Annotated in this window: 38 protein-coding genes and 1 tRNA gene (2 of these 39 running past the window's edge); 28 read left to right on the plus strand and 11 right to left on the minus strand. The window is 70.0% G+C overall.

The window, feature by feature from the left end; all coding sequences use genetic code 11:
• The 3 genes in view from GVV77_RS01570 to GVV77_RS01580 are tightly spaced (each overlapping or abutting the next) and all read right to left on the minus strand, a layout consistent with a single transcriptional unit that may run on beyond the window.
• Nucleotides 1–1272: the 5' portion of a transglutaminase TgpA family protein gene (locus GVV77_RS01570; RefSeq protein WP_159615726.1), read on the minus strand. It extends 1116 nt beyond the left edge of the window; the window shows 1272 of its 2388 coding nt (coding positions 1–1272); it begins with the start codon at nucleotides 1270–1272; its stop codon lies beyond the left edge, outside the window.
• The gene (locus tag GVV77_RS01575; RefSeq protein ID WP_246199598.1) at nucleotides 1269–2825 is read right to left on the minus strand and encodes a DUF58 domain-containing protein; all 1557 of its coding nucleotides are present in this window, start codon (nucleotides 2823–2825) and stop codon (nucleotides 1269–1271) included. The genes GVV77_RS01570 and GVV77_RS01575 overlap by 4 nt, the downstream gene beginning before the upstream one ends.
• Complete coding sequence (locus tag GVV77_RS01580; protein WP_159615730.1) at nucleotides 2794–3825, minus strand: AAA family ATPase; 1032 nt, start codon at nucleotides 3823–3825, stop codon at nucleotides 2794–2796. Before GVV77_RS01580 ends, GVV77_RS01575 begins: the two co-directional genes overlap by 32 nt.
• A 183-nt stretch (nucleotides 3826–4008) precedes the next feature.
• Between GVV77_RS01580 and GVV77_RS01585 the strand changes: the two genes are divergently transcribed.
• The 10 genes from GVV77_RS01585 to GVV77_RS01630 all read left to right on the plus strand — a co-directional run bounded on the left by GVV77_RS01585 (nucleotide 4009) and on the right by GVV77_RS01630 (nucleotide 20250).
• On the plus strand, nucleotides 4009–4989 hold the full coding sequence (locus tag GVV77_RS01585) for a TatD family hydrolase (RefSeq protein ID WP_159615732.1): 981 nt from the start codon (nucleotides 4009–4011) through the stop codon (nucleotides 4987–4989).
• A 348-nt stretch (nucleotides 4990–5337) separates the two neighbouring features.
• Nucleotides 5338–6510: a resuscitation-promoting factor gene (locus tag GVV77_RS18470; RefSeq protein WP_201293149.1), complete on the plus strand. Its 1173-nt coding sequence runs from the start codon at nucleotides 5338–5340 to the stop codon at nucleotides 6508–6510.
• 90 nt (nucleotides 6511–6600) lie between these two features.
• Entirely contained in the window at nucleotides 6601–7476 is an 876-nt protein-coding gene (gene rsmA / locus GVV77_RS01595; RefSeq protein ID WP_159615734.1) for a 16S rRNA (adenine(1518)-N(6)/adenine(1519)-N(6))-dimethyltransferase RsmA, read from the plus strand.
• A 46-nt stretch (nucleotides 7477–7522) separates the two neighbouring features.
• The gene (locus GVV77_RS01600) at nucleotides 7523–8494 is read left to right on the plus strand and encodes a 4-(cytidine 5'-diphospho)-2-C-methyl-D-erythritol kinase (RefSeq protein WP_159615736.1); all 972 of its coding nucleotides are present in this window, start codon (nucleotides 7523–7525) and stop codon (nucleotides 8492–8494) included.
• 38 nt (nucleotides 8495–8532) lie between these two features.
• Entirely contained in the window at nucleotides 8533–10356 is a 1824-nt protein-coding gene (locus GVV77_RS01605) for an ABC-F family ATP-binding cassette domain-containing protein (protein WP_159615738.1), read from the plus strand.
• Nucleotides 10357–10474: 118 nt separating this feature from the next.
• A complete protein-coding gene (locus GVV77_RS01610; protein WP_159615740.1) occupies nucleotides 10475–12496 on the plus strand; it encodes an Hsp70 family protein in 2022 nt (673 codons plus the stop codon).
• 6 nt (nucleotides 12497–12502) lie between these two features.
• Complete coding sequence (locus tag GVV77_RS01615) at nucleotides 12503–15112, plus strand: LuxR C-terminal-related transcriptional regulator (RefSeq protein WP_246199565.1); 2610 nt, start codon at nucleotides 12503–12505, stop codon at nucleotides 15110–15112.
• 366 nt (nucleotides 15113–15478) lie between these two features.
• Complete coding sequence (locus GVV77_RS01620; RefSeq protein ID WP_159615742.1) at nucleotides 15479–16828, plus strand: IniB N-terminal domain-containing protein; 1350 nt, start codon at nucleotides 15479–15481, stop codon at nucleotides 16826–16828.
• A gap of 111 nt (nucleotides 16829–16939) precedes the next feature.
• Nucleotides 16940–18766 (plus strand): dynamin family protein, encoded by a 1827-nt coding sequence (locus GVV77_RS01625; protein WP_159615744.1) that lies wholly within the window; start codon nucleotides 16940–16942, stop codon nucleotides 18764–18766.
• Entirely contained in the window at nucleotides 18763–20250 is a 1488-nt protein-coding gene (locus tag GVV77_RS01630; RefSeq protein ID WP_159615746.1) for a dynamin family protein, read from the plus strand. Before GVV77_RS01625 ends, GVV77_RS01630 begins: the two co-directional genes overlap by 4 nt.
• Nucleotides 20251–20303: 53 nt before the next feature.
• On the opposite strand, the gene GVV77_RS01635 is transcribed toward GVV77_RS01630, so the two are convergent.
• Nucleotides 20304–20900 carry a hypothetical protein gene (locus GVV77_RS01635; RefSeq protein ID WP_159615748.1) on the minus strand — a complete coding sequence of 199 codons (597 nt, stop codon included), beginning with the start codon at nucleotides 20898–20900 and terminating at the stop codon, nucleotides 20304–20306.
• A 121-nt stretch (nucleotides 20901–21021) separates the two neighbouring features.
• On the opposite strand from GVV77_RS01635, the gene GVV77_RS01640 reads away from it, so the two are divergent.
• Nucleotides 21022–21159: a hypothetical protein gene (locus tag GVV77_RS01640; protein WP_159615750.1), complete on the plus strand. Its 138-nt coding sequence runs from the start codon at nucleotides 21022–21024 to the stop codon at nucleotides 21157–21159.
• 232 nt (nucleotides 21160–21391) lie between these two features.
• On the opposite strand, the gene GVV77_RS01645 is transcribed toward GVV77_RS01640, so the two are convergent.
• Complete coding sequence (locus tag GVV77_RS01645) at nucleotides 21392–21988, minus strand: TetR/AcrR family transcriptional regulator (RefSeq protein WP_120167315.1); 597 nt, start codon at nucleotides 21986–21988, stop codon at nucleotides 21392–21394.
• Between the two features lie 144 nt (nucleotides 21989–22132).
• Between GVV77_RS01645 and GVV77_RS01650 the strand changes: the two genes are divergently transcribed.
• From GVV77_RS01650 to GVV77_RS01715, 14 genes are all read left to right on the plus strand, one after another.
• Nucleotides 22133–22204, plus strand: a tRNA-Gln gene (locus GVV77_RS01650).
• Between the two features lie 75 nt (nucleotides 22205–22279).
• Nucleotides 22280–23848 (plus strand): bifunctional UDP-N-acetylglucosamine diphosphorylase/glucosamine-1-phosphate N-acetyltransferase GlmU, encoded by a 1569-nt coding sequence (gene glmU, locus GVV77_RS01655; protein WP_159615752.1) that lies wholly within the window; start codon nucleotides 22280–22282, stop codon nucleotides 23846–23848.
• Complete coding sequence (locus tag GVV77_RS01660) at nucleotides 23845–24825, plus strand: ribose-phosphate diphosphokinase (protein WP_120166887.1); 981 nt, start codon at nucleotides 23845–23847, stop codon at nucleotides 24823–24825. The genes glmU and GVV77_RS01660 overlap by 4 nt, the downstream gene beginning before the upstream one ends.
• Nucleotides 24826–25151: 326 nt before the next feature.
• Nucleotides 25152–27791, plus strand: a complete 2640-nt coding sequence (locus tag GVV77_RS01665) for a LuxR family transcriptional regulator (protein ID WP_159615753.1) — start codon at nucleotides 25152–25154, stop codon at nucleotides 27789–27791.
• Nucleotides 27788–30448 (plus strand): helix-turn-helix transcriptional regulator, encoded by a 2661-nt coding sequence (locus GVV77_RS01670; protein ID WP_159615755.1) that lies wholly within the window; start codon nucleotides 27788–27790, stop codon nucleotides 30446–30448. Before GVV77_RS01665 ends, GVV77_RS01670 begins: the two co-directional genes overlap by 4 nt.
• Nucleotides 30449–30883: 435 nt before the next feature.
• Entirely contained in the window at nucleotides 30884–31777 is an 894-nt protein-coding gene (locus tag GVV77_RS01675) for a glycosyltransferase (protein ID WP_159615757.1), read from the plus strand.
• Between the two features lie 257 nt (nucleotides 31778–32034).
• Nucleotides 32035–32652 (plus strand): 50S ribosomal protein L25/general stress protein Ctc, encoded by a 618-nt coding sequence (locus tag GVV77_RS01680; protein WP_159615759.1) that lies wholly within the window; start codon nucleotides 32035–32037, stop codon nucleotides 32650–32652.
• A 12-nt stretch (nucleotides 32653–32664) separates the two neighbouring features.
• Nucleotides 32665–33252, plus strand: coding sequence for an aminoacyl-tRNA hydrolase (gene pth / locus GVV77_RS01685; protein WP_120166877.1), 588 nt, complete (start codon nucleotides 32665–32667; stop codon nucleotides 33250–33252).
• A gap of 239 nt (nucleotides 33253–33491) precedes the next feature.
• The gene (locus GVV77_RS01690) at nucleotides 33492–36116 is read left to right on the plus strand and encodes a LuxR family transcriptional regulator (RefSeq protein WP_159615761.1); all 2625 of its coding nucleotides are present in this window, start codon (nucleotides 33492–33494) and stop codon (nucleotides 36114–36116) included.
• A 17-nt stretch (nucleotides 36117–36133) separates the two neighbouring features.
• Nucleotides 36134–38803, plus strand: a complete 2670-nt coding sequence (locus GVV77_RS01695) for a helix-turn-helix transcriptional regulator (protein WP_159615763.1) — start codon at nucleotides 36134–36136, stop codon at nucleotides 38801–38803.
• A gap of 519 nt (nucleotides 38804–39322) precedes the next feature.
• Nucleotides 39323–40825 carry a sugar transferase gene (locus GVV77_RS01700; RefSeq protein ID WP_159615765.1) on the plus strand — a complete coding sequence of 501 codons (1503 nt, stop codon included), beginning with the start codon at nucleotides 39323–39325 and terminating at the stop codon, nucleotides 40823–40825.
• Between the two features lie 95 nt (nucleotides 40826–40920).
• Nucleotides 40921–41745, plus strand: a complete 825-nt coding sequence (locus GVV77_RS01705; RefSeq protein ID WP_159615767.1) for a 3'(2'),5'-bisphosphate nucleotidase CysQ — start codon at nucleotides 40921–40923, stop codon at nucleotides 41743–41745.
• Complete coding sequence (gene cysD / locus GVV77_RS01710) at nucleotides 41742–42692, plus strand: sulfate adenylyltransferase subunit CysD (protein ID WP_159615769.1); 951 nt, start codon at nucleotides 41742–41744, stop codon at nucleotides 42690–42692. Before GVV77_RS01705 ends, cysD begins: the two co-directional genes overlap by 4 nt.
• On the plus strand, nucleotides 42692–43942 hold the full coding sequence (locus GVV77_RS01715; protein WP_159615771.1) for a sulfate adenylyltransferase subunit 1: 1251 nt from the start codon (nucleotides 42692–42694) through the stop codon (nucleotides 43940–43942). The genes cysD and GVV77_RS01715 overlap by 1 nt, the downstream gene beginning before the upstream one ends.
• Nucleotides 43943–43954: 12 nt before the next feature.
• Here GVV77_RS01715 and cysC read toward each other — a convergent pair whose 3' ends face one another.
• The 3 genes from cysC to GVV77_RS01730 are packed head-to-tail and all read right to left on the minus strand — an operon-like array spanning nucleotide 43955 to nucleotide 47860.
• Nucleotides 43955–45367, minus strand: a complete 1413-nt coding sequence (gene cysC / locus GVV77_RS18085; RefSeq protein ID WP_201293150.1) for an adenylyl-sulfate kinase — start codon at nucleotides 45365–45367, stop codon at nucleotides 43955–43957.
• A 51-nt stretch (nucleotides 45368–45418) separates the two neighbouring features.
• Entirely contained in the window at nucleotides 45419–46309 is an 891-nt protein-coding gene (locus GVV77_RS01725; protein WP_159615773.1) for a sulfotransferase, read from the minus strand.
• Nucleotides 46310–47860, minus strand: a complete 1551-nt coding sequence (locus tag GVV77_RS01730; protein ID WP_159615775.1) for an oligosaccharide flippase family protein — start codon at nucleotides 47858–47860, stop codon at nucleotides 46310–46312.
• 199 nt (nucleotides 47861–48059) lie between these two features.
• On the opposite strand from GVV77_RS01730, the gene GVV77_RS01735 reads away from it, so the two are divergent.
• The gene (locus GVV77_RS01735) at nucleotides 48060–48839 is read left to right on the plus strand and encodes a hypothetical protein (protein WP_159615777.1); all 780 of its coding nucleotides are present in this window, start codon (nucleotides 48060–48062) and stop codon (nucleotides 48837–48839) included.
• A 138-nt stretch (nucleotides 48840–48977) separates the two neighbouring features.
• Here GVV77_RS01735 and GVV77_RS01740 read toward each other — a convergent pair whose 3' ends face one another.
• Both GVV77_RS01740 and GVV77_RS01745 read right to left on the minus strand, forming a co-directional pair.
• Nucleotides 48978–52358, minus strand: coding sequence for a PKD domain-containing protein (locus GVV77_RS01740; RefSeq protein WP_159615779.1), 3381 nt, complete (start codon nucleotides 52356–52358; stop codon nucleotides 48978–48980).
• A 194-nt stretch (nucleotides 52359–52552) separates the two neighbouring features.
• Nucleotides 52553–53881: an O-antigen ligase family protein gene (locus GVV77_RS01745; protein WP_159615781.1), complete on the minus strand. Its 1329-nt coding sequence runs from the start codon at nucleotides 53879–53881 to the stop codon at nucleotides 52553–52555.
• Between the two features lie 217 nt (nucleotides 53882–54098).
• On the opposite strand from GVV77_RS01745, the gene GVV77_RS01750 reads away from it, so the two are divergent.
• Nucleotides 54099–55055 (plus strand): glycosyltransferase family 2 protein, encoded by a 957-nt coding sequence (locus tag GVV77_RS01750; RefSeq protein WP_246199566.1) that lies wholly within the window; start codon nucleotides 54099–54101, stop codon nucleotides 55053–55055.
• Nucleotides 55056–55094: 39 nt separating this feature from the next.
• Nucleotides 55095–56579, plus strand: coding sequence for a hypothetical protein (locus GVV77_RS01755; RefSeq protein WP_159615783.1), 1485 nt, complete (start codon nucleotides 55095–55097; stop codon nucleotides 56577–56579).
• Nucleotides 56580–56697: 118 nt separating this feature from the next.
• Here GVV77_RS01755 and GVV77_RS01760 read toward each other — a convergent pair whose 3' ends face one another.
• Nucleotides 56698–57671, minus strand: partial view of a hypothetical protein gene (locus GVV77_RS01760; RefSeq protein WP_159615785.1) — the 3' portion only. 322 nt of this gene lie beyond the right edge of the window; the window shows 974 of its 1296 coding nt (coding positions 323–1296); the start codon falls outside the window, past its right edge — the gene reads right to left on this strand; it ends in the stop codon at nucleotides 56698–56700.

The following is a 57671-nucleotide window of genomic DNA, read 5'->3' on the forward strand; positions in this document are numbered from 1 at the left end:
CGCGCCCTTCGGTGCCGGCCGGATGGCACTCAGGCGCTCCTCGGTGAGGTCGGGCAGCGTGCTGATCACCTCGTACTCCTGGCGCACAGAGGTGCCGCCGTCGTAGGAGAGGATGCTGAGGTTCTTCGGGTCCCAGGTCCAGCGCCCGTTGAGGCTCGCGACACTGACCGGCGCGTAGGGGGCCAGCAGCCACGGGCTGGTGTAGCTGTCGGTGTTGATCCGGGTGAACGCCGTAGCGCCGAACTCCCCGGCCGAACGGACCGACTCGGAGCCCATTCCCTGGAGCCCGGGCTCGCGTTCATCCCGGCGCTGATCGGGTTCCCACCGCTGCCCGGCGAAGTCCTCAAGCGTCACGGCCCTCAGGTACACCGGCTCGGGGGAGTTCGTGGCATAGGTGACCCGACCGAAGCCGGCCGGGTTGCGCAGGTCATTGCCCAGGGTCACCGCCGGGTTGAGCCCGGAGGAGCTGCCCCATACGTTCAGCCGGGCACCCTGCGGGAAGGCCCCGCTGTTGAACCCGGGAATGGCCAGGGGCAGGAGCACCGTGACGGCGACCGCCGCCGCGCCCACCGCCAGGCCGCGCCCGAGGTACCCGGTGGAACCCGAAGCCGCCGAGGCTGCCAGGAGGCCTTCACGCCACTGCGCGCAGCCCAGGAGCAGCAGGTAGGCGGCCACCGTCAGGAGGAACGGCACCATCCCGACGCCCAGCGGCTTGACCACCGCCGGAACCACCATCAGGGCCAGCAGCCCGATGCCGCTGACGGCGGGCATCCGCAGGGTGGTGGCAAGGGTGTCGACGGCGATGGCGATCAGTCCGATGGCCGCGCAGGTCACCAGGAAGATGCCCGCCCCGGGGAGGACCGGTGCCGCCTGCGACGTGACGGTGTCCTCGGCATGGTTGAGCAGAATCTGCAGCTGGACGCCGGTTCCGGGCCCGGGGATCACCCCGAGGATGCTTTGGTCGGGGACGAACCGCGACGTCAGGCAGCCGCCCAGGGTCAGCAGGCCCGCGAGCAGGGTGACCAGCCCGGGCAGCCGCAGCGTACGCGCCAGCGACATGGCGATCATCACGGGAAGCACGGTGTTGAACACCGGCCCGAACCAGGTCCAGGGCTCGATGACGCCGTTGAGGCTGGTGGATGCGGCGAGAACGCCGGCGCCCACGGCCGCACTGACCGCCCAGTGCGCATAATCGGGACGGGACGGGCCCTCGGCGGCTGTGCCGGGGGTCTGCCGTGAGTCGGCCACGGGGCGTTCGAGCGTCGCTGTCACCGGAGACCTTCCTGGGGAATGGAGGTGCGCGGGCCTGCCGGTGCGGGCGGTGCGGAGTGCCCGAGGCCCGCCCAGACAGCCGGCATGTCGGCGCGCGGGGAAGCGGCGGCCGCATGCCAGCCGGCGGTGCGCAGGATGTCGATCTGGGCGGCGGCCTCTGCCGGCCGGTCGACAACCACGAGCGCCAGGGCCGCCGATCCATAGCCGGAGGCGGTGGCGAGGCTCCGCGCTTCCTCGGGCGTGAGCAGTCCGAGGACGGCGATCAGCGGGCCCCGGTGCCGGGTGGACGCGAGCCGGTCGAGCAGGTCGTCGCCGAAAGGGGAGCCGGGGTCGTGCTGGTGGGGATCCTCCCGGCGGGAACCGCGGCCCGGCGGCACCGCGGATCCTGCCGGGCTGCTCCCGCTGCGCCGCTGCACCGGCCGGCGGGCGGGGCCGGCCCCGGCGGCGATGCTCCCGCTGCGCCGGCCGCCGTCGTGCGCGGGGCCGAGCGCCGCGAGCCCCTCGGCGATGGCGGCCAGCGCGCCGGGACCCTGGAATTCCTCATCCCCGGGGAAGGGCGCGGAGGGGGACCGCAGCAGGGCGGGGGCCCCGTGATGGTCAAGGAACCGCAGCGCGTAGCTGCGCTCCAGGAGATGCGCGCTGATCGACACCGCCGCCGTCACGGCCCACTCAAAGGTTGGGATCGTGTTGATGCCCGCCCCGCCGTGGCCGGCATCGGCGCCGAACACGGCGTTGAAGCCGTAGCTGAAGCTCGACTGCCGCTGGTCCATCAGGAGCGTGGCCTCGGGCGTGGTCACAGACTCCTCCTGCCGCACCATCAGCTCGTTGTGCCGGGCCGTGGCGGCCCAGTGCACGCGGCGCATCGAATCCCCGTGCCGGTACTCGCGCGTCATCACGTCATCGTCGCTGGGGTTCGCCTGGCGGCGGGTGGCGGCCGTGCCGTCGGTGCCGCGCGATCCCGACAGCGGGGCCGCCACGAGATCCAGCGGCGCCGGGGTCACCACCAGGGGGTCAGGGTGGCCCAGGAGGTGCCTGGAGGTGCCCAGCCCGAAGGGGTCGGTGAACTGCGCGGTCACCGGGCCGATCTCGAAGAGGCCGCGGGTTGAGGACCGGAGGCGGTACTCATAGAGGCTCACCCCGTCGCGCGTCGGATTGCGGGAGGGAAAGGTGAACTGCGGGGCGCGCCCGAAGCGCGGCGGCACGTGTTCCTCCATGGTGACCGGCGGCCCCGGCGGGCCGTTGGAGGCCACGGCCAGGGAGACGGTGGTCGTGGAGCCGGTCTCCATGGTCGAGGGGGCGAAGCTGCGTTCGATGGTGAACCGCGGCTTGATCAGCCGCAGCATCAGCACCGACAGGGCTGGCAGGCAGGCCAGGAAGACCCCAACGTAGAGCAGGTCGCGGCGGCCCAGGATCTGCGCGGCCAGCAGCGCCGTGCCGCCCGCAATCACGAAGCCCCACCCGCGCTGGGTCAGGACGTTCGTGGGGAGTCGGTCGAGCAGCGCCATGGCCGGCCGGAACCCGTCAGCGGCCCCGGGTCCCGGCCCCGCGCGCATCACGCGGAACCGGCACCTTGGACAGCACGTTCTCGACGACGGAGGCGGCGGTTTCCCCGGCGCTCGCGGCCCGCCGGTCGAGCATCAGGCGGTGGGCGAGCACGGGTCCGGCCATGGCCGTGATGTCGTCGGGAAGGACGAAGTCCCGGCCCTCGAGGGCCGCGGTGGCCTTGGCCGCGCGGAGCAGCTGAAGCAGGGCCCGCGGGCTGGCGCCCAGGCGCAGCCGCTGGTGGGTGCGGGTCGCAGCGCCCAGGGCCACGGTGTACTCCTTCACCGCGGGGGAGACGAAGACGGAGCGCACCTGAGCCATCAGAGCCGCGATGCCCGCGGCCGTGGTGGAGGGCCGGACCTCCGCCAGTGGCGAGAGGGACTGGTGGGTTTCGAGCATTTCGATCTCGGAGCGGGCGTCGGGATAGCCCATGGAGATCCGGGCCATGAAGCGGTCCCGCTGGGCCTCCGGCAGCGGATACGTCCCCTCCATCTCGATGGGGTTCTGGGTGGCGACGACCATGAACGGATCCCCCAGGGCGTGGGTGCGCCCGTCGACGGTGACCTGGTGTTCCTCCATGCACTCAAGCAGGGCCGACTGGGTCTTGGCCGAGGCCCGGTTGATCTCGTCGCCGATCACGATGTTCGCGAACACCGGGCCGGGACGGAACTCGAAGCGGCGCGAATCCTGGTTGTAGATCGACACCCCGGTGACGTCCGAGGGCAGCAGATCCGGGGTGAACTGGATGCGGTTCACGGTGCAGTCGATGGTGCGCGCGAGGGTCTTGGCCAGCATCGTCTTGCCGACCCCCGGCACGTCCTCAAGCAGCAGGTGACCCTGCGCCAGCAGCACCGTCAGGGCCAGCCGCGCCGCATCAGGCTTGCCGTCGATCACCGTGTTGATCGAGCCGAGGATCCCCGACGCCACCGCGGCAAAGGACTCAACCGCCGGGTCCGGTCCCGCCGCGCCCGGCAGGTGGGAATCCTCGACGGTCGTGTTCTGGACGTCCATGGGTGCCTTCCGCGCAGGGCAGCTACGGGTCGGAGTCCGGCGGAGAGCGGCCGGAGAATACGACGCGCAGGCGATGACCTCGGCGACCGCCGCGGTGGGCGTGCTTTGGCTGACTAGATACTTAGATTACTAGGTCAACCTCCCGCGCGGGTGGAAAGTTCCCGGGCTGGATAGGCTGGGGCCATGAGCAACAGTTCCGCGTACTCAGCAGGCTCCATCCCCGGGCCCTACCGGCCGGCGGACGGACCCGATGACACTCCCGATGACACCACCGGTGCCGGCCCGGCCCCGGTGAGGGCACGGAAGTCGGAGGGCGATGGGGGCCAGCGGCGGAAACTCGACTACCCGCCGCTGCCCGAACCGCTGCCGGTTCCGGTGATCGACAACCACACCCACCTCGACTTCCGCGACGGGCTGGTCGAGGTGAGCCTGCGCGCCGCCCTCGACGCGGCGGAGGCTGCGGGGGTGGCCGGGGTGGTCCAGGTGGGCTCGGACCTCGAGTCCTCCCGTTTCACCGTGAAGGCCGTCGATGCCGATCCGCGGATCCTCGGCGCCGTGGCCCTGCACCCCAACGACGCCCCGAAACTCGCGGCCGAGGGTTCGCTCGAGGAGGCGCTTGAGGAGATCGAGCAGCTCGCGGCGCACCCGCGCATCCGGGCCATCGGTGAGACCGGCCTCGACTACTTCCGCACCCCCCAGGAGGGCATCGAGCGCCAGCGCTACTCCTTCCGGCGTCACCTCGACATCGCCAAGCGCCTCGGCCTCGCCCTGCAGATCCACGACCGGGACGCCCACGACGACGTCGTGGCCACCGTCCTCGAGGAGGGGGCGCCGGAGCGCGTGGTGCTCCACTGCTTCTCCGGCGATGCGGCCCTGGCCCGGACCTGCAACGAGAACGGCTGGTACATGTCATTCGCCGGCACTGTCACGTTCAAGAACGCCGGCAACCTCCGGGAGGCTTTGGCCATCGCCGACCCCTCGCTGATCCTCGCCGAGACGGACTCCCCGTTCCTCACCCCGCACCCGTACCGGGGCCAGCCGAACGCGTCCTACGTGGTGCCGTACACCGTGCGGGCGATGGCGGAGGTGCTCAGCGCCGACCTTGAGCAGCTGTGCGGGCGGATCCTGGCGAACACGACCGCCGTCTACGGTTCGTGGGACTGATCGGTTCGTGGGACTGACCGGCTCCTGGTACCGACCGCTACCTGAGCCGACCGCGGCCGTCCCGCCTGACGCTTGCCGGAACCGGTGGGACGGGTGGAGCGGAAGGGTTTGGAGTTAAGGTCACGGCACGGTTACGGTTAGCACCTGTTAGCCGGGGTCGGGGAAGGCATTCGGACTAACGCCGCCTGCGGCATTGCACCGGCAGGGCACCCGTGCTCCGCCGCTGCCCCCGCAGGCACCTCCAGCAGCTCCGGGCCGACCGCGTGCCCGGTGGTGATCCGTGCGCCCCGCGCTGTCAGCAGGCTCCGGATCCCGCGCTGCGGTTCCCCGTGCCCGGAGACTTCGTACATGGGGGACCCGGTGGGGAAAAGGGTGCGCAGGCATTGGCTGAAGCGGACGGGCCAGACGGTGGTGATGATGAGCCTCGTCTCGGGGCTCGTCGCCTTCGTCGGCAACGGCAAACAGGTCGAACTCACCGTCGAGGGCCGCACCTCGACGGTGCAGACCTACGGCGGCACGGTCGAGGAGATCCTGGCCAAGGCCGAGGTGCCCCTGGGCCCGCACGATGACGTCGTCCCCGCCCGCACGGCGGAGGTGCCCGACGGCGCCGCCATCGAGGTTCACAGGGCGCAGGAGATCGACCTGATCCTCGACGGCGTGCGCTCAACGCACCCCACGACGGTGCGGACCGTCGACGACCTGCTGGCCGAGCTGGGACTGGCCCGCACCGCGGCGGTGTCGCTGCCTCGGGCCACCGAACTCTCCACCGTCGATTCGGCCATCACCGTCCGGACCCAGAAAAGGGTGACCCTCACCGTGGGCGGAGCCTCCTCCGTGCACACCACCTCGGCCGTCTGGCTCCCGGAACTGCTCGCCGAAGCGGGAATCACCCTCGGGGCGGAGGACCGCGTCTCCATCCCGGCCTCCGCCGCCGTCATCGACGGCCTCGGCGTGAAGATCACCCGCATTACGAGCAGGGCCACGCGCACGCTCACCGAACCCATCGCTTTTGAAAGGGTCGAGACCGAGGACCCCGGGCTTCCCCGCGGTGAGCGCAAAATCACTGTCGCGGGCGTCGACGGGGAGCGCACCAGCGTCTACGCCGTCCGCCTCGAGGACGGCAGGGAGGTCTCGCGCCGCCTGCTCAGCCGGAAGGTCCGCCGGGAACCGGTTCCGGAGCAGATCAGCGTCGGAACCCGCCCCGCCGCCAAACCCCGGCCGGAGGCCGCCCCGGCGAAGGAGGCCGGTCGGCCCGCCGGGGAACCGGCTCCGCAGGGGAACGTGTGGGCCGCGCTGGCCGAGTGCGAGTCCGGGGGAAACTGGTCGATCAATTCCGGCAACGGCTACTACGGCGGGCTGCAGTTCAGCAGGTCGAGCTGGCTGGGCGCCGGCGGCGGCAAGTACGCGCCGCTGCCGCACCTTGCCTCGCCGGCGGAGCAGATCGCCACGGCCGAGGTGCTCAAGGGCAGCGGCGGCTGGGGTCATTGGCCTTCCTGCGCCTCGAAGCTCGGCCTGCGCTGAGCCCGGGACGCGCCCTTCAGGGCGCGGGGGCCCCGGCGCTGCCGGGCCCTGCTGGACCGGCGGAGGCCGCCCGGCGGCTACCATAACTAGGTGACAACGCCTTCGATAACGCCGCCGCCCGCACCGCTGCTCGGTGCAGCCGACATCCGCCGGCTGGCTGCGGAGCTCGACATCCGGCCCACCAAGACGCTCGGCCAGAACTTCGTGATCGACGGCAACACCATCCGCCGGATCGTCGCCGCGGCCCAGCTGGGCGAGGGCGAGACTGTGCTCGAGGTGGGCCCCGGGCTGGGCTCGTTGACCCTCGGCCTGCTCGACGCCGCCGAACGCGTCGTGGCCGTGGAGATCGATCCCGTCCTGGCCGGCCGGCTTCCGGCGACGGTACGGCAGTGGCGCCCGGAGCGGGCGGACGCCCTCGACGTCGTGCTGGCCGACGCCCTGCGCGTCACCGAGCTGCCGCACCCGCCCACCGCCCTCGTGGCGAACCTCCCGTACAACGTCGCGGTGCCCGTGGTGCTGAACCTGCTCGCCCGCTTTCCGTCGCTGCGTTCGGGCCTGGTCATGGTGCAGGACGAGGTGGCCGACCGGCTAGCGGCGGGCCCCGGATCGAAGGTCTACGGCGTCCCCTCGGTCAAGGCGGCCTGGTACGCGCGGATGGCCAAGGCCGGGGTGATCGGCATGAACGTCTTCTGGCCCGCGCCCAAGATCGCCTCCGGGCTGGTGCGCTTCACCCGGCACGACCCGCCGGCCACGACGGCGTCCCGCGAGGAGGTCTTCGCCGTCATCGACGCCGCCTTCGCCCAGCGCCGCAAGACACTGCGGGCGGCCCTGTCCGGCTGGGCCGGCAGCCCCGTCCTCGCGGAGCAGGCCCTCGTGCGGGCCGGCGTCGACCCGACGGCCCGCGGCGAGGTGCTCGATATCGCAGCCTACGCGCGGATCGCCGAAGGGAAGGCCCCAACCGCCTGACGCCCGCGATTTTCCGCACGGAAGCCGGTGATCTAAGTTGGACCCTATGGAGTCGGGAAGAGCTGGACGGTTGCGGGGTGGCCCGCGCAGGGTCCGGGTCCGGGCTCCGGGCAAGATCAACGTCTCCCTGCGGGTGGGCCCTCCCCGCGAGGATGGCTACCACGGGATCGCCAGCGTGTTCCTCGCCGTCTCCCTGTACGAGGAGGTCACGGCGACCCGGGTGGACGGCGACGGCGTCACCGTCAGCGTCAACGGGCAGGGCACCCTTAACCTGCCGGTCGGCGCGGTTCCCCTCGATGCCACCAACCTCGCCGTCCGCGCCGCGCAGCTGCTCGCCGAGGTGAGCCCGGGCTCGACCGGCGTGCACCTCGACATCACCAAGCGCGTGCCCGTGTCCGGCGGGATGGGCGGCGGCTCGGCCGACGCGGCCGCGGCGCTGCTCGCCTGTGACGCCCTCTGGGGCAGCGGCTTCTCCCGGGACGAACTCGCGAAGATCGCCGTGAGCCTTGGCGCTGACGTCCCCTTCGCGCTGCTCGGCGGCACCGCCGTCGGCCTGGGCGTCGGCGAGCAGCTGACCCCTGCGATCTCCAAGACACCGCTGCACTGGGTGCTGGCGCCCGCGGACTACGGCCTGTCCACCCCCCAGGTGTACCGGCTGCTCGATGAGATCCGGCTGCGCACGGGGGCCCACGCGCCGCTCCAGCCCGAAATCGACCCGGCCATCCTCGGCGCGATGCGGGCCGGAAACGCCCCGGCCCTGGCGCCGCTGCTCTCCAACGACCTCCAGGAGCCGGCATTGGAACTCGCGCCGGGCCTAGGCGATATCCTTGAAGCAGGAACAAAGGCCGGCGCCCTAGCGGGGATCGTCTCCGGCTCCGGACCGACCGTCGCGTTCCTGGCCCGCAGCGCGGGGCATGCCGTCGAGCTCGAGTCCCGGCTCGAGGCCGCGGGAATGGCCGCCACCGCGGTCCACGGCCCGGCGCACGGCGCGCGGATTGCCACCGACACCGCCGGCTGAGCCAGCCGGCCGACACCTCTTACCGAAAGCAGTTCGCATTGGCACACCTTCTCGGCGCTGAAAACCTCGGCGTCGCCTTCGTTACCCGCACCATCCTCGACGGGGTGTCCCTCGGCCTCGAGGACGGCGACCGCATCGGAATGGTGGGGCGCAACGGCGACGGCAAGTCAACGCTCATGCGCCTGCTCGCACAGCGCACCACCCCCGACTCGGGCCGGGTCACCCGCCGGCGCGACGTGAGCGTCGGCTACCTGGACCAGACCGATGTGCTCGACGGCTCCCTCTCCGTGGGCGAGGCGATCGTCGGGACCCAGGACGACCACGAATGGGCCTCAAGCCCCAAGATCCGCGACGTCATGGGCGGGCTGGTCTCCGAGGTGGACTGGCACGCGCCGGTCTCCTCGCTGTCGGGCGGCCAGAAGCGGCGGGTGGCGCTGGCGAAGCTGCTGATCGGCGACCACGACGTGATCATGCTCGACGAGCCCACCAACCACCTCGACGTCGAGGGGGTGGCGTGGCTCGCCGGGCACTTGAAGCAGCGCTGGCGCCCCACCGAAGGCGGGCTCCTCGTCGTCACCCACGACCGCTGGTTCCTCGATGAGATCAGCACCCGCACCTGGGAGGTCCACGACGCCATCGTCGACGGATTCGACGGCGGCTACGCCGCGTACGTCCTCGCCCGCGCCGAGCGGGACCGGATGAACTCGGTCATCGAGAGCAAGCGCGTCCAGCTCGTCAAGAAGGAGCTCGCCTGGCTGCGCCGCGGCGCGCCCGCCCGGACCGCGAAGCCCAAGTTCCGCATCGAGGCGGCCAACGAGCTGATCGCCGACGTCCCGGAGCCCCGCGATACGCTCGCCCTCAACAAGATGGCGATGTCCCGTCTCGGCAGGGACGTGCTTGACCTCGAGGACATCAGCCTCACCATCGACGCCGGCGGGCAGGAGCGCCAGCTGTTCTCCAACGTGACCCTGCGCCTGGCACCGGGGCAGCGGCTCGGCCTGGTCGGGGTGAACGGATCGGGTAAGACGACGCTGCTGCGCATGCTCAACGGCGAGGTGGCACCGACTAAGGGGCGCCTGAAGCGCGGCAAGACGGTGCAGACCGCCGTGCTGTCCCAGGAGGTCCGCGAGCTCGACGAGCTGGGGGGCAGCCGGGTGATCGAGGTGATCGAGGCCGAAAGGCGCGTCTTCAGCGTCGGCGGCAAGGAGGTGTCGGCCAGCCAGCTTGTCGAGCAGCTCGGCTTCACCAACGAGAAGCAGTGGACCCGCGTCAGCGAACTCTCCGGCGGGGAACGCCGGCGGCTCCAGCTGCTGCGCCTGCTCGTGGGTGAACCGAACGTCCTGATGCTCGACGAACCGACGAACGACCTGGACACCGACACCCTCTCGGCCATCGAGGACGTCCTCGACGGCTGGCCCGGCACCCTCGTCGTGGTCTCCCACGACCGGTACCTGCTGGAACGGGTCACCGACACCCAGATGGCGCTGCTCGGCGACGGGCGCCTGCGGGACCTTCCCGGCGGGGTGGACCAGTACCTCGAGCTGAGGCGGGCCGCGCCGTCCCTGGCGGTGACGGGCTCCTCGGCGTCCCCCGCGGTGTCAAAGGACAGCGGTTCGGAAAACGGATCCTCGGAGGCCGACCTGCGCCAGGCCCGCAAGGACCTCGCCCGGATCGAGCGGCAGATCACGAAGATCGATGCCCAGAAGGGCAGGCTTCACCAGCAGATGGAAGAGGCGGGCGCGAAGGCCGACGCCGATTTCGAGTACCTCGCGGACCTCAATGCGAAGCTCAAGGCACTCCAGGAAGAGACCGACGGATTGGAAGAGCAGTGGCTGCTCGCTGCGGAGGTCCTGGGCGAGTAGCACCCGCCTAAATATGAGTAGCGGTTACGCGGAATTTCCGTCGTAACCCGCGGAAGCCCGGTGTTAGCTTGATGGAAACCCGTGGTGACCGAATACGCTCATTTTTTAGGAATTTTGTATGCCGTACGTCCTTGGCGTTGATATCGGAACGAGTTTCACGGCCGCGGCGATCACCCGCCTTGGCGGTGACTCGGTGGCGACGCCGTCGGCCCTGGGCCTGGGGCTGCGCGGAGGCGCGGTGCCCACGGTGGTGTTCCTCGGCGAGGACGGACGGATGCTCGTGGGGGAGGCTGCGGAGCGGCGCGGGCTTGAATGCCCCGAGCGCATGGTGCGCGAATTCAAGCGCCGGATCGGCGACCCGGTTCCCTTCGTGGTCGGCGGGGTGAGCGTCGCCGCCGAGGACCTGTTCGCCACGATGGCGCGCTGGGTGGTGGACCGTGCCGGGGAGCGCGAAGGCGAGCCTCCCGTGGCGGTGACCGTCTCCCACCCGGCGGGCTGGGGCGACCACCGGACGGGCCTGGTCCGGGCCGCGCTGGCCGGCGTGGGGCTTGCCGATGTGGTGCTCCTGAGCGAACCGGAGGCGGCTGCCCTCCACTATGCCTCTCAGGAGCGGATCGAGCCGGGCAGCACGATCGCCGTCTACGACCTCGGCGGCGGAACCTTCGATGCCGCGGTGCTGCGCAAGAACGATACCGAAACCTTCACGGTGCTCGGGCGGCCGGGCGGCATCGAGCGGCTCGGCGGAGCCGATTTCGACCAGGCCGTCTTCGCCCATGTGGCCGCCGGGGCCGGACCGGCCTTCGCGGACCTCGACGTCTCCGACCCCGGGGTCCTTTCGGCCCTCGCACGGGTCCGCCGGGAATGCACCGAGGCAAAAGAGGCCCTGTCCGCCGATTCCGAGGCGACCATCCCGGTGCTGCTGCCTGGGGCGCACACCTCCGTGCGGCTCGTCCGGTCCGAGTTCGAGTCGATGATCGAGGATCCGGTGCGCTCGACCGTCGAGGTGCTCGCCGGGGTCCTTGAGGCCGCCGGTGTTGAGGCCGCCGACCTCGACGCGATCCTGCTGATCGGCGGCTCTTCAAGGATTCCCCTGGTTGCCGAACTGCTTTCGGAGCAGCTCGAGCGGCCGATCGCCATCGACGCCGACCCCAAGGCATCGATCTCCCTGGGAGCCGCGTTCGCCGCCGCCGGGCTCGTGGAGGAGGACCTCGACGGGGACGACGGCGGAGCGCCGGCCGGCGCGCCCGGGAGTCCCGAGCGGCCCGTTCTGGCCTCCGGCGCGCCGCCGGCCCTCGCACCGGCCGGCGCCGGAACGGCGCGCTCCCGGACGGGCGTGCGGATCGGGGCGGTGGCCGTGTCCGTCGCGCTGCTCACCGGTCTTACGGCGACCGCGGCACAGAGCCCGCGGTTCTTCGGGGGCCTGAGCGCCGCCGCGGAGGCCGATTCGCGCACGGGCACGCCCAGTTCCCCGACCGGAGAGCCGACGGGCGGCGGCGGGAATCCCGACACACCGGACAGGAACTGGTTCTCTCAGCTGACGGATCCGGCGGCGCCCCCGGCCCCTGTCAAGGCGGTCCCGGCAGGTATTGCCGCGCTCGGACCCGGCGGATCCGATGCAGGCACGACGCAGGGGAAGGATTCTGGGGCGGGCGATAAGGATTCCCTTCCCACCGGAGGGAAGGGATCCGCCGGCACCACCTCCGCTGACCCCGGGACGGCGGGCACGGACGGCAGCGGGGAACCGTCCACCGGGCCGGCCCCCGAAACCCCCGGTCCGGATGCGGTCACCCCGCCCAATTCGCCGTCCCCGGTGCCGGAGCCGACGCCGCCGCCGGTGACACCGCCGCCGGTGACCCAGCCGGCTCCGTCGCCGACGACCGAGCCTGCGCCGCCGGTGACCCAGCCGCCTCCGTCGCCGACGACCGAGCCTGCGCCGCCGGTGACCCAGCCGCCTCCGTCGCCGACGACCGAGCCGGCGCCGCCGCCGGTGACCCAGCCGCCTCCGTCGCCGACGACCGAGCCGGCGCCGCCGCCGGCCGGTCCGGTGCCCTCGCAGTCCGCCCCGGTTGATCCCAGCCCGGAACCCAGCGTGGCCATCGAGACGGCCCCGGCCCCACCGCCGGCAGCCCCGGAAGGCTGACCGGAGGTGCAGGGAGGAAGTCTGGGGGTCTCACTGCCGTGTCCGCTGAGGAGAACGGTTGCCGCGTCCTTCCTCGAGGCCGCGGACCGGTCCGCGGCCGATCCGCAGCGGCGCCTCGTTGCGGGGATCTCCGGCGCCGGCGGATCAGGCAAGAGCGCCCTTCTCGACCTTGCCGAGGAGCGCTACCGGGACGCCGGAATCGACGTCGTGCGCGGCCCCGCCGCCCTCGACACCGGTATCGGTGAAACCGAACCGGACGGCGCCCGCCGGGCGGTCCTCGTCGATGACGCCCACCTCCTCGACGACGACGCGCTGGCCCGGATCCTCTCGATTCTTGAGGACCGCTCCGCCGATGTGATCGTCTCCTACCGGGGCTGGCCCCGGAGCCCGGCTCTCGAGCGCCTGGCCGCCGTCCTTGAACAGCGCCATCCGCCGGTGGTGCTGGGTCCGCTGGGCGGGGACGATCTCGCCCGCTATCTCGGTGCCGCCCTGGGCAACCCGGTGCCGGCGGCGACCCTTGGGCTGGTGGCGGACCTCACGGGCGGGATGCCGTGGCTCGTGCAGCGGGTCACCGCGGGCCTGCAGCAGGAGCCCGGCGGAACGGGGTCCGCCCCGGAGGTTCCCCGCGGCGTCATGGACCAGCTCGGCTACGACCTCGACGGCGTCGACGCCGCGCTGCGCGAGCTGCTGCTGGCGATGGCCGTCGGCTTCGTCCCGCCGCGGCAGGTCCCGCCCGGGCTGGCCGCGGCCGGTACGCCCGTCGATACCCTGCTCGCCCGGGGCCGGGCCGCTGGGATGCTGCTTCCCGATGGATGCCTCGCCCCCCTGATCGGCCGCGCCCTGCTCGCAGCCACTCCCGCCTACCGCGTCCAGGAGCTGCAGCACTCCCTCGTGGACCTCTTGACGGACGCGGACCTGCGGTTCGGGGAGGTTGCCCGCGGCCTGGCCCGCGACGGGCTGCAGCACCCCCGGGTGGCGGCTGCGCTCGTGGCCGCGGCCGACGCGGAGCTGCCCGACGCACCGGAGGCCGCGGCGGCGCTGTACGAGGAGGCGGGCGCCGCCGGCGACGACGGGCTCTCCACGGCGGCGCGCCGGGCTCAGGCCGCCGCAGCGATGGGGGACCTCGACGGCGCGTGCCGGATCCTTGACCATCTGCTCGCCCAGGAGGATGCGCCGGACATCGCCCGCGCCGCCGACGTGGCCGCGTCCGTGTGGGCCCAGCGCGGCATGCTCGCCCGCGGCGCCGACGTGTACCGATGGCTGGGGGAGGGGCGTGCCGGGAGTTCCGCCGCCCTGGCCGCCGTCGCGATGATCGGCAGCGGGGACCGGGACGGAGCGGAGAAGATGCTCAGGGAAACCGCGCAGGACGGCTCCCCAACGGTGCGCGCCGTCTCGGTCGCCCTGATGGGGCGGGGCGTGCACACCTCGCTGGGGCCCGCTCCGGCGCAGGCCCTGCCCGGACTGATCCGCGCCTCCGACATGATGACCGCCTCGGGCCAGACGCTTCCCCTGCCAGACCTGCCGGCCGCCCTCGCCGCCCTCGCTGCACTCAGCAGCGGCGAGCTCGAGCTCGCCGAATCGGTCCTCGACGCGGCGCTCGCCGGCGGGCAGGGCGGACCGGCGGCCCGCCCACGGCTGCTGCTGCTGCGGGCCTGGACCGCACTGCAGCGGGACCTGCCCGGCGCGGCCCGGTCCTTCGCCGCCGAGGCGGTCGCCGGCCCCGGCCCGCTCGTACCCCGCGACGAGTTCTTCCTCACCGCGCTCGAGGTGGCGCTGGCGCGGCGGACCGGCGATGTCCCGGCCCTCGTGGGCGCCTGGCAGCGGGCCCGCGAGGGCATCCTGCGCGTTTCGATCGACCTTTACCTCCTCCTGCCCCTTGGCGAACTCCTTGTCGCCGGCGCCCGCCTGCGCGACGCGGGCCGCCTCGAATTCCAGCTCGCCGACGCCTGGGCGCTGCTGGAGCGGCTGGGCAACCCGCCGCTGTGGTCGGTCCCGCTGCACTGGGCGGCGGTCCAGGCCGCGCTCCTCTCGGACCGGCCCCAGGACCTTGCCCCGCATGCGGCGGCCCTGGTGCGCAGCGCCGGACGTTATCCCCTGGCCGCGGTGCTCGCCACCGGGGGCCGGGTATGGATTTCCGTGCTGGCCGGCCGCTTCGAGGTCTCCGCCGTTGAGAACGCGGCGCGCGGGCTGGCGGCGGCCGGCTACACCTGGGACGGTTCGCGGCTGGCGGGCCAGGCCGCGTCCCGGGCCGACGACCGGAAAGACATGGCCCGCCTGATGGCCTGTGCCCGGGACCTGCACCCGGTCACCGACACCGCGGCCATGCCGTCATCCCGGCCCGCAGCCGGTACCACCGGTCCGCCGGCGCCGCGGCCCGGCGCGGCCGCGGGATCCGAAGGGTCCGGGCTGAGTGCCCGCGAGCGCGAGGTCGCCCGGCTCGTGCTCGAGGGCAGGACCTACCGGGAGATCGGTCAGGCGATCTTCATTTCTCCGCGCACCGCCGAGCACCACATCGCACGCATCCGGCGCCGCCTCGGTGTCACCACCCGTGCCGATCTGCTCGACCAGCTGCGCGTCGCCCTGGCCCGGTCCGAGAAGGGACCGGGCGGGGCGTAGGGGCCCCGGCGGGCGTAGGGGCAAAATCGCACCCGATTGCGACCCCGGCGCCGGATATAACGGGTGCGCAGGTCGTTTTCGGGCGAGCAGGTCGTTTCCGGGCGAGCAGGTCGCGCCAAGCTGCGGTCTTCCGGCCGGCGCCCGTCCCTGTGCTCGCACGGTCCCCCTCCTCCGGTACGCGGCGTGCCCGAATACCCCGTACCCCTACCGTCCGGCGATGCTCAAACCCCTAACGGGGGAGCCCCCGGCAGGGGAGGAATCCCCGATGGCAGCGGACGGCGCCGGTCCTAGATTGAATTCAGGCGATCCAAAGCATCGGCGCTCTCAGAACAACCGATCATCACCACCAAAGCAGGGGAACCCAAAATGCCAACTCTCGCAACGACTCTTCTCGAATTCCTGATGAATCTGTTCAAGGACCCCGAGGCTGCGGCAGCCTTCAAGGCGGACCCCGAGGGGGCCCTCGCCGATGCCGGGCTCGGAGGTGTCTGCATGGAAGACGTCGATGCGGTCCTGCCGGTCATCCTCGACTACGCTCCCGTCGCCGTGACCTCCTCCTTCGACCGCGAGTACAACACCGGCGGCAACGATTCCACCATCGAGGCGCCGATGAGCGGCAACGCCGGCTCGGTCAACGTCGGCCCGATCACCGGCCCGGGCCACAGCCATGACGATGACGACGACCACGACCACGACCACGACCACGGCCACGGCGGCGGCCGCGGCCGTGATGACGACGATGATGATGATGACGACAATGGCCACGATGACTACAACGATCACGGCCACGCGGTCCAGACCCTGACCCACGTGATGAACAACTACTCCTACACGTCGACCATCGATGACCGGGACACCATCACCGACCAGTCGGTGAACCAGAACATCTGGGCCGACGGCGATGTCACCCAGTTCTTCGACAATGACGCCATCGTCGCCTCGGGCGACGACGCGATCGCGGCCGAAGGCGACGTCGAGGTCGACAACTCCGTCGACGAATCCACTGACAACTCCACCACGGTCCATGCCGGGGATGACGCGCACATCGGCATCGGCAACACTGACGTCGACGTCGAGATCGATGACTCCTTCAACGAGGACAACGACGTCACCGAGGATTCCTACAACAAGGACAACTCGGTCAACGACTCGTACAACGAGGACGAGTCGATCAACGATTCCTACAACGAGGACAACGACGAAGACAACGACATCAACGATTCGTACAACACTGACGTTGACGTCGAGTTCGAGGACTCCTTCAACGACAACTCGGACCAGTCGACGACGAAGAATGAGGATTCGTACAACGACGAGTCGACGACCGTCGAGATCGACGACTCCTTCAATGAGGTCGACAAGTCCGTCACCGACACCACGGTCAACACGGACCTGGACGTCGAGATCGAGGACTCGTTCAACGAGGTCGACGTCACGGATTCCTACAACGAGACCACGACGACCACCGAGACCGAGGTCGTCATCGACGAATCGTTCAACACCGACAAGTCGGTCACCGTTGACGAATCCTTCAACACCGACAACTCCGTCGCCGTCGACGCGGAGTTCGACGAGTCCTTCAACGACACCTCCACCGAGGTTGTCGTGGACGACATCACCACCGAGTTCACCTCGATCGACGAGTCGGTCGTCCTGACCGACACCGTGGTCACCGCCGACGAGGGCGGCGAGGTGGACCTGGAGGCCGATTCATAGCAGCCTCCCGCAAGTTTGTCTCAAGAAGAACGGCCCGGCCCGGCAGGAAGCGTGCTTCCCGCCGGGCCGCTCTGTAGTCTCGAGTCATCGTCTTTCCCGGGAGGTGTACCTGTGGCCGAGCTGGTTCAACTTGTGGAGCGCGGCATCGAACTGGTGCAGGCCGGAGACAGGGCGGATCTGCGCCGCCGTCTCGAATCGACCCGCGGCCGCCTCCTCGACGCAAACATTCGAGTGATCGTCGTCGGAGAGTTCAAACAGGGCAAGAGCCAGCTCATCAACGCTTTGGTGAATGCGCCCGTGTGTCCGGTGGATGATGACATCGCCACCTCGGTGCCGACCGTGGTGCGCTACGGCGAGCAGCCCTCGGCCGTCCTCGTGGTGCCCCGGGACGCCGACCCGGCGGCTGACGGCGGGCCGGCGCTGGAGCGGCAGCCGGTCGACCTTGCCGACATCGCCTCCTACGTCTCGGAGAAGGGCAACCCCGGCAACGAGCGCCGGCTGGCGGCTGCCGAGGTTGCCCTTCCGCGCAAGGTCCTGACCGGTGGGCTTTCCCTCGTCGATTCGCCCGGGGTCGGCGGCCTCGATTCGGCCCACTCGCTGACGACGCTCACCGCGCTGCCGACGGCCGATGCGATGCTGCTGGTCTCCGACGCCTCCCAGGAATACACCGAACCGGAAATCCGCTTCCTGCGCCAGGCCCTGCGGGTTTCCCCAAATATCGGCTGCGTCCTGACCAAGACCGACCTCTACCCGCAGTGGCGGCGGGTCGCCGAACTCGACCGGGCCCACCTCGACCGGGTGCGCCCCGGGATCCCGCTGATCCCGGTGTCCTCCGACCTTCGCCTGCACGCGGCCCGGCTCAAGGACAACGAACTGAATGCGGAGTCGGGTTTCCCTGCGCTGGTGGCCTACCTGCGCCAGGACATCCTCGGCTCCGCCGAAAGGCTCCAACGCCGCTCCGTCGCCCAGGATCTGCTCTCGATCACCGAGCACCTGCGTCTGTCGCTGACGTCGGAACTCGGCGCGCTCGAGGACCCCGAACGGAGCCCGCTGATGATCGCCGGGCTTGAGGCCGCCAAGGAGCGCGCCGATGAGCAGCGCCGGCGGTCGGCCCGGTGGCAGGTCACCCTCAACGACGGCATCAGCGACCTCATCGCCGACATGGAGTACGACCTGCGCGACCGGCTGCGCAGGATCCAGCGCGAAGCGGAGCAGGCGATCGACGAAGGGGACCCGGGGCCGACCTGGGACCAGTTCGCCCAGTGGCTCGAGCAGCGGGTCGCCTCGGCGGTGTCCGATACCTTCGTCTGGACCAGTGAACGCTCCGCGTGGCTGGCCGAGCAGGTCGCCGAGCATTTCCAGCAGGACGAGGTGCGGCTGCCGGTGCTTTCGGTCTCCGATACCCAGGACGTCCTGAGTCCCGTCGAGAAGGTGCCGACGCTCGACCCGGGCAGGGTGGGCCCCCTGCAGAAGGTCCTGATCGGCATGCGCGGATCCTACGGCGGCGTCCTGATGTTCGGGCTGCTCACCGGCATCGTGGGCATGTCCCTGATCAACCCCTTCTCGGTGGGAGCCGGGCTCCTGCTGGGACGCAAGGCCTACCGGGAGGACAAGGAGGCGCGGCTCAAGCGCCGGCAGGGCGAGGCGAAGGCGCTCGTGCGGCGGCAGATCGACGACGTCGTCTTCCAGGTGGGGAAGGAACTCAAGGACCGGCTGCGCCTGATCCAGCGCGCCACCCGCGACCACTTCTCCGAGATCGCCGAAGAGCATCACCGTTCGCTGGGCGATTCGGTGGCGGCGGCGCAGAAGGCCGCAGCCACCTACGCCCTCGAACGGGAGCAGCGGATACAGCAGATCCGGGCCGAAATGAAGCGCGTCGACGCCCTGCACGCCCAGGCCCGCGCACTGGAAGGTGACCCCGCGGCGGCCCGGCCGTGACCGACGGCGTGGGCGCCGCGGTGGCTGCGCTCGTCCGGGACGCCCAGGAGGTGTACGGGGCTGACCCTGCGGCGCTGGCCGTGCTCTCCGGCTATGACCGGCGGCTGCGCGAACCGCTCCGCGTCGCCGTCGCCGGGATGGTCAAGGCGGGCAAATCAACCCTCCTCAATGCGGTGATCGGCGAAGAGATCGCCCCCACCGACACTGGGGAATGCACCCGGGTCATCACCTGGTACCGCCACGGGGACACCCCCCGGGTGACCCTGCACCCGCTGAACGGTCCCCCGCGGTCACTGCCCGTGCGCCGGGTGGAGGGCCGGCTGCAGCTCGACCTCGGCGGGACCCCAGCCGACGAGGTGGACCGGCTCGTGGTGGAATGGCCGGCCCGGGCCCTGCGGGAGCTCACGCTCATCGACACCCCCGGGATCGCGTCGCTGTCGCGGGAGGTTTCCGCGCGCTCGGTGGGGTTCCTCACCCCGGGCGACGCGCCGTCGGAGGCCGACGCCCTGATCTACCTCATGCGCCACCTCCATGCGAGTGACCTCGGCTTCCTTGAGTCCTTTCAGGACACCGCGGCGGGACAGTCAGGCACGGTCAACGCGCTGGCGGTCCTCTCTCGCGCCGACGAGGTCGGAGCGGGCCGGATCGATGCGCTGCTGGCTGCCCGCGAGGTGGCCGCACGCTACCGGAACGACGCCGGCCTGCGGCGCCTGGCCCTGGGCGTCGTCCCCGTTGCCGGCCTCCTCGCCCAGAGCGCGCGGACCCTGCGCCAGAGCGAGTTCGCCGCCCTCGCGGCGCTTGCACGGCTCGAGCGCAGGGACCGCGAGCGACTCCTCCTCTCGGCCGACCGGTTCGTCCGGGCGGACGCACCGGGAGGCGTTCCCGTGGGGGAGCGTGCCGCGCTGCTTGAACGGTTCGGCCTGTTCGGGGTCCGGCTCGCGTGTGTGCTGCTCGGCGGGGGCATCGGCGAGCCGACGGTCCTGGCCCGCGAACTGGCCCGGCGGAGCGGCCTCGACGACGTCCTCCGTGCGCTCTCGGGCCAGTTCCAGGCCCGGGCGGCCCAGCTCAAGGCTCGAAACGTCCTGATCGGCGTCGACGCGCTCGTGCGTGCCCGGCCCCGGCCCGGCACCGCCGCGCTGGCCGCGTCGATTGAGCGGATCCTTGCCGGTGCCCATGAGTACCGGGAGCTGCGCCTCCTCGGGGTGCTCCACACCGCCGGGGTGCCCCTCGCGCCGGACCTGGCGGCCGACGCGGAGCGGCTCATCGGGGGCAGCGGGGTGGCACCTGCGCGCAGGCTGGGACTGCGGCGGGACACGCCGGCGGATCAGGTGCGGGCCGAGGCGGTGCTCCAGCTGCGCCGCTGGCGCGCGGTGGCCGAAAACCCGCTGACCGACAGGAGTGCCCTGGATCTCTGCCAGACGGTGATCCGCAGCTGCGAGGCGTTGCTTGCCGACACTACCCAGGAGCCGGCAGCCCCTCTCTGAGCCCCTGCGTCCCGGCCCGCGGAGCAGGGCCCGCGGGCCGTAACTGACCGGTTTCAGCCGTGACGGAACCACGCGTTGGCGCGGGGGAGCAGGCTTGCGGCCAGCGCCGCAGCGCCGAGCAGAGCCTGCGCCACCAGGAGCAGAATGAAGTAGGTCTCCGTGCCCGGAGGGGCAAGTATCGAGCCGCCTGCGGCCAGCACCGCGAGGTGCACGGGCAGGAGCGCCAGCAGTACCCACCGCGGCCAGCCGCGCCGGTGCAGCAGGACGGCGAGCAGGAGCGCCTCGATGCCGATGAGCACGAGGAACACGCCCAGCCCGCCCCACCACGCCACCGAGGCAACAGTGTCAAGGGTCATCGGATCACGTTCGGTCCCGATTCCGGCCGCCGCCTCGCGCAGCCGGTCCAGCTGGGACCGGCGGTTGAGGAACGCAAGAAGGGCCGCCACGATCCCGGCGGCGAAGCTCGCGAGCCAGAGGGACCGGGCGGCCCCTACCGGGCCCGGCGCCGGCACCGTGGCAACTATCGGCGCGGGAGTGCTCCGGGCGAGTCCCGGCCGCGGCGGAGCGGGGTGGAGCGCCGGCTCCCGCCGCCGATCGTCCGGGGTCCCCGGCCTGCGCCCGGGACCTTCCTCGGCAGGTTCGTTGGACATGGGGGTAACTTAGCACCGGTCCCCGGCGGCCGCAGGAGATGCCTTCTCCGAGTACCTCCCGGAGTGGAACGAGTAGTTACTACTGTGGTTGGTGGGAGAAGCCGGTCCTACCGTAGGAGCCATGAGCAGCAACAGTGGAAACGCAGTCCATGGCCGGCGCAGGAAGCAGGACACGCGGCCGGCAACCGGCCGCCGGGTGGGCCTCGGTACGGGCCTTGCCGTCATCGTGGTCATCGTCCTGCTGATCATCCTCTTCTGACACCCGGCCCCGCGTGCCGGCGGGCAGGGCCGCCACCGGCCTGTGCCGGTCGGTTCCGGGGCCGCCGGTTCGATCAGGTGTCCCGGTTCGATCAGGAGTCCCGGTTCGATCAGGAGTCCCGGTTCGATCATGCGCCCCGGTTCGATCATGCGCCCCGGCCAGGTCGGGTGCCCGGTTCGATCAGGAGTGCCCATCAGATTCCACGTCCCGCGGAGGTACCCGGGCGGGAACCTCAGGCGCTGCGCAGCTGCGGATCGATCGACAGCCCGCTGAGCCCGTTCCACGCGAGGTTTACAAGGTGCGCCGCCACGGTCCGCTTGTCCGGCTGGCGCGCGTCGAGCCACCACTGGCCGGTCATCGCCACCATCCCGACAAGCATCTGGGCATAGATGGCACCGTCCTGGGGCAGATATCCGCGCTTCTCAAACTCGGCCGCCATGATGTGCTCGACCCGTGCGGCGATCCGGGACAGCAGGGTCGAAAAGGCGCCCTCGGGCTGGGACGGGGCGGCGTCGCGCATGAGAATGCGGAAACCGTCGGTGCTGTTCTCGATGTAGTCGAGGAGCGCAAGTGCGGCGCGCTCAAGCAGCTCCCGCGACCCGGCATCGCCGGCGAGTGCGGTGGTAACGCTGCGCAGCAGGATGTGGAACTCGACGTCGACCACCTGGGTGTAAAGGCCTTCCTTGCTGCCGAAGTGCTCATAGATCACCGGTTTGGACACCCCTGCCGCCGCGGCGATCTCCTCGATCGTGGTCCCGTCGAGGCCCCGAAGTGCGAACAGCGCCCGGCCGACGTCGATGAGCTGGGCGCGCCGCTGGGCGCCCGTCATGCGGGGTCGGACGGCCCCGTCGCCGGGTGCTGAAGGCTGGCTCACCCCTCCATCCTACGGACCGGGCCGGGTCGCCGATGGATTCCGTTCGTGGCAGACTTGATAACCGTGTGCACGTGCTGCCGTACGGCAGGGCGCGCATGGTCCGCCCTGGTGTAATGGCAGCACCCCAGCCTTTGGAGCTGCGGAGTATAGGTTCGAATCCTATGGGCGGAACGGTGGAAACGGCCCGGTACTATGACCGGGTGGCCACCCGCCGGTCACACCCCCAACAGGTAGGAGCGCTTCTTCGTGAGCCATCAGGACGCCGCTGCTGCGACGGCACCATTGGAATCCTCCCCACCGGCCGCAGTGATCGTCCTCGCTGCCGGAGCAGGCACCCGGATGAAGTCGAGGACCCCGAAGGTCCTGCACCCGCTGGGCGGTCTCTCCCTCGTGGGCCATGCCCTCGCCGCGGCCCGTGCACTCGGACCGGAGGCGCTGGCCGTGGTGGTCCGCCACGAACGCGACCTCGTCGCCGGCCACATCGCCGCCCTGGACCCCGACGCGCTGCTCGTGGACCAGGACGAGATCCCGGGCACCGGCAGGGCCGTCCAGGTCGCCCTCGAGGCGCTCGACGCCCGCCAGGGAGCCCCCCTCGAGGGCACAGTCGTCGTCACCTACGGTGACGTGCCGCTGCTCACCCCCGCAACGCTGAAAAACCTCCTGGCCGAGCACCGGACAGGAGCGAACGCGGTGACCGTCCTGACGGCGGTCCTCGACAACGCTGACGGCTACGGCAGGATCCTGCGCGGAGCCGACGGCACGGTCACGGCCATTGTCGAGCACAAGGACGCCACCGACGTCGAGCGCGCGATCCGCGAGATCAACTCCGGAATCTACGCCTTCGACGCCGGGCTCCTCCGCACCGCCCTGGGGCAGGTCGGTGCCGACAACGCCCAGGGCGAGATGTACCTGACCGATGTCCTCGGCCTCTGCCGTGCCGCGGGGGGCCGGGTCGCCGCGGTCGTCTCGGAGGACCGCTGGCAGGTCGAGGGGGTCAATGACCGCGTGCAGCTGGCGAGCCTGGGCGCCGAGCTGAACCGGCGGATCGTCACCGCGTGGATGCGGGCCGGAGTGAGCATCATCGACCCGGCAACGACCTGGATCGACGCCACGGCCGTGCTCAGCGAGGACACCACCATCCTGCCGGGCACCCAGCTCCACGGGTCAACCCGGCTCGAACGCGGTGCGGTGGTGGGTCCCGACACCACCCTCACCGACGTTCTCGTCGGTGAGGACGCCTCGGTGGTGCGCACCCATGGAAGCGGCGCCCGGATCGGTGCCGGCGCCTCCGTCGGCCCCTTCACCTACCTGCGCCCCGGCACGGTGCTCGGTGAGGAAGGCAAGATCGGGGCCTTCTACGAGACCAAGAATGTCACCATCGGGCGCGGCTCGAAGCTGTCCCACCTGGGCTACGCCGGCGACGCCGAGATCGGCGACTACACGAACATCGGCTGCGGAAACATCACGGCCAATTACGACGGCGTGAACAAGCACCGCACCGTCATCGGCTCCCATGTGCGCACGAGCTCGAACACCGTCTTCGTCGCGCCCGTCACCGTCGGTGACGGCGCCTACACGGGAGCCGGGGCGGTGATCCGCAAGGACGTCCCCGCCGGTGCCCTGGCCCTGAGCATCGCCCCGCAGCGCAACGCCGAAGGGTGGGTCGGCGCGAAGCGGCCGGGCACCGCCTCCGCACGTGCCGCCTCGGCATCGGCCGGTGTCCCTGCTTCCGACGCCGCGGCCACCGGCCCTTCCTCCACCAGCACCACCCCCGGCACAGTGGCGACACCAACAGAAGAGAGCAGCCAGGCATGAGCGAAATCACGGCACACGGCGAGAAGAAGCTGGTCCTGGCCTCCGGGCGCGCCCACCCCGAACTCGCGGAGGAGATCGCCGCGGAGCTTGGCACCGAACTCCTGCCCGTCTCCGCCTACGACTTCGCCAACGGGGAGATCTATGTCCGGTCGGGGGAGAGCGTGCGCGGCACCGACGTCTTCGTGATCCAGGCGCATCCGGCCCCGCTGAACAACTGGCTGATGGAGCAGCTGATCATGGTCGATTCGCTGAAGCGGGCCTCCGCCAAGCGGATCACCGTTGTATCCCCGTTCTATCCCTATGCCCGCCAGGACAAGAAGGGCCGGGGCCGCGAGCCCATCTCGGCGCGCCTGGTTGCCGACCTCTACAAGACGGCCGGAGCCAACCGGCTGATGTCGGTCGACCTTCACACCTCACAGATCCAGGGGTTCTTCGACGGTCCGGTGGACCACCTGATGGCGATTCCGCTGCTTGCCGAATACATCCGCTCCCGCGTCGATGCAGACAATGTCACGGTGGTCTCGCCGGACACCGGGCGGGTGCGGGTGGCCGAGCAGTGGGCCGAACGGCTCGGCGGAGCACCGCTGGCGTTCGTCCACAAGAGCCGGGACCTCACGGTGCCCAACCAGGCCGTGTCCAAGCAGGTCGTCGGCCAGATCGAGGGACGCACCTGCGTGCTCATCGACGACATGATCGACACCGGAGGAACGATCTCCGGAGCCGTGCAGGTGCTGAAGAATGCCGGCGCCAAGGATGTTATCATCGCCGCCACGCACGCTGTCTTCTCCGAACCGGCATCGCGCCGGCTCGCCGAGTCGGGCGCGCGGGAAGTGGTTGTCACCAACACCCTGCCGATTCCCGCCGAGAAACGCTTCCCGCAGCTGACGGTGCTTTCCATTGCGCCGCTGATCGCCCGTGCGATCCGGGAGGTGTTCGACGACGGATCCGTTACGAGCCTCTTCGACGGGATCGCCTGAGTCTGCTGCGGGACGGTAGGATTCCCTCAACCTAGGTGGGGCGGACCGGCTCCACCCCAGTAGGGTAAAGGGCCCGGAGGCCCCGATGCTAGGTAGTGAGCGACGGCCAACTGAGTAGGCGTGCACGCATCTGCCGCACCAAAACAGGTAGCTTCGCGGAGAAATCCGTAGTGACCACTCGTGTCCGCGGGCCCACTCGTTTCTAGGCTGTGTATCAGGAGAACTCACAGCCCGGGGAAGAAGTTGGTCTCAATGCGGTCTCACAGAGTGATTTATTCGCGTCATGACACGCCGGTCCGCGCGCCGATCAGCCAGGGCGGCCCGAAATGACCCCGCTGCTGCCCGGCAGCTTCTTCATCGGGCGCACCGAACTGCTCGCCGGGATCAACACGGCCCTCCGCCGGCAGGGATCCTCGGGAGCCGTCCTCGTCGGCGGGACGGGGGTCGGCAAGACGGCGCTCCTGCAGCAGGTCCTCCAGTCGGGGTCCGGGGTCCATATCGTCAACGTGCGGGGATCGGCCGCCTCCCGGCGCATCCCCTACCGAGCCCTGAGCTTCCTGCTCTCCGAGGTGGAACGGGAGGTGCTCGGCAATCCGGTGATGGTCCTCCAGGCGCTGAGCGCGGCGCTGCGGCGTCATGCCCGTGGCGAGTCGGTCATCATCGCGGTCGACAATGCCGAGCAGCTCGACGCCGCCTCCTCCGGGGTCATCAGCCAGCTCGTCCAGAACGGCGACGCGCGCGTCCTGCTGGCCGTCAAGGATTTCGCCCTCGCCGACGCCGCCTTCATGGCCATGTGGTGCGACGGTTCGCTCCAGCGTTTCGACGTTCCGCCGCTGACCTTCGACGAATCGACCCGCTTCGTCGAGGCCGAACTGGGGGCGCCGGCATCCCAGGAATGCCTGCAGGCGCTGTGGGAGTTCAGCGCCGGCAACCCGAGGGTCCTCCGCACGGCGCTGCGGGGGATGGCCCGGCGCAACCTCCTCGCCCGGAGCAACGCCTCCTGGGTGCTGCTGCCCGGCCGGCTGGTCCTGGGCGAGGAACTCGCGGAAGCCGGATCGGCCCTGCCCGAGCTGAGCCGCGAACAGCGCAGGATCGTACGCCTGACCGCCCTGGCCGGCCACCTGCCCTGGCCGATGGCGCTCCAGCGGTTCAGCCCGGAAGACCTCGACACCGTGCAGGAGGCGCGCGTGATCAGCGTCGACCACGGGCCGGCGCCGGCCGCACGCTGCACCGCACCCGCCCTGGCCGACGCCGTCGCCGAAAGTGTTCCCGCGGAGGAGGCCGGGGCGCTCTACGCCGATTTCGCCTCCCTGCCGGGCTTCGAGGCGGTCCTCGAGGCCGAACCGACCCGGCATGCCCTGTGGCTGCTCCACGCCGGAATCCCGCTGCCTCCGGAGGTCGCCCTGGCCGGCGCCCGCTCGGCCAACCGCGCCGGCGACTTCGCGGCGGCCGCGGAGATTGCGGCAAGCGGAAAAGGCCGCTCCGCACCCGCCGCCCTGGTGCTCGAGTCGGTCATCGCCGACCTCGGGCAGGGGGATTTCGAACAGGCCGCCTCGACCGCGGCAGCCCTGGCGGGCCGCCCGGAGAGCCCCGCCGGTGCCGACCTCTTCCGGCTGCGCCTGCTGCAGGCGCGCATCCTCCGTCACCTCGGCCAGCCCGGCAGCGCGGCCCTCCTCGACCGGGCCGACGACGAACTCACCGGGGAGCAGCCCCTGCCGGAGGCCGCGGAACTGCGCAAGGAGGCGCTGCTGGCCCGCGCCGAGCAGGCCTCCTGGGACGGCAGGTTCCTGCGCAACGCGGCGGAGCTTCCGGCGGTCCTCGCCTCCGACGACGGACTCGACGCCGAGTTCCGGGCGCGCGTCGAGGGCTGGCTGTGCGAAGCCTGGGCGATGACCGCCCGGCAGCTCGAGGCAATGGAACTGGCCGCCGACCTCGCCCGCCGCCTCGGAGGACCGGGCATCAGCAGGACCACCCGGACCTTCGCCGTCCAGCAGATCGGGGAGGTGTACCGGCTCGCCGGCTCGGGCGCCGAGGGCGAACGGATGCTGGCCGCCGCCGGACTGCCGAGGGGAGGCCCGGAGGCCGGGCGCGGATCATGGGGCGCCGTCGCCGAAGGTGTTGCCGAGGCACTCCAGGGCAGGGTCGGTCCCGCCCTGGAACTGCTCGCTCCCGCGCTCAACCAGCTGCGCGTCCGCGACCCGCAGGGCCTCCTGCCCCTGGCCGCGGCCGGCATCACCTACTGCCACGCCCAGGAGCGCAACCTCGAACAGGCAATCGCCCACCTTCCGGTGACGGAGGCCGGCCCCGCAAGCCCGTGGAAGGTCCGGCGCGCGTCCCGGCACATTCAGCTCCTGGTGTCCTCGCTCCTTGAGGTGAAGGCCGAGGCAGCCCGCGGCCTTCACGCCCTCGGGGAGGTTGACCGCCGGGCCGGCACCGGCGCGTGGGCGCTCCTGTCCCTGTCCAGGGCCGTGCGCCTCGGCGACAGGACGGCGCTCGATCCGCTGACCGCGGTGTCCGCGTCGCTCCAGGGGGCGTTCGCCCGGACCTGCGAGCTCTACGCCAAGGGGCTGGGCAACGGAGATGCCGAACTGCTGGTGCAGGCCGCCGAACTCGCCTCCGCGCAGGGGGACCGCCGCTTCGCCTCCGACGCCGCCCAGGCCGCCCTCCGCAGCGCCGCCGGAACGCGGGAGAAGAACACCCTCCGCCAGCTGCAGCGCCGGGTCCGGGAGATCCTTCCCGAGGCCGCAGCCTGGAGCTCGGCCGGGTCGGGCCTCGAACGACTCACCGCCAGGGAACGCGAGGTGACCCGGCTTGCGGCGGCGGGGGCGAGCAACAAGGCGATCGCCGCACAGATGTTCGTCTCGGTGCGCACGGTCGAGGGCCACCTCTACCAGGTGTACTCGAAACTGAACGTCTCGACCCGGAGCGAGCTTGGAGAGCTCATCCCCACCGAAACCCGCTCATGAGGACCACCGCTTCGCTGGTGGACGGGGACCTCGTCGGCCGGAACCCCCTGCTCGAAGCCCTCGAGCACGCAGTGACCCGCTCGGACCTGCACGGGGCGTTCGTCTTCGGTGAAGCGGGGATGGGCAAGACGGCGCTCGCCCGGCACCTCGTGGAGCGGACCCTGCACTCGGCGGCCTCCTTCCTGATCCACCCGGGTCCGGCCCTGAGCAACGCACCCTACGCGGCGCTGGCCCCGTTCCTGGGACGGGCAACAGCCCGCGACATCGAGTCCTCGCTCTCCGTGCTGCGGATCCTGATCTCGTTCTTCCGCGAGGAGTCGAAGGGCCGCCCGGTGCTGCTTGTCGTCGACGACGCCCACGAGGTCGACGACGACAGCAGCCACGTGCTCTCCCAGCTCGTCTCCTCCCGCACCGTGCGCCTTGTCGCGTTCTCGCGGCCGCAGGAACCGGTCTCCGAGGAACTCGTGTCCCTCTGCAGGGAAGGACTGCTCGCCCGTTTCGAGGTGGGGCCCCTCGACGCGGCCGAGGTGGCGGAGGTGTGCACGAAAGTGCTCGGCGGCGAACTCGTGCGCGGCACCGGGGAGCGCCTCTGGGAGGAATCGGGCGGAAATCCGCTGTTCCTGCGGACCCTGCTCGACCAGTCCCTCGCCGATGGGGCGCTCACCGAAACCGCGGGGGTATGGCAGCTGTCAGGGGAGGAGCTGAGGGTGCCCGCCTCCCTCGCCGACCTCGTGCGGGGCATCTGCCTGCGGCTGCCGCCGCAGGAACGGAAGGCCTTCGAAGCGCTCGCCCTCGCAGAACCTGTGCCCTTCTCGGCACTCTCCGGCATCACCGATGCCACAGCCGTGCCAAACCTCCTCGAGGCCGGGCTCATCATGAGCATGCCCGGCCATCCGGCCTTCGCGGTTCCCACCCACCGGCTCTACGGAAGGATCGTGCGCGGACTCGTCCCGGCAGGACGGAGCGCCGTGCTCAGGGCCGAACTGGCCGCCGGTTCCACCCCGATCCCCACGGTAGGTCCTGGCAGGATCCGGCACCTCAACTGGGCCCTGGACTGCGGGGAAACGGTTTCGGACGCCGAGCTCATCGAGAGAGCCCGTCTCGCCCACCGCTACTTCGACCTGTCCTCCTCGGTCCGGTTCGCCTCGGCGGTGGCAGGTCCGGAACACGCCACCGCGGCTCGGGTGGAGCGGGCGCGGGTCGAACTGGCCCGCATGCACCTTCCCGAAGCCGAAGACCTGCTGCGCGGAACCCTGGAGGCCGCCGGGCAGGTCGAGGTGCTTGCCGCCGCAGCGGTTCTCACCGTGCGCCTGCGGCTGTTCCAGGGCAGGCCGCTGAAGGACATCCATACCCTGGCCGACCGGTGGAGCGCCGTGCTTCAGTCGAAGCACGATTTTCCGGCGGACCCCCCGGAGGTCGACCTGCTGCGCTGCTTTGTCTACAACCTCGAGGGCCGCTACGCCGACGCCGAGACGCGGCTCCGGGCGATCGGACAGGATGAGGCCGCCGGTGAACTCAACTTCGCCCTCGCCCAGTCCCTGCTCGGTGAGGCCCTCGGGGCGACGGGCCGGGCAACCGAGGCCAAGGCGCTGACGGCCTCCGCACTGGCCCTGGTGCGCACCGATCCCGGCCTGTTCAACGATTTCCACGCCTTCACCCTCACCCGCCACCTCCTGGTGCTGATCCACTCCGGGGAGTTCGCCGAAGCCGAGGCGGCCCTCCAGGACTATGCCCGCCGGCCGGCCCGCGACTACGCCTTCACCGGCGGGGCGCTCGCCGCCCTTGATGCTCTGCTCGAGGTGCGCCGGGGCAGGTTCCGGCTGGGGATGGAAAAGCTGGGCCCTGCGCTCGAAGCGCTCCGCCGGTCCGACAAGGAACTACTGCTCCCGTACACCCTCGCCGTCGCCGCCCTCGCCTGCAGCGCGCTGGGCCGGACGGGCCATGCCGAGGCGCTGACGGCCGAATTCGCCACACAGGCCCACCGGGGCAGCCGCCCTCTCGCGCTGCTGGGACAGGCTTTCACCCACGCGGCCCTGCTGCCCTCCTCCAACCGGGAGCACCACCTCGACCGGCTGAAGGGGCTGGCCGCCGCGGCGGCCGGAAACGGCCTCTCCGCCGTCGAAAAGGACATCCTCGAAATCCTCGTGGCGCTGGGCGACGAAAAGTCGGCCGTCCGGCTCGAGGTGCTCACCGGCACGATGGACGGCCGTGAGGCGGCGGTGCTCAACGCATACGCCGCCGCTGTGGTCTCCGGGGAGCCGGAGCGGCTGGCCGCGGCGGGGGACAAGGCGGAACTCTCCCAGAAGCACCTGGTGGCGGCCGACGCCGCCTACCGCGCCATGCGCCTGCTGTCGGGCGCGGGGGACCGCCGGACCCAGCGCGAACTGCTCCAGGTGGCCCGGCGCCGGCGCCAGCGCCTCGAGGGCAGCTCACTCGCGCTCCTGGGCGACGCCGAGGAGCCGACGAAGCTGACCGCCCGTGAGCGGGAGATCGCCTCCCTCGCCCTGGACGGCGCATCGAACCGTGCGATCGCCGCCGCGCTGACGGTCTCTCCCCGGACCGTCGAGGGTCACCTCTACCGCATCTACGCGAAGCTCGGAATCACCCGGCGCGAGGAGCTGACGGCGGAGTATGAATCGATCGTCCGGCCGGAGTAGGGCCTGCCGAGTAGGAGCCTCGGCGATGAGGTAGTGCCCTGCCCGGGAACAGGTAGCAGAACGGGGGAATTCGGGCGCGATTACTTGTGTTGCCGTCCTCCCGGGGGACATAGAGTTTTGACAAGTCGGAACCCAGAGAAGGAGCCGGCTTCACCGAACCGGGTCGGCGGTGTCGAAGTCTTCTTGAGACCAGGACTTCATCCCCAGCCGCCGCCGACCCTTAACCTCGGCAGGAGTACCTGCAGGTGGCCGGGCCGGAACCTTGACGTTCCGGCCCGGCTTTCTTTGCGGGCTGACGCCCCGGGAGCGGCGTGACCCGAACCGGCAGTGCCGCAATACGGTGTCGAATGGCACAATGGGCTGAAAATGCCGGGCACGAGGCTGGGAGCGCCAATCGAATTCGACATGTTGCCGCGGGGTGCCAAAGTGCTGTGGGTGTCCTCTGCCGGCGGGCACCTCTCGGAACTCCTGAGAATCGACGGCACCGTTCAGGCGTCGGACGATTCGCTGTGGGTAACCTTCGAAACCCAGCAGACGGTCTCGATGCTGAGTGCGCGGCGGAGCCAGTTCGTCGACTACGTCGCGCCCCGTGATGGGCCGGCCACCCTCAGGGCGGCGCGCCGGATCCTGTCGATCCTGCGCCGTGAGTCCTTCGACGCCTGCATCAGCACCGGGGCGGCCGTGGCGGTGTCGGGGCTTCCCCTGGCGGCACTGTTCGGAATTCCCACCTACTACGTCGAAAGCCTCGCCCGGGTCTCCGCTCCATCCTTCACCGGCAGAATCCTCGAGCGTGCGCCGCGGGTACGGACCTATGCCCAGTACGAGGGCTGGTCCCGCCGCTGGCCCTACGCCGGCACCATCTGGGATTCCTTCTCCTGCTCCTCCGGGACGGAGCCTGCCCGGGTGCGGAAAATCCTCGTCACCCTCGGGACGATCCGGCCGTACTCGTTCGACCGGGCGGTCGATGCGGTGCTGTCGATCCTCCAGCCCGGGGATGAGCTGACCTGGCAGCTTGGTTCCACCCGGCGTTCCGGCCTTCCGGGGACCGTGCATCAGGAGATGGGTTTCGGCGACCTGGGCCGGTGCGCCGCAGCGGCCGACGTCGTCGTCACCCACGCCGGGGTGGGAACGATCCTCCAGTTGATGAGCCTGGGCAAGATGCCCGTCCTTGCGGTGCGGGACCCGGCCCACCGGGAGCACGTCGACGGCCATCAGAACGAAATCGCGTCGGCCGCAGTGGCGCGCGGGGTGGTGGGGGTGCTGGACCTGGCGCGGCCCGACCGCGGTGTCCTTGAGGCCGCGGCGTCCCGGCGGATTCTCAGCACCTGAGGCAGTCCAGGCCTCCGCCCGGGGAGGGTCAGGGGAGCTCCGGGGGTGCTGTAGGATAGTCTGCGATGCCTAGGCGAGGGAGCGGCCCGAGAAATCGGGCGGACTCCGTGATCGACGGTGGCTAGCGACTTTCAGCGGCTGGTGCTTCCACCAGCAGTGAGCGGTTTCTAGACGCGCTCCTCAACGCCCCGGCAACGTCCACAGGCTGGCCCCGCCTCCGGCGCACCAGCTATCCAGCGTTCCATGAGGAGAACCCCATGTCAGAGCAGAAGCTCCCAGCAGAAGTACGCAGCGAATTCGGCAAGGGCGCGGCCCGCCAGGCCCGCCGCGCCAACAAGATCCCCGCAGTGATCTACGGGCACGGCGGGGATCCGCTCCACGTCCTGCTCCCCGCGAAGGCCACTACCCTCGCCGTGCGCACCCCCAACGCCCTGCTGACCCTCGAGGTCGACGGCACCGAGCACCTGGCCCTCGCAAAGGACATCCAGCGCAACCCGCTGAAGCAGATCATCGAGCACATCGACCTGCTGACGGTCCGCCGCGGTGAGAAGGTCGAAGTCGACGTCACTATCCACATCGAGGGCGAGCCGGCCGCCGAGGTCGTCGTCAACCTCGAAAGCAACACCGTGCTCGTCGAGGCCGAGGCCACCCACCTGCCCGAAAGCCTCACCGTCAACATCGAGGGCCGCCAGGTCGGCGAGCACATCCACGCCTCCGACATCCAGCTGCCTTCCGGCGTCCGCCTGCTCGTCGACCCCGAGACGCTCATCGTCAACCTCGCTGCGCCGACGGTCCAGGACCTCGGCGAGAGCGAAACCCCCTCTGCCGACACCGAGGCTTCCGCCGAAGGCGCAACGTCCTCAGACGACAGCTAGCCCTTCCCGGCTGTGCCAACTGACGCATGGCTCGTAGCCGGGCTCGGAAACCCCGGGCCCGGCTACAGCGGCAACCGCCACAATGTGGGTTCGATGGTCCTTGACCTCCTGGCAGCACGCCTCAACGGGCGGTTCCGGTCAACCCGGACGCAGGCAGTGGCCCTCGAGGGACGGCTTGGACCCGGCGGCCCGCGCGTGGTCCTGATGAAACCGCTGACCTATATGAACCTCTCCGGCGGACCCGTCTCCGCGCTGGCAAAATTCTACGGAATCCCCGCCGAGCGGGTGCTCGCGGTGCACGACGAGATCGACATTCCCTTTAACACGGTCCGGCTCAAGGCCGGCGGAGGCGAGGGCGGGCACAACGGCCTCCGGGACATCAGCAGGGCCCTGGGCACGAAGGACTACCTCCGGGTCCGGGTCGGCGTCGGGCGCCCTCCCGGCCGGCAGGACACCGCAGACTTCGTCCTCAAAGACTTCGGCACCGCGGAAAAGAAGGAACTGCCCTTCCTCCTTGAGGATGCAGCAGACGCCGTCGAGGCCGTGATCCGCACCGGACTCGTTGCCGCGCAGCAGAAATTCCACGCTCCTGCCGGATGAGCACCGTTCCCGCCGCCGCCGGCCCCGGGCCCCGCGGGACGGGGCCCGGCGGCGCGGGGGCGAACACTACAGCATTAAACCTTGGTCGCCGCTTCAGTGGCTTTCCTCACACGGCGAGGTAGTGTGAGGCTCCAAGACAATCGTTGCGGGGCGGACTCAATGGTGACTTGTGGTACCAGTCCCGGTTTCGAACCGGGGCTGCCGGTTGGGGCCGGGGAAAGCGCGATGGGGCGCTGCACATGATGGGGCTGGACAGCAGTTGGCCCCTCGTGGGGCGTTCCGAGGAGATCGACTATGCCCGGAATGCCCTCGTGCAGGGCCCGGGTGGCGGAGTGGTCCTCGTCGGACAGGCCGGGGTGGGGAAGACACTCATTGCCCGCCGGGTCAGCAGTGAGCTTGCCCGGGACTTCGAGGTGCTCTACCTGCGCGGCTCGACGGCCATAGCGGACACCCCCTACGGAGTGCTCAGCATGGTCCTTGCCCAGCTTGACGAGGAAACCTCGGCCAACCCGCTCATGCTCCTGAGCTCACTCCAGAGCCGCTTCCATCCCGGCACCGAGGGCGCCCGCACCCTGATGGTCCTCGACAATATCGAGGACTTCGACGACTTTTCGGCGATGGTCATCGCCCACCTCGTCCGCGCGGGATCGGTCCGGGTCCTGGGTATCTGCGGGGACATGCAGCGTGCACCGCTCGAGCTTTTCAACCTGTGGAAGGACGACGTCGTGCGCCGGCTCGACGTCCAGCCACTCGACCTCGAGGAGACAACCGAACTGCTCACCACCGCGCTCGGCAGCCCCGTCTCCCGCTCGGTGGCCCTCGGGCTGTGGCAGGCAAGCGGCGGTAACCCCCGGTACCTTCAGGCGATCACCCTCGCCGACGTGGAATCGGGGCACCTCGCCCTGAGCGACGGGGTCTGGGTCTCCGGCGGCGGCGGCGGAGCCCGTGCGGGCAAGCCGATGGCCGAGTGCGTCACCGGCCAGCTCGAGCGGATCTCCCCGGACCAGCGTCCGCTGCTTGAAACCGTCGCCGTCGTCGGCGTGGTTCCCCTGGACCTGCTGCTCAAGGTGTTCCCGCCGGAGCCGGTCAATGCCCTGCAGGAGCAGGGCATCCTCTGGGCGGAACAGGGTGGTCCTCCCCTGGTGCGCGTGTCCGACGAGGGGCTGGCCGAGTCGCTGCGCTCCCAGTTCGTGTCCGTACCGGGACGCGCCGCGCTCGCAGCGCTCAACGGCATGCGCACCGACAGCTCCATGCCCGGGCCGAGCCGTGCGTCCCTGATCCGGTGGAGCCTCGACAACGGGATCCAGGTCGACGCCCCGGCGCTGGTCGAGGCGGCGCGGGAGGCCAACCTGCGGTCCGAGCCGTCGGCGGCACTGAGCTTCCTCGCAGCGGTGCCAGACGCCGAGCGCGGCCCGGCGACCGTCCTTGCGACGGCGCGCGCGCTGGCCCTGGAGCGCCGGGTCGATGCCGCCCTGGCGACCATCGACCCCCTGCTCGGCGACGACGCTCCACCGGTCGGATTGCGGCTGGAGGTGGAGCTGATGCTCACGAAGGCGGAGCTGACGATGCGAAGCCACCAGCGGCACACCGAGACGGCTCCGCTGCTCGACGCGGCCGGTGCGAGGCTGTCCTCCGCCCCTGCAGAAGAGGTGCAGGACCTCCTGGAACAGCTTGAGGACTTCGCCGCGGAGCGTGAACTGTTCGAGGGCCGCTCGGCCGGGCTCACCGAGTCCCTCCCCGGACGGATCGAGGCGCGGTCGGCGCACGGTCGGCCCACCTCTCGACTCCAGGGACTGCTCGCCTCGGCACTGGCCATGGCCGGCCGCCAGGAGGCCGCCGTGGAAACCGCCCGTTCCCTTGTCACCCGGCTCGTCGGGGCGGAGCGGGACCCGCTCGAGATCGAGCGGGCCGGAACGCACCTCTTCACCGCGCTGCTGGCTGCCGGGTATTGGAACGAGGCACTGGCGATGGCGGAGGCCCCCGAACGCGACGCCGATGCAAGCATCTACGACGGTTCGGCCTCGGAGTTCACCGAAGGTCTGCTCCACGCCTTCGCCGGCCGCAGCCAGGACGCGCTGGACCGGCTCGTTCCGGCCATCAGCCAGCTGCGGGCCAGCGACAGGCACGGACTGCTGCCCCTCGCGGAGGCCGCCGGTGCCTACGTCCTCGCGCTCCGGGGGGACCTGCCCGCGGCCCGGGAGCACGTGGACGCTGTCGACCTGGAGTCGGAACGCCGTTCCTGGCATTACCGGGACAGCGCCGAGTACTTCCGGATCCTCGCCGGGGCCGCGCTGGACGGGCCCGGCGCGGCGCAGGAGTTGCTGCGGTCCCGGGCGGAGGCAAACGCGGCCGCCGGCAACAAGGGTCAGGAACTCCTTTTCCTCTCCCAGGCGGTGCAGCTTGGCTCCGATGAGCTCGTGGAGCGGCTGTGTGCCGCTGCGGCCACCTGCGAGGGGCCCCTCGCCCGGGTCCTGGAGCTGCTGGGCAAGGGGATCGCCGCACGGAATTCCGAGGTCCTTCTCGACGCTGCCAGCGCCGCCCTCTATTCGGGGCATGATGGGCTCGCGGCCCACGCGGCGGAGCGCGCCATCGAGTTCCTCGAGGACGGCGACGCGATGATCGGCATCTACGCGGACCAGATCCTCCGCCGGGCCGCCGCACCGGGCCGGAGGCCGGCGCGCAGCAGGACGATCCTCAGCGAGAGGGAAAGGAAGATCGCACGGTTCGTGGCCCGCGGTGCGTCCAATAAGGTCATCGCCGAGGCCGAACACGTCTCGGTGCGGACCGTCGAAGGCCACGTTCACCAGATCCTGACGAAGCTCGGTCTCTCAAGCCGCAAGCAGCTTGCCCTGATTTTCAAGTAGACGGACAGCCGATATTCATGATGAGAATCCAGGAGGGCGTCCCCCTCGTCGGACGGTCGAAAATCATCGACGGGATTCTCACCGCGCTCCACGACCCGGCAGGCTTCGGCGCGATGGTGGTGGGTGAACCCGGTGTCGGCAAGACCGCGCTCGCCCGCGCGGTGGTGCAGCAGCTCGGAGGGGCGGCCGAGGTTTTCCCGATCACCGGCGGCTCGTCCCTGCGCCGTATCCCCTTCGGCGCCCTCTCCCCGTACCTCCAGGGCCTGTCGGTCGAAGAGGTGGGTTCACCCGTGGCCATCCTGCGCAGCCTGATGAAACACCTCCCCGCGCCCAGGGGCCGGTCCCCGCACCTCCCACTCTTCGTCGTCGACGATGCGCACGAGCTCGACGAGAGCACCTGCGCCCTGCTGGCGCAGCTGGTCAGCGCCCGCCGGGCCCGGCTGCTCATCCTGTCGAGGGCTGCACCCCACCCGCCCGCGGAATTCCTCGCCCTGAGCCGCGACGGCCTCCTGATGCGGTTCGATCTCGAACCGCTTGACGATTCGGCGGTGGACGAGCTGTGCCGGCAGGTCCTCGGCGGCAATGTGTTGACAGGCACAAGCAACCTGCTCGCGGGCGCCACGGGCGGAAACCCCCTGTTCCTGCTCACGCTGCTGACGCAGGGCCGCGGGCAGGGATACCTCGTCGAACGCAACGGCGTCTGGCGTATGGTCGGCCAGCCCTCGGTCGACCTGCGTCTCGTGGACCTGATCCAAAGCCAGCTGCGCCAACGCAGTGCTCCCGATCTGGCGGCCCTTGAAGTGGTCGCCCTGGCCGAGCCCATCGCCCTGAAGGCGCTTTCGCGCTGCGCCGATCCCGACAGCGTCCGGAACCTCCAGGACGACCAGCTGATCACTGTGGGCCCGGCACCCGAGCGCCTCGTCTCCCTCAGCCACCCGCTCTACAGCGAAGTCCTCCGTACCTCCGTCCCGACCGCCCGCAGCATGGCCATCCGCCGCGCCGTCCTCGAGGTCCTCGATCCCCGGACCGAATCGCTCGAAGGATTCCTGCGCAGTGTGGCCTGGGGCCTCGACTGCGGCGTGCCCCCTGACGACCCGAGCCTGCTCCGGGCCGCCGTTGTCGCCAACCGGCTCAATGACCCCGGCTTCGCCCTGAGGGCGGCACGGGCCGTCTCGGCGCCCGGGCTCCGCGGCAGGGCACTTGTCGAAATCGCCCGCGCCCAGATCGCCCGCGGCAACCTCGGCTATGCCAGGGAGCTCGTCGACGAAGCCCGTCTCCGGTGCACCAACCTGCTCGTCGCGAAGGAAGCAACCCTCCTTTCCTTCGATATCCGGCTCCGTCTGGGAGAGTCATCCGAGGACCTGCGCAGGGACATCGACCAGTGGGATTTCCTGATCCAGGCGATCGAGTCGACGGGCAGGAGCCGGGCGCTCACGGCCGCCGCCGGAACCTCCCACCTCGGAGCGCGGCTGCTCCGCTGCTACGTCCTGCTGCTCGAGGGGAAGCTCCACGGCCTCGAGAGGCCACTGCGGGAGGCAGTGGCGAGCGCGCATGGAAGTGCCGAAACCCGGACCGGAGCCCTGGCACTGCTCGGCGAACTGCTCGCCTCTACGGGACGGCCGGTGTCGGGCGCGGCCTGCACCGCCGAGGCCCTGGCCCTGATCGACGCCGAGGATCACCAGCTGCTGACCTATCGGGAGTTCGTTGCCTCCCGGCACATCCTGTCCCTCGTGCATGCGGGGGAGTGGAGCTCCGCCCGCGCGGTCTTCGAGAACTACGCACGGCACTCCTCACGGAACCCCTCCTATTTCGCCGGGTGGTCCGATCTCTTCGAGGGCATCGCCGCGCTGAGGAGCGGGCGAACCGGCGCGGCCCGCGACCGGCTCCTGCTCGCCGTGGAGGGGCTCCGCGAATCGGACGTCACCCAGGTGCTCACCATGGCCACCGGGCTCGCCGCCTTCGCCTGCGCCGCGGCGTCGGACACCGCGCGGGCCAGGGCGCTCATCGACGAATACACGACGGTTCCCAACCGGGGGAGCAGACAGATGCGGCTCACCGGACGGATCTACGCCCTCGTTGCCGGCGCGCTGCTCGGCGAGCCCCACGGGGTGGCGGCCGAGCTGAGGCAGATCGCGGACAGCGCCGCGGCCGACGGCATGCTCGAAGTGGCCGCGACAGCGCTGGAACAGGCAGCGCGGCTCGGAGATTCAGGGGCTTTCGCGCCCCTTGCCGCCCTGACCGGGCACTTTGAGGGCCGGGAGGGAGCAGTCCTGAACGCCTTCGCTGCGGCGGCGCGGGACTCGGATCCCGTGCGGCTGGCCGAGGCAGCCACAACGGCCGAGGACGCGGGATACCTCCCCCTGGCCGGAGCCTGCCTCCGGCTCGCGGCGGAGCTGTGGACCTCGCGGGGCGCCGGTCAGAAAGCCCGAAGCGCGCAGACCCGTCTGACGGCGGTGCTCTCCCGCACGGACCAGCCCGCGGTCGGGACGGCCGGCTCCGCCCCCGGCGCCCGCCTGACCCGGCGGGAGCAGGACATCGTCTCCCTCGTCGCCGAAGGCTACTCGAACCGGGACATCGCCGAGCGCCAGAACGTTTCGGTGCGCACCGTCGAGGGGCACCTCTACCGGATCTTCGCGAAACTCGGAATCAGCCGGCGCGAGGAACTCCAGCACAGTCAGGACCGGTGAGGGCTTCCTCCCGCCCGTCTCCGACCCCCGGAATCCCTGCACCCCGGCCGTAGGTGAGTGGAGCACGGCACCCTGTGGGTACTCGGGGCAACGAGCCCACGTAGTTCACCACCGCCACCGAGTACCGCGGTGCCCCGCGCCCGTCGAAGTAGCGTAACCCCTACTCGTGCAGCGGCAGCGGCCTGTTCCTAGGCTCAATCCAAGAAGAACAGCAAGCTTGGGGTGAACTTCAGAGGAACAGGGTCTCATGATGGGCGGACGTGGTTGCTGCGGCTTTCACCGCACATCGAAGGCTGTTTTACCAGGAGTTCATCCTTTCCGGCCGATGCTTGGAAGCGGCGCTGCGGCGCCCCAGTCGGTCATCTGCACCACCGGATCCGGGCCCGCCCCGGCGTCGGTGGGGCACCCTTCAGCGGAGCCGGCGGTGTCAGAACCTCCCGAGACCGAGGTTCGTCCCCAGTCGCCGTCGGCTCCCCACTTTGCCGCCCCTCGGGCGGCCGGCCGTCGGGGGGCGGCGGCATGACGGGGGCGAACCCCGCCCTGTCGCCGGGGAGGATCAGCGCGCTTCCCGCGCGGACCGCGGTGGGCAGCACGCGCCGGGTCCTTTCGGGAATCGCCTGGCGGCGCCGGTACCAGCAGTCGCTGCGGGTCACCGATACGCTCCTGATCCTCCTGGTCGTCCTGGTCTGTGGACGTCTCTTCACCGGGACTGCGCTTGAGGATGAAGGCCTGAAGATCACCTTCGGGCTGCTCCTCGGCTGTGCCGGGGGCTGGCTGAGCGCGATGTACCTCTTCCGCACCAGGGATCCACGTCTGATCGGCGTCGGTGCCGCCGAGTACAAGAAGGTCCTCCACGCCGGCACGGCCACTTTCGGGGCGCTCGCCGTCTCGGTCGTCGTCCTCGATATCGAACACTTCCGGCGGTTCCTGGTGCTCACCTTCGCGGCTGGGGTGGCACTGCTGGTGGCCAGCCGGTGGCTGTGGCGGCTGTGGCTCAACGAGCAGCGGCGCTACGGCCACTTCCTCTCCAAAGTGGTCGTTGTCGGCCGGCGCCACGACGTGGACTACGTCGCCGGGCAGCTGGCGCGCAAGTCGGGGCCCGTGTACGACGTCGTGGGAGCGGTCCTCGAGTGCAAGGGGAACCACTCCACCCTCCGGGTCGGGGACAAGCTCGTGCCGGCCGTGTGCGGGCTCGGCAACGTCGAGGACTTCGTGCTCCACACCGGGGCCGACGCGGTCATTGTCGCCGGGCACCTGCGCAAGGGCACGAGGTACATCCGGGAGCTCGGGTGGCGCCTTGAACGCACCTCGACTGAGCTGGTGCTCGCCTCCTCGCTGACCAACGTCGCCGGCCCGCGGATCCGGATGCGTCCGGTTGAGGGACTTCCCCTGATGCACGTGGAGCTGCCGCAGTTCACCGGCGGCCGCCACGTCATCAAGCGGGCGATGGACATTTCCCTCTCGGCCGCCTCGCTTCTCGCCCTGGCCCCGTTGTTCCTGCTCCTGGCGGTCCTCATCCGGCTTGATTCACCCGGGCCGGTGTTCTTCGCACAGGACCGCGCCGGCCGCGGCTCGGAGCTGTTCCGGATGTACAAATTCCGTTCGATGGTGACCTCCGCCGAATCCGATCTTGAAAACCTGAGGCAGTACAACGAGGGCCACGGCGTCCTGTTCAAGATGAAGGACGACCCGCGGGTCACGGACGTGGGGCGGTGGATCCGGAAGTACTCGCTCGATGAGCTGCCGCAGCTTTACAACGTGCTCAAGGGGGACATGTCCCTGGTCGGCCCGAGGCCTCCGCTTCTCAGTGAGGTGTCGAGCTACCACGGGCACGCCCACCGCCGCCTCTTCATCAAGCCGGGCCTGACCGGGCTGTGGCAGATCAGCGGACGGTCCGACCTCGACTGGGACGAAAGCATCCGCCTTGACCTCTACTACGTCGAGAACTGGTCCGTCACCGGCGATCTGCTCGTGATGTGGCGCACCTTCAAGGTGGTCTTCCGGCCCGTAGGAGCCTATTGATCGCCGGTCCGGCCCGGCACGGGAAAACAGGAGGCAATTCACCGATTGACAGGCGTATTCAGCATTCGAGGGGCGGAGGGACGACGATGGACCAGATGAGTGAACCGACGCCGGCACAGAGCGACTCGGCACAGAGCGACTCGGCACAGAGCGACTCGGCGCTCGCGGCGGATCTCGCAGCGGGGGCCGGCCGCATGCTCGTTGAACTCCGGGTGTCGGAGCGCCGGAAGGGCACGGAGCGAAGACGGCTCGGAACCCTCGGGGACCGGCGCTCCCACGAATACCTGCTGGCCGCGCTGGGGCGCTCCCGCCCTGGGGATGCCGTGCTCTCCGAGGAATCCGTGGACAACCCCTCCCGGCGCGGAGCCCGCCGAGTCTGGATCCTCGATCCGCTGGACGGGACCCGCGAATACTCCGAGGGGCGGCCCGACTGGGCCGTGCACGTTGCCCTGTGGGAGTCCGGGCCCGGCGGGGGCGGGCTCACCGCCGGTGCGCTCGCCCTGCCGGCCGAAGGCGTGGTGCTTGCCACCGGAGCCCGGCCCGTTCCCCCGCGCCCCGGGCATCCAGTGCGGATCGCAGTGTCCCGGAGCCGCGCGCCGTCCTTCGCCGCGGCGCTCGCCCGCGAGGTCGGGGGCGAGCTCGTTCCCCTGGGCTCCGCAGGCTACAAGGCCGCCGCCGTGATCCGGGGCGAGGCGGACGCGTACGTCCACGCCGGGGGCCAGTACGAGTGGGACTCCGCGGCGCCCGTCGCCGTCGCCACCGGCATCGGCCTGCACGCGAGCCGGATCGACGGGTCGCCCGTGACCTACAACCGCGCCGACCCCTACCTGCCGGACCTCCTCCTGTGCCGGCCGGAGCTCGCCGGGACGCTCCTTACCGCCCTGAGGCAATTGAGCGTCGAAACAGGAGGACTGCCATGAACCCGGCGGCAGGAGAGAAGGATTCAACGGCCCGCACGGCACGCTCTCCGCGGTACGGCCTGAGCCACCTGAAGACGCTCGAGGCGGAGGCGATCTTCATCATCCGGGAGGTGGCCGCCGAACTTGAGCGGCCCGCCCTGATGTTCTCCGGGGGAAAGGACTCGATCGTGATGCTCGAGCTCGCCCGCAGGGCGTTCGCGCCGGCCCGGATCCCATTCCCCGTGCTGCACATCGATACCGGTCACAACTTCGACGAGGTGCTCGAGCACCGGGACCGGGTGGTGAAGCGCCTCGGACTGACGCTCGTCGTCGGATCGGTGCAGGAAGCCATCGACCGGGGGGTGGTTCGGGAGGAACCGAACGGGTCGCGGAACCGGATCCAGACGGCGGTGCTCCTGGAGACCGCCGAGAAACACGGCTTCACGGCACTGCTCGGCGGCGCGCGGCGCGATGAGGAGAAGGCGCGGGCCAAGGAACGCGTCTTTTCCTTCCGGGACGAGTTCGGGCAGTGGGACCCCAAGAGCCAGCGGCCGGAGGTGTGGGGCCTCTACAACACGCGCGTCCACGTCGGGGAGAGCATCCGGGTGTTCCCCATCTCCAACTGGACGGAACTCGATATCTGGAGCTACATCGAGCAGGAAAACATCGAGGTGCCCTCCCTCTACTACTCGCTCCGGCGGCCGGTGTTCAAGCGCAACGGCATGCTCTTCGCCGTCCACCGCTTCTGCCAGCCGCGCCCCTCCGAAGAGGTGTTCGAGGCCGACGTCCGGTACCGCACCATGGGGGACGCCACACTCACTGCCGCCGTCCTCTCGGATGCCGCGACGCCGGCGCAGGTACGCGAGGAGGTCGCCGGCACGCGCCTCACCGAACGGGGAGCGACCCGGGGGGATGACCAGGTCAGCGAAGCGGCCATGGAGGACCGAAAGAAAGAGGGGTACTTCTGATGGATCTCCTGCGCCTTGCCACGGCAGGGTCGGTCGACGATGGAAAGAGCACGCTGATCGGGCGCATGCTCTACGACTCCAAGTCCATCTTCACCGACCAGCTTGAAGCGATCGAGCGGACCAGCCGGGACCGGGGGGACGACTACACCGACCTCGCACTGCTCACCGACGGGCTGAGGGCCGAGCGGGAGCAGGGCATCACCATCGACGTCGCGTACCGGTATTTCTCCACGCCGAAGCGCAAATTCATCGTCGCGGACACCCCCGGGCACATCCAGTACACCCGCAACATGGTCACGGGGGCCTCGACGGCTGACGTCGGCATCGTGCTCGCCGACGCCCGCAAGGGGCTGATTGAGCAGAGCCGGCGGCATGCCTTCCTCGTCTCCCTGCTCCAGGTACCCCACCTCGTGCTGGCCGTGAACAAGATGGACCTGGTCGACTGGTCCGAGGAGGTGTACGAGTCGATCCGCGCCGAGTTCGTCGAGTTCGCCTCAAAGCTGCAGATCAGCGACCTGACAGTCATCCCGATGTCGGCGCTGAAAGGCGACAATGTCGTCGAGCGGTCCGCGAACATGCCCTGGTACCAGGGCGCGCCCCTGCTCCACCATCTCGAGAACGTCCATATCGCCAGCGACCGGAACCTCGTGGACGTCCGGTTCCCCGTGCAGTACGTCATCCGCCCCCACCAGAACCGCAACCAGGACTACCGCGGGTATGCGGGGCAGGTCGCCGGAGGGGTCCTCAAGGCAGGGGATGAGGTGGTTGTCCTGCCCAGCGGACTGGGCACGCGCATCGCGGGGATTGAGACGGCGGATGGCCCCGTCGAGGAGGCCTTCGCGCCCATGTCCGTTGTGCTCCGGCTCGAGGATGACCTCGACGTCTCCCGCGGGGACATGATCTGTAGGCCCAACAACCGTCCCTCCGTGTCCCAGGACATCGATGCGATGGTGTGCTGGATGGGCGACGCCCCTCTGGTCCCGGGCCGGAAACTCGCGATCAAGCACACCACGCGCACCGCCCGCACCCTGGTCAAGGAGCTGCAGTACGAGCTCAATATCAATACGCTGCACCGCAACCTTGAGGCAGTTGATCTGCGGCTCAATGAGATCGGCAGGGTGCGCCTCCGGACGACCGCTCCGCTGATGGCCGACGAGTACCGCAGGAACCGCGCGACCGGCGGTTTCGTCCTCATCGACGAGGCAACGAACGCAACGGTCGGTGCCGGCATGATCGTCGGAGCGGAGTAGGCTCAGCCCGCGTCAGCCGCGTTCCTCCCCTCCACCAAGGCGCCGCATGGCGTCAAGGATCCGGGCGGCACCCTCGGCGACACCCACGTGTGCCAGGTCGACGACGACGTCGGCGTCGCCGGGCTCCTCGTAGGGGGATGAGATGCCCGTGAACTCGGGGATCAGTCCTGCGCGGGCCTTGGCGTAGAGGCCCTTCCGGTCACGCTCCTCGCACACCGCAAGCGGCGTTGACACGTGGACGAGCAGGAAGTCGCCTGAGGCCGAGGCCATTGCCCGGACCTCCCGGCGCGAGGACTCGAACGGGGCGATGGGGGCGCACAGCGCGATGCCGCCCGCCTCGGCAACGCGGGCGGCCACCCACCCGATGCGCCGCACATTCAGTTCCCGGTCCGCACGCGAGAAACCCAGCCCTGAGGAGAGCAGGGTCCGCACGTCGTCACCGTCGAGGAGCTCCGTGCGCCGTCCGTCCGCCCGCTGCAGGCGTTCGGCGGTCTCCCGCGCCAGGGTCGACTTGCCGGAGCCTGAGAGGCCGGTGAAGAGGACGACAAGGCCCCTCGGGCGGGTGGCACCGGCGGGGCTCCCGCGTCCGTCAGTGGGTCCCGTCCCCGCTGCCGCGGGGAACCCTCCCTCCGCCTCGGCGGTGAAGTCGAGGAGCGTGTCGGCACCGAGGCGGGCCAGCAGCGGCGCGGCGTCCCCGGCGGGACCACTGCCGGCGGGACCGCTGCCGGCAGGACCACTGCCGGCGGGACCACTGCCGGCAGGACCACTGCCGGCGGGACCACTGCCGGCGGGACCACTGCCGGCGGGACCACTGCCGGCGGGAACAACGAGGAGCCGGACGCGGCCGCCGGGCACGTGCGCGGCAACCGCCTCCAGCGATTCAATCAGCCGGGCTGTTCCCTCCTGACGGGCGGTGTCGCTGTCCGCGACGGCGAGGAGGATCAGGTTCCCCCCGCGGGCGCCGACAAGTGTCCGGGTCAGCTGCTCCAGCGAAGGGGTTCCAGCGAAGGCAGCCACCACGAGCGGCGCCCGGTCTGCGCCGCGGACCTCCTGCGCCGCAAGGGGCGCTGTCAGCCGCAGCCTGCGGAAGGGGCCGTGCTCGGCCGGCTGGAGCGGCCCGAGCACCCCGGAGACATAGACCTCCTCCTCGCCGGTGCCCCCGGCGGTTCCGTCGACGGCCAGGTGGGCCAGGGGAGTGCCGTCCGGATCGGCCAGCAGCAGCCCGCCCCGGGCGAGCGCTGCCCGCGCCGTCGCGGCAGCAACCCCCAGCGTCGGTTCCACCGGCCAGGATGCCGGTTTCCCGCCGGGAAGACAGTACCCGTCGGCCGGGGCGTACAGCCCGCCGAGCAGGAGCTCAAGCAGGTCAAGGCTGCTCCCGCGCAACTGGAGCACCGGGTGGTGGAGCACCTCCTGCCAGGCGGTCATGGACGCCGTCTCCGGTGGGGAGCGGGGCATCCCTGGGGCACCGGGGACCCCTCAGGTCCAGAGGAGGGGCCGGCCGAGATAGTCGGCGAGGTCCTGATTGGGGCGCAAGTAGAAATCCTCGAGCTCCTTCCGGGCGTTGAGCGGAATGCGGGAGCGGGTGATCGCATTGAACGGCTTGGTCGAGGGAAGGGCGAAGCGCGGAAGGCCGAGGAAACCACACACGGTGTCGAAGGTTCCCTGGACATCCGAGTACATGTCCTCGCTGCGCAGGACCAGCAGCTGGCCCTCGGGAAAGGACGCGTGCCAGTTCTGGATCTGGGGAAGGTAGAGGCCGCGGCTGCGGTAGGAGTAGAAATCGTAGGCCGCGCTGTAGTAGGCGGGGTCCTCCAGCATGGCGTCGAGCTCACCGGCGAGCCGGTCCTCCTCGGCGGCCAGTGCCGCTTCGAAGCCGAGCGGTTCCACGCCGTTGGCGACCCGCTCCTGATGGTGGGACCAGGCGCGGTCGACGGGGTCGCGGAGCAACGCGATGGCCCGGACGTCGGGGGCCACCGCACGGACCCGTTCGGCGATCCGGGGATCCCACTGGTAGTAGGGCGAGGCTTCACCGCTCACCGGCCGGTGACCCGCCGACCGGGCCACCAGCCTGCGGTAGGAGTCGGTGTGGAAATGCGAGCGGTACCAGCGCTCGCCCCGGTGGAACTCCTTGAAGAAATAGTCGGTACTCTTCCTGCCCCGGATCTGGGGAAAAAGCCCGAGGACGCCGGGATGCATCAGGAGGTAATTGAAGAGGGAGGTGGTCCCGCCGCGTTTGGTGCCAATAATCAGGAAATCGGGAACCGGCCGCGCCGCAGCGGTCCCCCGGCCGTAGGACCGGGTGAGGGTGTCGCCCACGTCCTTCAGCCATCGGGGGGAAGCGTCCTTGATGTCCGTCAGCGTGACCACTCAAACTCCTTTCGACTCGGCCGTCCGCGACCCGGCCACTGCCGGTTTCCGGGCGGCACGGCGCAGTCCATCCAGTCTGAGCCTGTACCGGTCGAACCAGCACCAGAGAGCGAGAATTGTCACCGTAATGAGTCCTGCCACCGCCAGGGAGGCCGTTGAGCTGCCCAGAAGCGAGAGCACCAGCAGGCTTCCGGGAACCACGCTCACCGCCGCCACCATCAGCGCGTAGGCCACCCGGCCGGCGTCGAACCGGATGCCGACGAAGATGCGGGTCTCAACCGAGGCGAGCAGCGCATCGAGGAACATGCTGAACGCCCACGCGGAGGCCGCGCCGAGAATGCCCCACCGGGGCACGAGGACGAGGTTCGCCGCGATGTTGACGGCGAGCACCACGGACTTGTTGAAGGCCATCCAGCCGCTTCGGCCGCTCATGGTGAGCACCGAGTCGATGTTCCCGCCGAAGAGGAAGCAGACAGCCCCGGCGCAGAGGATGATCAGGGCCGTGGCGCCCTCCGAGAACCCCGGTCCGAACCAGCTCAGCACCGTGGGGGCGAAGAACATGAACAGCCCGTAGATAGGCGTTCCGAAAAGCACGATCCAGGTCAGGGTCGTTGAGTAAAGGGTCTGGACAGCGTCGACCTTGCGCTCCTCGAGGAGGGCGCTGAAGCGGGGCGAGATCACCATCCGCATTGCCGTCGAGACGATCAGCCCGGCCGTGACGAATCTGCTGACTGTTCCGTAGATGCCCGCGGCTCCGGCACCGGCGATGGCGCCGACGAGGATCACGTCGAACCACACGATCGCCTGTTCGACGCCGGAGGAATACCAGCGGGGCAGGGCGAACCGCCGCACGCCCGCGGAGACCGTTGGCGAGGGGCGCCAGCGGCCGCTTACCCCCGCGCGCAGTTCATGCTCGCGCACCCGCCCGGCGAGCACCAGCAGCGCAATGGCCATGGCCACCGGCAGCGGAAGCGCCCAGGCCAGGGCTCCCATCGCGGCGGAACCACCCAGCAGGACCACCGCCAGGACGGCCAGCGGCCGCGCCGCCGGAACGGCCACGGCCCCGATCACCGTGTACGGGAGGATGCTCCCCAGCCCCCGGGTGGCGGCCAGGGCAACCATCATCACCGCCGCGAACGGCAGGAACAGGGCTATGGTCCGGACGGCTTCAACGACCTCCGGCGGCAGTGGCACGAGGTTCTCGGTCAGCGGCGGAAGGAAAAAGTAAAGCATCAGCGTCAAGGCGATGCTGACGGCGAGGGCCGGCAGGAGCAGCGCCAGGACCGCCCCGCGGATCCTTCCAGGCGCCGAGGAGGCAAGCCGGGGGAGGATCCACACACTCGTCGTGTCCATGCCCGTCCTGGCGATGCCCAGGGCGATGGAGAACACCGCAATGGATTGAAGGACGATGCCGGCCCCATACTCACCGAACGACCGGCCGAGCACGAGGATGAGCAGCAGGCCCATGACAGCGCTGGTGCCGGCGCCCAACCCGCTGACGAGTCCGCCGCGGGCCGCGCGCCGGGCCTCCGAGGCATGCTCCGCCTTCACGCCGCCCCCAGTCCCGGCAACTTCGCCACCCCGTCCCCCTTCAGACCGACCGGACAATGCTCTACCACATCGCTAGGCGAATCCAACCCAGGCGGCGCTGTTTTGTACGATACTTGAGCATAGATGGATGCCCTAGGACAAGATATTGGGTGAATCCCTCGCACTGTATCGTTTTTTCTCTTCGCCAAGGAGGCTGGCCATGGCGTCATCGCAGAAACCATCGGGTCGCTTCCGTCCGCTTCGGGTCCTGCTCCCGGTTGCCGGTGTTGCGCTGTGCGCCTTCCTGATCATCTCCCCTCCGGGTGGCAGCCTCGATACTGCGCGCACCGCCCCCGGTGGAACCGAAAGTGAAGCACCCGGGACGGCCCCGGAGGCCACCCAGGCCACCGGAGGGAAGGCATCGGAAGAGGCAGCTCCGGCGAAGACAGCCCCGGCCGGGCCGAAGCCGGCCACCAAACCGCCGACCACCGCAGCGCCGGCTGCCCCGGACGCCGAAACCGGTGGCGGCGCCGCCGACGCAGTGCCCGCACCGGCGGCCTCCGCCCGGGTTCCGGTGCCGGCGGCCGAAAAGGAGAAAGCGTCGACAGTGTCGAGGGACTACGTCGGTAAGACGGCGTCGGTCCTCGCGGCCGCCAAGACTCCGACCGCCGATGAGCTCAAGGCGCTCGCCGTAGGCCCTGCGCAGGGAGCGATCCTCGCCCAGGCGGCCGAGTTCGAGAGCAACAACTGGCGCCAGGAGGGCGTGCCGACCATCGCCGGGCTCGAGATCGTCGCCTACGACGGAGCGGCCACCCCGGCGAGGATGACAGTGAACGCCTGTATCGATTCCTCGAAGGTCCGAGTCGTGACGGACGAAGGAGTGGTGCTGAGGGAGGGCTCGGACGGCAACCGGTCGCTGAACATTCTGTCCCTGGTGCGCGGTGACGGCGGCACATGGCTGGTCGAAGAGATCAGCTTCCCGGACGACCCCAGCTGCTGATCCGCCCACCCGCCCGGGCCGGCGGGGCGGCCGGCGCCGGGCCGGTGAAATCCGGGATGCCGCCCCCGGCCGGGTCAGCCACGCCACCCCGCAGGGCCTTGGCCACGGGGAAAGGCGTTGGGCCACTGTCTCGCGGCCCTAGTTCGTGATCGTCGCCTTCGCCGTCAGGTCCATGCTCATGTCCCGGGTGGCGCGGTAGTTGATGTGGGTTTCGACCGCGACCGAGTTCACGCCGTCGACCAGCAGGGATACCGGGACGTCGATGACGAACGGTGTCGTGTTGGCCGTCGAGCTGCTGACAGCGCTCGACGCATAGGTGCCGTGGGAGATGGTGCCGGTGGGCAGGTTCTTCCGGCCGACCTCGGTCCCGTTGACGTAGACCACCACACCGTCGTCGGCGACAGTCTGCAGGGTAAGTTTCGTCACCGAGGCCGCTGAGGGAACGGAGAACTGCTGCAGGAAGTAGGCCGTCAATGGCCTGTCGGTTGTTGTTTCGGGGGTGAAGTCGACGTCGGTCCCCAGCCCCGTCGACCCGAAGCCCAGCACCGCGGGCCCTGACTTCCAGGCGGCGGCGTCGAATCCTTTGGCCTTCCAGGACGTCGGCGGAGCTGTTGCCTCATAGCGCCAGCTCCAGGGCGACTTCGCCGCGATCAGCACCGATTCCTGGCCCGCCGCCGCACTGACGGTGACCGGGGCGGACGTGACGCCGGTGGCACCCTTGTCATCGGTGACCGTCAGTTTCACCGTGTAGGTTCCGGCCGCCGCGTAGGTGCGCGCCGCGGTGGCTCCGGTGCCCGTGCTTCCGTCGCCGAAGTCCCAGGCGTAGGAGGCGATGGTGCCGTCAGGATCGGTGGAACCGCTGCCGTCGAAGGTGGCGGTCAGCCCTGTCGTCTTGGAGGTGAAGGCCGCAGCCGGGGCGGAATTCGCAGCCGCCGCACTGACGGTGACCGGGGCGGACGTGACGCCGGTGGCACCCTTGTCATCGGTGACCGTCAGTTTCACCGTGTAGGTTCCGGCCGCCGCGTAGGTGCGCGCCGCGGTGGCTCCGGTGCCCGTGCTTCCGTCGCCGAAGTCCCAGGCGTAGGAGGCGATGGTGCCGTCAGGATCGGTGGAACCGCTGCCGTCGAAGGTGGCGGCCAGCCCTGTCGTCTTGGAGGTGAAGGCCGCAGCCGGCGCGGAATTCGCGGACGTGAGGCCTCCTGTGGCCGTCACCACCGGTGTGCTGGCCGAGAGGTTCCCCGCCGCATCCGCCGCGCGGACGAAGAAGCGGTTGTTGCCGTCTTTGGGAACCACAGCAGTAGTTCCGGTGGTGGTGGCGACAACGCGGTCATCGCGCAGGATCTGATAGGTCACCCTGCCGCTGGCATCCGAGGACTCGGCCCAGGTCAGCCGAACGGTCGATGCCGTGTTCTCGGAGAGTGTGGGTGTCCCGGGCCGGGTGGGGGCCACTGCATCCCGCTGCGGGAACCGGGCGAATCCGCCGGCCCATTTGCTGCCGGAGGTGCGGGTGCGGGCAGTGGTCATGTCGCCGCCGGCCCAGAGGGTTCCATTGCTGTCAACGATCTGTGCCCAGATACCCGATCCGGACCGGAACTTCATGGCGGGCGTAAAGCTGGGGATGTAGTCTCCCGTCGCCGCGTTCCACGCCCCCGTCCACTCGTAGGCGTCGGCCTGGGTCCAGCCGGTGCCCATGTTTGGCCAGAAGAAGGCGTTCGAGTAGTTGAAGTGGTGGCCGTGGGACCCGCCGTAGACGATGCCGCGCGGGCTCTCGGCAATGGCCTGGAAATCGCCGTTCTTTTGGCCGATGTTCCCCGAGAGGCGCGCGAAGGTGCTCGTCGAGAAGCTGAAGAAGCTGTGCTCGGAGCCTCCGACCCAGACCCGGTTTCCGACCTGGCCGATCGTCTGCTGGTAGTTCGAGTTGCTGCTCCAGGTGGGGTTCCAGGCCGGGGTGGCAAGGGGTGCGCCGTCGACCGTCTGCACCGCGGCTGCCTTGCTCGCCCGCGTGGAGCCCTTCGCCGTGAAGTAGCCGGCCGCGTAGAGGCGGGTCCCGTCGTCGCTGGGGTCAATGGAGACCACCGTGCCGTTGAAAGCCGGGTTCCAGTTCGCAGCGGGGGTGCCGTTCGTGATTGCGACCCGCCCGGCGTTCCGCGAGTACTTGAACGTGGTGGGATTGCTGCCACCTGCCACGTGGGTGAAGGCCCCGCCGAGGTAGAGCCAGTTGCCCTTGACGGCGAGGTCGCTGACGCGCAGGATGCCCGAGGTTGTCCGGTCTTCGACCTTCACCGTCCAGCCGGGAACAGTTGCGCCGGTGGTCGGGTTCAGTGCCACTATTGACGTCGCGGCGGCTCCGTTGGCGGTGGTGAAGTAGCCACCCGCGACCAGGTTTCCGTTGGGGAGCACGGCGAGGGACATCACCGGGGCGTTGAGCTTCGGCGCGAAATCGGTGAGCAGTTCGCCCGTCGTGACGTCGAAGGCCGCAAGGAAGCTCCGTGGGACCTTGTCGGTACCGGTCGAGGTGCGCTGGACGGCGGTGAAGTTCCCGCCGACGAACATCCGGTTCCCGCTCTGCGCGAAGGCCTGGACCTCCACGTCCCCCTCACGCCGGCGCGTGGTGAAACCGGCGACACCCCACGGGCTGTCGAGGGCGACCGACTCGGCCACGGGAAGGTTGGTTCTCTCCGGCGTTCCGGCATCGCCGATCGCGGTGAAGCCGGTGGTCGAGACGATCCTGGGCCGGATGAAGACCTCGGTGTAGGGCCGGGCTCCGCCCAGGCCCTCAGTGGCCGACCACAGGTAGGTGCTTGCGCTGTTGGACCCCTTGACCCCGCTGCCGTAGGCGAATCCCATGGTGTAGTTCTGCCCGGAGTCGGACCGCGCATCCGACTTGACCTTCCGGTACGCGTCGTCGACACCGAAACTGGCGGTCACTCCTCCGCTGGGTGCCCGCACTCCGTCGAAGGAATACCACCCGATAGGGTGCAGGGCACTGAAGGTCCACACCCACCGGTCGCGTTTGGCGAGGGCGATGCGGGTTTCATGCCAGGCCGTGCCGGTGGTGTTCTTCGCCCGCTTGAGCCGGATGCCGTCGGCGAGCCCGTCGACCCGCCCGCCGCCCAGCAGGGCGTCCACCACTGTCGATGAATACTGGGTAGTGGCTCCCGACATGGGGCTGACGCCGGCGGTCTGGAGGGCGGTCGGGTTCCCGGTGCCCTCGTAGCCGGGCATCCATTTCTCCCGGCCCTTACCGATGAGGACCCAGCCGCCGCCGCCGGTGACCATGTCGCAGTAGAACTGGGCGGGCGCTGCCATTTTCGGCGTCAACAGCCAGTAGGTGCCCGAGGGCACCGCGGCGTTGTTCTGCTTGATCTCCCAGCAGGAGGCGGCCGCCGTTGCCGCGTCGGCTCCCGTCCGGGCGACGGCGCCCGATGCCGGAGCCGACAGCACGGCCAGACTGGTCAGTACCATGAGCGACGCGACCGCCGAGCCGAGGACCTTGAGTAATGGCCGTTGGATTCCCACGTTCGCGTGTGTTCTCACGTTCGCCCCTAGCACTTGCGCAAGCACGGTTTTCCCCGGTGTCCCCCGGGGCGGCAATTCCTTCGGAATCCCGCAGAGTGCACAAAGAGTAGCTGTGGGGAGCGCGCGGGCAGAACCCAAACGAGGACGACTTCGGTACCTGTAAAGGCCGGACCGATACCCTACTTTTTAGCCGCCTACCTGACTGCTGCGGTCTCCCGCAGGGGCAGCTGCGGGCGTCCCCGCAGTCCGACGGCGGCGATCACCATGAGGATGACCAGGCCCGAACCGAGGATGCCGTAGTAGAAGATCTCCACCAGCCCCACGAGCAGGAGCGTGTTGCAGACCAGGCCGACGAGGTCGGTGCGGCGGAGGGTCGAGAGGAAGGCATGGACCAGCCAGGCCAGGAACAGCCCGAGCCCGACGAACCCATGGGAGAAGAGGACGAGCCACACGTGCCCCTGCGTGCCGGCGGAGGGCTGCCCCGACCGCTCGGACGGCCGGGGCGCGCCGTAGCCGAACACCGGGGATTCGAGTGTGCGCCGGAAGGTCTCCTGGTAGAGCTCCCCGCGGTCGTCGATGCTTGAGACACGGGAGGTGCGCTGCTCGAGCCGCTCGATGACGGGAAGCTGCACCAGGGCCACCCCGGCGACGACGGAGAGTGCGAGGATCGAGCCTATAACCCGGGTGCGGCCCAGCAGCGCCGCCCGGAACCCCAGGTAGAGAAGTGCGATTCCCAGGCCCAGGAACATGCCCCGGTTCAGGGTGAGGAAGGCGGGGATGAAGGAGATGGGAAGGGCCGCTACGAGCCACCAGAACCTTCTCTCGCCGCGCACCATGGAGAGGTAGGCAACCACCGCGGGGGTGAGGAGCGAGTAGCCGTTTCCCCATCCATTGGCGTAGAGGAACGGCGCACTTGGCCGCGGCGCGGAGATGACGGTGGCGTTCGGGTCCGGGTTGTACTGGGTGAGGTCCCGGGTGGTCATTTCATCGACGTAGGAATTGTCGAGCAGAGCCTGCGGGAGGATGTAGGCCAAAGGCGTCTTGAGCTCGAAGAGGGGAAAGGCAAGACCGGCGAACCCGCCGGCGACGACGACCAGCCAAAAGACGGTCAGGACCCCGAAGATCCGGCGGTCGGTGAGCGTCTGCCGGGCGTTGTAGACGTAGACGAAGACGACGGTTGCCGCGGCGTAGAGGAAGAACCGGTAGAAGAAGCCGAGGATGCGCAGCGGCTCGTCGATCTGAATCAGCGAACAGAGCACCCAGAGCAGGAAGAGCAGCAGGATTCCAAAGCCCCGCGGAGCCCGGACCTTTCCTGCCCGTGCAAGGATGAGCACCATTGCCGCGCCGAAGACCGGCCAGGCCATATCTCCGAGCCCCAGCGCCCACCACAGCGGGAAACCCGCGAAGGCGGCGACGATCGGCCAGGCGGGCAGGCGGCCGACGTCGGACCCGGGACGGGAGGCCGCCGCGGTGCCGGGGGCAGAGCCAGGCTGTGCCTTCCGGCCTTCCACACTGTTGCTCACACGCACCGTGCCTCCCATCGTGGGCGTTCCCTCGATGGTAAAGGACCCTGCTCTTTTTGGTAGGGGGAGCCGTTAACTATTTGGGGAAGTCGAATCGCGTCGACGGTGTCCCGAGGAAAAGAACCTCTTGCGGGTGGCGCCGTCGCTGGTACAGTGACCCATCAAACGCACTGCAGAGGGACGGCGGAACGTGACAGATAGAGCCACGAGGAGACCGTTGGGGCGGGAACCTCAATCTCTTGATGCCCCGACGCTGGTGCTGCCCGCCCCGCACGTGGGCGTCGTGCTCGCCACCCACCGCCGGCCGCAGCTCATGCGCCGGGCCCTTGAGTCAATCCTCGAACAGGACTATCCGGGCGCCATCACCGTCCTGGTGGTCCACGACAAGTGCGACCCCGACGAATCCCTTGCGCTGGAGGGGGACCGGCGGCAGGTCATGCCCGTGGCGAACTCGAGGACGCCGGGCCTGGCGGGAGCCCGGAATACGGGAATCCTGGGCCTGGCGACGGACTTCGTCGCCTTCTGCGACGACGATGACACCTGGTTCCCCGAAAAGCTGACCCGCCAGATCGCCGCCCTCCAGGACAACCCGGAGGCAGAATTCTGTTCGACGGCGATGAGTGTCGACTACTCCGGCACGGCCTCGGTCCGCCTCGCAGGCAAAGCGGAGGTGACCTACGAGGATCTGCTGCGGTCGCGGATGGCCATGGTCCACTCCTCCTCCTTCGTCATCCGCCGCGACGCACTCCTCTCCACCATCGGACTCGTCGATGAGGAGATTCCGAACAGCATGTGCGAGGACTGGGACCTGCTGCTGCGGGCCGCCCGGCGGAAACCGATCCTTCACGTCGATTCACCGCTGGTGCGGGTGTTCTGGGGTGGATCGTCGTACTTCTACGAGCAGTGGGAGGTCAAGAACCGCGCCCACCTGTGGATGCTGGAGCACCACCCGGACATCCTTTCCAGCCCCGTAGGGAAGAGCCGCGTCTTCGGGCAGCTTGCCTTCGGACATGCGGCCCTCGGGAACCGCAGGGAAGCCTTCCGGTGGGCCGGGCGATCCCTGCGGGCCAACTGGCGGGAACCCCGGGCAGTTCTCGCGCTGGGGGTGGCCGGAGGGGTGGTCTCCGACCGGCGGATCGTTGACCGCCTGCAACGACATGGACATGGAATCTAGGACGCAAACCGGCCGATACAGCAACAGAATGAGACGAAAATGGACGAGAAATCATCGCTGGGAATGGGACATTACCTCGCCGTTCTCAGAAGGCACTGGAAAACCGTCGTAGCGGCCATGCTCATCGGGCTTCTGCTGGCCCTCGCCTATTTGCTGACCGGGGGTGCACGCGTCACCGCCAGCGCACTGGTGAATGTCAACGTCATCGTCTCGGATCCGTTCAATCCGTCCCGGCCCGCGTCGGGGCTTCTCGACACTGCGACCGAGGGGGAGATCGCCAGTTCCTACGTCGTGGCGAGCGAGGCCTCCAAGGAGGTGCCCGGCGGAGACAGCACGGCGGACCTTCGGAACAACGTCGATGTCAAGACCGGGAGCGACGGGACAACGGCCCTGATTTCCTATTCCTCGCGCACGGAGGCCCGTGCCGTCGACGGCGCCGACGCGATGGCCAACTCCTACCTCGCGTACCGGCAGGACCAGGCCGATGCCCGGCGGACCGCGATGCGCAACCAGCTCGAGCAGCAGCTGGCGGCGCTGAACACCGCCCTGGCCGCCCCGGGTGCAGACCGGGTCACCCTCACCAACCGGATTTCGAACATCGAATCCGAAATTAACGAACTCAACGCCATCGACACAACGGGCGGCACCGTGATCACCCCCGCCGCCGAAAGCCCTGTGTCAACCAACTACACCCGCGTGCTCGGGTCGGGGCTCGCCGGGGGGCTGGTGGCGGGCGTCCTGCTGGCGTTCCTCTCCCACGCGGTCAGGCGCAGGGTCAACGACGGCTACGACGTCGAGCAGGCGGGAACCGGCCCCGTGCTCGCGGAGCTTGTGTCACCCGAACCGACCCTGCCCGCGCGGGGGGCGGAACTCGACGCCTACCGGGCGGTTCGCGAGCGGCTTTTCGCCGGCCGGGGCCCGGTGACCGCTCTCGCGGTCATCGACGCGACGAGCGGCCGCGCCTTCTACCCGGTCGCACCGAATCTTTCGGTGGTCCTGGCGCAGGCAGGGTTCGAGGTCGAGCTTGTCCTCATGGGCACTCCGCCGGAGGAAATGGAGCTGATGACCGAAGCCCTCCAGCTCCGTTTCGGCGCGAACGATGGCGGCGCCGAGGTCCTCACCTCCGAGTCAATCCCCGGGCTGAAAGTGGTTCAGACCGTACGTGGGACCGACCTCGATGCCGACGATTACGTGACAGATGCCGTCCGGCGGCGTTTCCTCGCCCGGAACCGGAAGGACTCATCGCCCGTGGTGGTCCTGGCCCTGCCCGCGGACGCTCCAAGCGCCAGCAGGATGGCGGCGGCCCGGCTTGCCGGAGCGGCCGTACTGACGGTGGAAGGGGGCAGGACCCGGAGGGAGGAGGTGGAGTTGACCGCTACGGAACTTACGGGAGTCCACGCGGAGCTGCTCGGGACCCTCCTCGTGCGGGGAGGGCGGAGGATGCCGCGCAAGCCGCGCAGCGCCGAGCAGAAGGCCCGGCGCCGCGCACCGGAGCCTGTGGCTTCCAGCTCGGCGGCTTCCTAGCCCGGGGCCGGTGGCGGCCGGGCTCCGGGCGGGGAATCGCCGGTGGCACGCAGCCGGACCGGTTGTGCCCGCCGTGGCGGTGCGGTGGCGTCCGCGGTGAACGTCGGAGGGCGGACGCCTACCGCGGGGCGTGGGCCCCGGGCCCGGACAGCAGTCCCGCCGCCTTGGCCAGCAGGTCAAGGCTCTGGCTGCGGCTGATCCGCGAAGCGGACCAGCCACCGTTGCGGAGTGCGAGGGACCAGGCCCTTTCGGCCACAACGAGGGCATAGACAGCGGCGATGTCGGCCCAGCTCGACGGCGGCGCACCGGCCGCCCGCAGGAAGGGCACGGCCTCGGCCAGGGCCGCGTCAAGGCTGTCGGCCGCCGGGATTCCCGCGGACTCCCGGCGTACGCTCATCGTCCAGTGAAGCGCGTCAAGGCCCGCCGCGGCGTCGGCATCGGAGGACTCCCAGTCCCAGCACCAGAGCTGGCCGTCCGGCTCCCGGGCCGTATTCCACGGCACCAGGTCGCCGTGCCAGCGTGCCGTGACGGGCACGCGCGCGTTCCGCTCGGAGAGCAGGGAGGCCAGCGCGCCCGCAGCGCGGGCGACCTCCCCGTCACCGGTGGTGCCGAGCACCTCCACCCGCTTGGTGAGGGCGGTGTAGTGGAGGGTCGAGGAAAGGGTATCGACGCGTTCAACCGGGCAGAGCGCGAACATCTCCTGCGGGGTCGGCATCGGGATGCGGCCCCGGACACCCCGAACCTTGCCGGGGAGGGGCTCGGTGATGAGGTAGGGACGTCCCTGCCAGCTGCCGGTTCCGAGAAGGCGCGGAGCGCGCATCGGGCCTGTACCGCCGCCGACCTCGGCAAGGGCGGCGGCCTCGGTGGAAATGGCTTCCTGGCTCGCATCGTCCCAGGCCAGCTTGGCGTACCCCGCGGGCGCCCCGGCCGGTGAGAAGAGCTGGAGCGTGGGCTTGCGGTTGTCACCGAGCCGGATGCCGACGGCGGCGTATAGGCGCTCCCGGTCCAGGCACGCCATCAGTTCCTCGAGGGGGAGCGGGAGGGCCCCGCCGGCGGCGGCGCCGGTGCGCCGTTGGACGACAAGCCGGTGCG

The sequence above is a fragment of the Arthrobacter zhaoguopingii genome, from assembly GCF_009828605.1.
In the GTDB taxonomy this organism is placed as follows: Bacteria; Actinomycetota; Actinomycetes; order Actinomycetales; family Micrococcaceae; genus Arthrobacter_D; species Arthrobacter_D zhaoguopingii.

Excerpts from the sequence above, each read along its gene's own strand:
- GVV77_RS01640 (WP_159615750.1), top strand. The coding sequence starts at position 21,022 with ATGAGCAGCAACAGTGGAAACGCAGTCCATGGCCGGCGCAGGAAGCAG.
- GVV77_RS18470 (WP_201293149.1), top strand. The coding sequence starts at position 5,338 with ATGGGGGACCCGGTGGGGAAAAGGGTGCGCAGGCATTGGCTGAAGCGG.
- GVV77_RS01585 (WP_159615732.1), top strand. The coding sequence starts at position 4,009 with ATGAGCAACAGTTCCGCGTACTCAGCAGGCTCCATCCCCGGGCCCTAC.
- GVV77_RS01700 (WP_159615765.1), top strand. The coding sequence starts at position 39,323 with ATGACGGGGGCGAACCCCGCCCTGTCGCCGGGGAGGATCAGCGCGCTT.
- GVV77_RS01575 (WP_246199598.1), bottom strand. The coding sequence starts at position 2,825 with ATGCGCGCGGGGCCGGGACCCGGGGCCGCTGACGGGTTCCGGCCGGCC.
- GVV77_RS01715 (WP_159615771.1), top strand. The coding sequence starts at position 42,692 with ATGGATCTCCTGCGCCTTGCCACGGCAGGGTCGGTCGACGATGGAAAG.
- GVV77_RS01635 (WP_159615748.1), bottom strand. The coding sequence starts at position 20,900 with ATGTCCAACGAACCTGCCGAGGAAGGTCCCGGGCGCAGGCCGGGGACC.
- GVV77_RS01705 (WP_159615767.1), top strand. The coding sequence starts at position 40,921 with ATGAGTGAACCGACGCCGGCACAGAGCGACTCGGCACAGAGCGACTCG.
- GVV77_RS01735 (WP_159615777.1), top strand. The coding sequence starts at position 48,060 with ATGGCGTCATCGCAGAAACCATCGGGTCGCTTCCGTCCGCTTCGGGTC.
- GVV77_RS01620 (WP_159615742.1), top strand. The coding sequence starts at position 15,479 with ATGCCAACTCTCGCAACGACTCTTCTCGAATTCCTGATGAATCTGTTC.
- GVV77_RS01690 (WP_159615761.1), top strand. The coding sequence starts at position 33,492 with ATGATGGGGCTGGACAGCAGTTGGCCCCTCGTGGGGCGTTCCGAGGAG.
- GVV77_RS01680 (WP_159615759.1), top strand. The coding sequence starts at position 32,035 with ATGTCAGAGCAGAAGCTCCCAGCAGAAGTACGCAGCGAATTCGGCAAG.
- GVV77_RS01600 (WP_159615736.1), top strand. The coding sequence starts at position 7,523 with ATGGAGTCGGGAAGAGCTGGACGGTTGCGGGGTGGCCCGCGCAGGGTC.
- GVV77_RS01580 (WP_159615730.1), bottom strand. The coding sequence starts at position 3,825 with ATGGACGTCCAGAACACGACCGTCGAGGATTCCCACCTGCCGGGCGCG.
- GVV77_RS01660 (WP_120166887.1), top strand. The coding sequence starts at position 23,845 with ATGAGCGAAATCACGGCACACGGCGAGAAGAAGCTGGTCCTGGCCTCC.
- GVV77_RS01670 (WP_159615755.1), top strand. The coding sequence starts at position 27,788 with ATGAGGACCACCGCTTCGCTGGTGGACGGGGACCTCGTCGGCCGGAAC.
- cysD (WP_159615769.1), top strand. The coding sequence starts at position 41,742 with ATGAACCCGGCGGCAGGAGAGAAGGATTCAACGGCCCGCACGGCACGC.
- GVV77_RS01645 (WP_120167315.1), bottom strand. The coding sequence starts at position 21,988 with ATGACGGGCGCCCAGCGGCGCGCCCAGCTCATCGACGTCGGCCGGGCG.
- GVV77_RS01665 (WP_159615753.1), top strand. The coding sequence starts at position 25,152 with ATGACCCCGCTGCTGCCCGGCAGCTTCTTCATCGGGCGCACCGAACTG.
- GVV77_RS01610 (WP_159615740.1), top strand. The coding sequence starts at position 10,475 with ATGCCGTACGTCCTTGGCGTTGATATCGGAACGAGTTTCACGGCCGCG.
- cysC (WP_201293150.1), bottom strand. The coding sequence starts at position 45,367 with ATGACCGCCTGGCAGGAGGTGCTCCACCACCCGGTGCTCCAGTTGCGC.
- GVV77_RS01755 (WP_159615783.1), top strand. The coding sequence starts at position 55,095 with ATGGACGAGAAATCATCGCTGGGAATGGGACATTACCTCGCCGTTCTC.
- GVV77_RS01695 (WP_159615763.1), top strand. The coding sequence starts at position 36,134 with ATGATGAGAATCCAGGAGGGCGTCCCCCTCGTCGGACGGTCGAAAATC.